The sequence below is a fragment of the Kribbella sp. NPDC058693 genome, assembly GCF_042715335.1.
Taxonomy (GTDB): Bacteria; Actinomycetota; Actinomycetes; order Propionibacteriales; family Kribbellaceae; genus Kribbella; species Kribbella jiaozuonensis.
The window spans coordinates 1,942,199-1,997,539 of sequence record NZ_JBHXSQ010000001.1 but is presented as its reverse complement, the minus strand read 5'-3'; the positions used below and the strand labels follow the sequence as shown (position 1 = coordinate 1,997,539).

The 55,341-nt window shown below is 68.4% G+C and carries 55 protein-coding genes (2 of these 55 only partly in view); 31 read left to right on the top strand and 24 right to left on the bottom strand.

Translation table 11 applies throughout. The annotated features are described in order from the left end of the window. Positions 1–656: the 5' portion of an alpha/beta fold hydrolase gene (locus tag ACFWUU_RS09550; RefSeq protein ID WP_380174173.1), read on the bottom strand. The gene continues 79 nt to the left of window position 1, outside the view; 656 of the gene's 735 nt are visible here — the first part of the coding sequence; it begins with the start codon at positions 654–656; its stop codon lies off the left edge, out of view. A gap of 54 nt (positions 657–710) precedes the next feature. Between ACFWUU_RS09550 and ACFWUU_RS09545 the strand changes: the two genes are divergently transcribed. Beyond that, complete coding sequence (locus tag ACFWUU_RS09545) at positions 711–1,121, top strand: MarR family winged helix-turn-helix transcriptional regulator (protein ID WP_380174171.1); 411 nt, start codon at positions 711–713, stop codon at positions 1,119–1,121. 44 nt (positions 1,122–1,165) lie between these two features. Beyond that, positions 1,166–1,588, top strand: a complete 423-nt coding sequence (locus ACFWUU_RS09540) for a DUF2000 family protein (RefSeq protein ID WP_380174169.1) — start codon at positions 1,166–1,168, stop codon at positions 1,586–1,588. Here the strand turns inward: ACFWUU_RS09540 and ACFWUU_RS09535 are convergent. The 4 genes from ACFWUU_RS09535 to ACFWUU_RS09520 are packed head-to-tail and all read right to left on the bottom strand — an operon-like array spanning position 1,563 to position 5,213. Next, positions 1,563–2,798: an NAD(P)/FAD-dependent oxidoreductase gene (locus ACFWUU_RS09535; protein ID WP_380174167.1), complete on the bottom strand. Its 1,236-nt coding sequence runs from the start codon at positions 2,796–2,798 to the stop codon at positions 1,563–1,565. The two genes, ACFWUU_RS09540 and ACFWUU_RS09535, sit on opposite strands and share 26 nt — an antisense overlap. Further along, positions 2,799–3,566 carry an amino acid ABC transporter ATP-binding protein gene (locus ACFWUU_RS09530; RefSeq protein ID WP_380174165.1) on the bottom strand — a complete coding sequence of 256 codons (768 nt, stop codon included), beginning with the start codon at positions 3,564–3,566 and terminating at the stop codon, positions 2,799–2,801. Continuing rightward, positions 3,563–4,279, bottom strand: coding sequence for an amino acid ABC transporter permease (locus ACFWUU_RS09525; protein WP_380174163.1), 717 nt, complete (start codon positions 4,277–4,279; stop codon positions 3,563–3,565). The genes ACFWUU_RS09530 and ACFWUU_RS09525 overlap by 4 nt, the downstream gene beginning before the upstream one ends. A 10-nt stretch (positions 4,280–4,289) precedes the next feature. Further along, positions 4,290–5,213: a substrate-binding periplasmic protein gene (locus ACFWUU_RS09520; RefSeq protein WP_380174161.1), complete on the bottom strand. Its 924-nt coding sequence runs from the start codon at positions 5,211–5,213 to the stop codon at positions 4,290–4,292. 125 nt (positions 5,214–5,338) lie between these two features. Here ACFWUU_RS09520 and ACFWUU_RS09515 point away from each other — a divergent pair, with 125 nt between their 5' ends. Continuing rightward, positions 5,339–6,502 (top strand): CdaR family transcriptional regulator, encoded by a 1,164-nt coding sequence (locus tag ACFWUU_RS09515; RefSeq protein ID WP_380174159.1) that lies wholly within the window; start codon positions 5,339–5,341, stop codon positions 6,500–6,502. Here the strand turns inward: ACFWUU_RS09515 and ACFWUU_RS09510 are convergent. The 5 genes from ACFWUU_RS09510 to sdhC form a co-directional block, all read right to left on the bottom strand. Beyond that, positions 6,499–7,662 carry a sialidase family protein gene (locus tag ACFWUU_RS09510; protein WP_137252789.1) on the bottom strand — a complete coding sequence of 388 codons (1,164 nt, stop codon included), beginning with the start codon at positions 7,660–7,662 and terminating at the stop codon, positions 6,499–6,501. The two genes, ACFWUU_RS09515 and ACFWUU_RS09510, sit on opposite strands and share 4 nt — an antisense overlap. A gap of 103 nt (positions 7,663–7,765) precedes the next feature. Then, complete coding sequence (locus ACFWUU_RS09505) at positions 7,766–8,470, bottom strand: succinate dehydrogenase iron-sulfur subunit (RefSeq protein WP_380174157.1); 705 nt, start codon at positions 8,468–8,470, stop codon at positions 7,766–7,768. Next, positions 8,470–10,212, bottom strand: coding sequence for a succinate dehydrogenase flavoprotein subunit (gene sdhA, locus ACFWUU_RS09500; RefSeq protein ID WP_380174155.1), 1,743 nt, complete (start codon positions 10,210–10,212; stop codon positions 8,470–8,472). Before sdhA ends, ACFWUU_RS09505 begins: the two co-directional genes overlap by 1 nt. Before the next feature lie 7 nt (positions 10,213–10,219). Then, positions 10,220–10,675 carry a succinate dehydrogenase hydrophobic membrane anchor subunit gene (locus tag ACFWUU_RS09495; protein WP_371407294.1) on the bottom strand — a complete coding sequence of 152 codons (456 nt, stop codon included), beginning with the start codon at positions 10,673–10,675 and terminating at the stop codon, positions 10,220–10,222. 1 nt (position 10,676) lies between these two features. After that, positions 10,677–11,054 carry a succinate dehydrogenase, cytochrome b556 subunit gene (gene sdhC / locus ACFWUU_RS09490; protein WP_134105324.1) on the bottom strand — a complete coding sequence of 126 codons (378 nt, stop codon included), beginning with the start codon at positions 11,052–11,054 and terminating at the stop codon, positions 10,677–10,679. 180 nt (positions 11,055–11,234) lie between these two features. Here sdhC and ACFWUU_RS09485 point away from each other — a divergent pair, with 180 nt between their 5' ends. Continuing rightward, on the top strand, positions 11,235–12,044 hold the full coding sequence (locus ACFWUU_RS09485; RefSeq protein ID WP_380174153.1) for an MBL fold metallo-hydrolase: 810 nt from the start codon (positions 11,235–11,237) through the stop codon (positions 12,042–12,044). On the opposite strand, the gene ACFWUU_RS09480 is transcribed toward ACFWUU_RS09485, so the two are convergent. From ACFWUU_RS09480 to ACFWUU_RS09470, 3 genes are all read right to left on the bottom strand, one after another. After that, positions 12,041–13,270, bottom strand: a complete 1,230-nt coding sequence (locus tag ACFWUU_RS09480) for a glycosyltransferase (RefSeq protein ID WP_380174151.1) — start codon at positions 13,268–13,270, stop codon at positions 12,041–12,043. The genes ACFWUU_RS09485 and ACFWUU_RS09480 overlap by 4 nt on opposite strands. Beyond that, complete coding sequence (locus ACFWUU_RS09475) at positions 13,267–14,391, bottom strand: glycosyltransferase family 4 protein (RefSeq protein ID WP_380174149.1); 1,125 nt, start codon at positions 14,389–14,391, stop codon at positions 13,267–13,269. Before ACFWUU_RS09475 ends, ACFWUU_RS09480 begins: the two co-directional genes overlap by 4 nt. A 121-nt stretch (positions 14,392–14,512) precedes the next feature. Next, complete coding sequence (locus ACFWUU_RS09470) at positions 14,513–17,602, bottom strand: M14 family zinc carboxypeptidase (protein WP_380174147.1); 3,090 nt, start codon at positions 17,600–17,602, stop codon at positions 14,513–14,515. A 139-nt stretch (positions 17,603–17,741) separates the two neighbouring features. On the opposite strand from ACFWUU_RS09470, the gene ACFWUU_RS09465 reads away from it, so the two are divergent. The 3 genes from ACFWUU_RS09465 to ACFWUU_RS09455 all read left to right on the top strand — a co-directional run bounded on the left by ACFWUU_RS09465 (position 17,742) and on the right by ACFWUU_RS09455 (position 20,945). Next, positions 17,742–19,316: a methylmalonyl-CoA mutase gene (locus ACFWUU_RS09465; protein ID WP_380174145.1), complete on the top strand. Its 1,575-nt coding sequence runs from the start codon at positions 17,742–17,744 to the stop codon at positions 19,314–19,316. A gap of 507 nt (positions 19,317–19,823) precedes the next feature. Beyond that, a complete protein-coding gene (locus ACFWUU_RS09460) occupies positions 19,824–20,357 on the top strand; it encodes a helix-turn-helix domain-containing protein (RefSeq protein ID WP_380174143.1) in 534 nt (177 codons plus the stop codon). 12 nt (positions 20,358–20,369) lie between these two features. Next, a complete protein-coding gene (locus tag ACFWUU_RS09455) occupies positions 20,370–20,945 on the top strand; it encodes a PIN domain-containing protein (protein ID WP_380174141.1) in 576 nt (191 codons plus the stop codon). A gap of 28 nt (positions 20,946–20,973) precedes the next feature. Here ACFWUU_RS09455 and ACFWUU_RS09450 read toward each other — a convergent pair whose 3' ends face one another. Together ACFWUU_RS09450 and ACFWUU_RS09445 are read right to left on the bottom strand one after the other, a co-directional pair. After that, entirely contained in the window at positions 20,974–21,618 is a 645-nt protein-coding gene (locus tag ACFWUU_RS09450) for a GNAT family N-acetyltransferase (protein ID WP_380174138.1), read from the bottom strand. A 770-nt stretch (positions 21,619–22,388) separates the two neighbouring features. Beyond that, positions 22,389–23,570 (bottom strand): amidohydrolase, encoded by a 1,182-nt coding sequence (locus ACFWUU_RS09445; RefSeq protein WP_380174136.1) that lies wholly within the window; start codon positions 23,568–23,570, stop codon positions 22,389–22,391. Positions 23,571–23,872: 302 nt separating this feature from the next. On the opposite strand from ACFWUU_RS09445, the gene ACFWUU_RS09440 reads away from it, so the two are divergent. The 6 genes from ACFWUU_RS09440 to ACFWUU_RS09415 all read left to right on the top strand — a co-directional run bounded on the left by ACFWUU_RS09440 (position 23,873) and on the right by ACFWUU_RS09415 (position 30,863). Continuing rightward, a complete protein-coding gene (locus ACFWUU_RS09440) occupies positions 23,873–24,952 on the top strand; it encodes a BMP family protein (protein ID WP_380174134.1) in 1,080 nt (359 codons plus the stop codon). Positions 24,953–25,049: 97 nt separating this feature from the next. Next, positions 25,050–26,600: an ABC transporter ATP-binding protein gene (locus ACFWUU_RS09435; RefSeq protein WP_380174132.1), complete on the top strand. Its 1,551-nt coding sequence runs from the start codon at positions 25,050–25,052 to the stop codon at positions 26,598–26,600. After that, the gene (locus ACFWUU_RS09430; protein WP_380174130.1) at positions 26,601–27,818 is read left to right on the top strand and encodes an ABC transporter permease; all 1,218 of its coding nucleotides are present in this window, start codon (positions 26,601–26,603) and stop codon (positions 27,816–27,818) included. It begins immediately after the preceding gene. After that, positions 27,815–29,104 carry an ABC transporter permease gene (locus ACFWUU_RS09425; RefSeq protein ID WP_137252802.1) on the top strand — a complete coding sequence of 430 codons (1,290 nt, stop codon included), beginning with the start codon at positions 27,815–27,817 and terminating at the stop codon, positions 29,102–29,104. The genes ACFWUU_RS09430 and ACFWUU_RS09425 overlap by 4 nt, the downstream gene beginning before the upstream one ends. 95 nt (positions 29,105–29,199) lie before the next feature. Then, entirely contained in the window at positions 29,200–29,589 is a 390-nt protein-coding gene (locus ACFWUU_RS09420) for a cytidine deaminase (RefSeq protein WP_233714662.1), read from the top strand. Next, on the top strand, positions 29,589–30,863 hold the full coding sequence (locus ACFWUU_RS09415) for a thymidine phosphorylase (protein WP_380174128.1): 1,275 nt from the start codon (positions 29,589–29,591) through the stop codon (positions 30,861–30,863). The genes ACFWUU_RS09420 and ACFWUU_RS09415 overlap by 1 nt, the downstream gene beginning before the upstream one ends. Here ACFWUU_RS09415 and ACFWUU_RS09410 read toward each other — a convergent pair. Both ACFWUU_RS09410 and ACFWUU_RS09405 read right to left on the bottom strand, forming a co-directional pair. Further along, positions 30,860–31,477, bottom strand: coding sequence for a hypothetical protein (locus ACFWUU_RS09410; protein ID WP_380174126.1), 618 nt, complete (start codon positions 31,475–31,477; stop codon positions 30,860–30,862). The genes ACFWUU_RS09415 and ACFWUU_RS09410 overlap by 4 nt on opposite strands. Before the next feature lie 151 nt (positions 31,478–31,628). Continuing rightward, entirely contained in the window at positions 31,629–32,228 is a 600-nt protein-coding gene (locus ACFWUU_RS09405) for a uridine kinase (protein WP_380174124.1), read from the bottom strand. Between the two features lie 127 nt (positions 32,229–32,355). Between ACFWUU_RS09405 and ACFWUU_RS09400 the strand changes: the two genes are divergently transcribed. Beyond that, positions 32,356–32,544 carry a hypothetical protein gene (locus ACFWUU_RS09400; RefSeq protein WP_380174122.1) on the top strand — a complete coding sequence of 63 codons (189 nt, stop codon included), beginning with the start codon at positions 32,356–32,358 and terminating at the stop codon, positions 32,542–32,544. Here ACFWUU_RS09400 and ACFWUU_RS09395 read toward each other — a convergent pair. Together ACFWUU_RS09395 and ACFWUU_RS09390 are read right to left on the bottom strand one after the other, a co-directional pair. Further along, the gene (locus tag ACFWUU_RS09395) at positions 32,501–33,292 is read right to left on the bottom strand and encodes a phosphotransferase (protein ID WP_380174120.1); all 792 of its coding nucleotides are present in this window, start codon (positions 33,290–33,292) and stop codon (positions 32,501–32,503) included. The two genes, ACFWUU_RS09400 and ACFWUU_RS09395, sit on opposite strands and share 44 nt — an antisense overlap. A 6-nt stretch (positions 33,293–33,298) precedes the next feature. Continuing rightward, positions 33,299–34,264 (bottom strand): sugar-binding transcriptional regulator, encoded by a 966-nt coding sequence (locus ACFWUU_RS09390; RefSeq protein WP_380174118.1) that lies wholly within the window; start codon positions 34,262–34,264, stop codon positions 33,299–33,301. Between the two features lie 91 nt (positions 34,265–34,355). Between ACFWUU_RS09390 and ACFWUU_RS09385 the strand changes: the two genes are divergently transcribed. From ACFWUU_RS09385 to ACFWUU_RS09365, 5 genes are read left to right on the top strand one after another with little or no spacing between them, the layout of a single operon-like run. Then, positions 34,356–35,741, top strand: a complete 1,386-nt coding sequence (locus ACFWUU_RS09385; RefSeq protein ID WP_380174116.1) for an ABC transporter substrate-binding protein — start codon at positions 34,356–34,358, stop codon at positions 35,739–35,741. A gap of 12 nt (positions 35,742–35,753) precedes the next feature. Continuing rightward, positions 35,754–36,710: a carbohydrate ABC transporter permease gene (locus ACFWUU_RS09380; RefSeq protein ID WP_137252809.1), complete on the top strand. Its 957-nt coding sequence runs from the start codon at positions 35,754–35,756 to the stop codon at positions 36,708–36,710. Next, a complete protein-coding gene (locus tag ACFWUU_RS09375) occupies positions 36,707–37,552 on the top strand; it encodes a carbohydrate ABC transporter permease (protein WP_137252810.1) in 846 nt (281 codons plus the stop codon). Before ACFWUU_RS09380 ends, ACFWUU_RS09375 begins: the two co-directional genes overlap by 4 nt. Positions 37,553–37,596: 44 nt before the next feature. Continuing rightward, the gene (locus ACFWUU_RS09370; protein WP_380174114.1) at positions 37,597–39,012 is read left to right on the top strand and encodes a mannitol dehydrogenase family protein; all 1,416 of its coding nucleotides are present in this window, start codon (positions 37,597–37,599) and stop codon (positions 39,010–39,012) included. Positions 39,013–39,021: 9 nt separating this feature from the next. Beyond that, on the top strand, positions 39,022–40,467 hold the full coding sequence (locus ACFWUU_RS09365; protein ID WP_380174112.1) for an FGGY family carbohydrate kinase: 1,446 nt from the start codon (positions 39,022–39,024) through the stop codon (positions 40,465–40,467). A 2-nt stretch (positions 40,468–40,469) separates the two neighbouring features. Here the strand turns inward: ACFWUU_RS09365 and ACFWUU_RS09360 are convergent, their stop codons facing one another. Together ACFWUU_RS09360 and ACFWUU_RS09355 are read right to left on the bottom strand one after the other, a co-directional pair. After that, positions 40,470–41,723, bottom strand: a complete 1,254-nt coding sequence (locus ACFWUU_RS09360; RefSeq protein WP_380174110.1) for a sensor histidine kinase — start codon at positions 41,721–41,723, stop codon at positions 40,470–40,472. Continuing rightward, a complete protein-coding gene (locus ACFWUU_RS09355) occupies positions 41,720–42,412 on the bottom strand; it encodes a response regulator transcription factor (protein WP_380174107.1) in 693 nt (230 codons plus the stop codon). Before ACFWUU_RS09355 ends, ACFWUU_RS09360 begins: the two co-directional genes overlap by 4 nt. A 126-nt stretch (positions 42,413–42,538) precedes the next feature. On the opposite strand from ACFWUU_RS09355, the gene ACFWUU_RS09350 reads away from it, so the two are divergent. The 6 genes from ACFWUU_RS09350 to ACFWUU_RS09325 all read left to right on the top strand — a co-directional run bounded on the left by ACFWUU_RS09350 (position 42,539) and on the right by ACFWUU_RS09325 (position 47,010). Continuing rightward, positions 42,539–42,736: a hypothetical protein gene (locus ACFWUU_RS09350; RefSeq protein WP_380174104.1), complete on the top strand. Its 198-nt coding sequence runs from the start codon at positions 42,539–42,541 to the stop codon at positions 42,734–42,736. Then, on the top strand, positions 42,733–43,719 hold the full coding sequence (locus ACFWUU_RS09345; protein ID WP_380174102.1) for an AAA family ATPase: 987 nt from the start codon (positions 42,733–42,735) through the stop codon (positions 43,717–43,719). The genes ACFWUU_RS09350 and ACFWUU_RS09345 overlap by 4 nt, the downstream gene beginning before the upstream one ends. Further along, complete coding sequence (locus tag ACFWUU_RS09340) at positions 43,716–44,639, top strand: DUF58 domain-containing protein (protein WP_380174100.1); 924 nt, start codon at positions 43,716–43,718, stop codon at positions 44,637–44,639. Before ACFWUU_RS09345 ends, ACFWUU_RS09340 begins: the two co-directional genes overlap by 4 nt. Further along, the gene (locus tag ACFWUU_RS09335) at positions 44,636–45,574 is read left to right on the top strand and encodes a VWA domain-containing protein (RefSeq protein WP_380174098.1); all 939 of its coding nucleotides are present in this window, start codon (positions 44,636–44,638) and stop codon (positions 45,572–45,574) included. Before ACFWUU_RS09340 ends, ACFWUU_RS09335 begins: the two co-directional genes overlap by 4 nt. 232 nt (positions 45,575–45,806) lie before the next feature. Next, a complete protein-coding gene (locus tag ACFWUU_RS09330) occupies positions 45,807–46,490 on the top strand; it encodes a S1C family serine protease (protein ID WP_380174096.1) in 684 nt (227 codons plus the stop codon). A 22-nt stretch (positions 46,491–46,512) separates the two neighbouring features. Then, a complete protein-coding gene (locus ACFWUU_RS09325) occupies positions 46,513–47,010 on the top strand; it encodes a YkvA family protein (RefSeq protein WP_137252819.1) in 498 nt (165 codons plus the stop codon). 225 nt (positions 47,011–47,235) lie between these two features. Here ACFWUU_RS09325 and ACFWUU_RS09320 read toward each other — a convergent pair whose 3' ends face one another. Continuing rightward, positions 47,236–47,979: a sulfite exporter TauE/SafE family protein gene (locus ACFWUU_RS09320; protein ID WP_380174094.1), complete on the bottom strand. Its 744-nt coding sequence runs from the start codon at positions 47,977–47,979 to the stop codon at positions 47,236–47,238. Between the two features lie 82 nt (positions 47,980–48,061). Between ACFWUU_RS09320 and ACFWUU_RS09315 the strand changes: the two genes are divergently transcribed. Further along, on the top strand, positions 48,062–48,937 hold the full coding sequence (locus ACFWUU_RS09315) for a LysR family transcriptional regulator (protein WP_380174092.1): 876 nt from the start codon (positions 48,062–48,064) through the stop codon (positions 48,935–48,937). Here the strand turns inward: ACFWUU_RS09315 and ACFWUU_RS09310 are convergent. Further along, the gene (locus ACFWUU_RS09310; protein WP_380174090.1) at positions 48,934–49,629 is read right to left on the bottom strand and encodes a TetR/AcrR family transcriptional regulator C-terminal domain-containing protein; all 696 of its coding nucleotides are present in this window, start codon (positions 49,627–49,629) and stop codon (positions 48,934–48,936) included. The two genes, ACFWUU_RS09315 and ACFWUU_RS09310, sit on opposite strands and share 4 nt — an antisense overlap. Positions 49,630–49,700: 71 nt before the next feature. Between ACFWUU_RS09310 and ACFWUU_RS09305 the strand changes: the two genes are divergently transcribed. The 3 genes from ACFWUU_RS09305 to pepN are packed head-to-tail and all read left to right on the top strand — an operon-like array spanning position 49,701 to position 53,604. Next, positions 49,701–50,777, top strand: coding sequence for an FAD-dependent oxidoreductase (locus ACFWUU_RS09305; RefSeq protein ID WP_380174088.1), 1,077 nt, complete (start codon positions 49,701–49,703; stop codon positions 50,775–50,777). Between the two features lie 9 nt (positions 50,778–50,786). Next, a complete protein-coding gene (locus tag ACFWUU_RS09300) occupies positions 50,787–51,158 on the top strand; it encodes a hypothetical protein (RefSeq protein WP_380174086.1) in 372 nt (123 codons plus the stop codon). A gap of 10 nt (positions 51,159–51,168) precedes the next feature. After that, positions 51,169–53,604 (top strand): aminopeptidase N, encoded by a 2,436-nt coding sequence (gene pepN / locus ACFWUU_RS09295; RefSeq protein WP_380174084.1) that lies wholly within the window; start codon positions 51,169–51,171, stop codon positions 53,602–53,604. Here the strand turns inward: pepN and ACFWUU_RS09290 are convergent. Continuing rightward, positions 53,601–54,140, bottom strand: a complete 540-nt coding sequence (locus tag ACFWUU_RS09290) for an RNA polymerase sigma factor (RefSeq protein WP_137252825.1) — start codon at positions 54,138–54,140, stop codon at positions 53,601–53,603. The genes pepN and ACFWUU_RS09290 overlap by 4 nt on opposite strands. A gap of 47 nt (positions 54,141–54,187) precedes the next feature. Here ACFWUU_RS09290 and ACFWUU_RS09285 point away from each other — a divergent pair, with 47 nt between their 5' ends. After that, positions 54,188–55,198 carry a serine/threonine-protein kinase gene (locus ACFWUU_RS09285; RefSeq protein WP_137252826.1) on the top strand — a complete coding sequence of 337 codons (1,011 nt, stop codon included), beginning with the start codon at positions 54,188–54,190 and terminating at the stop codon, positions 55,196–55,198. Between the two features lie 38 nt (positions 55,199–55,236). Continuing rightward, positions 55,237–55,341: the start of a hypothetical protein gene (locus ACFWUU_RS09280; RefSeq protein WP_380174082.1), read on the top strand. The gene runs 474 nt beyond the window's last position; 105 of the gene's 579 nt are visible here — the first part of the coding sequence; the start codon lies at positions 55,237–55,239; its stop codon lies off the right edge, out of view.

The window sequence follows — 55,341 nt, the reverse complement described above, 5'->3', positions numbered from 1 at the left end:
TCGAGGAGCTCGAAGGCGGCGTTGGGGATGGCATCGGCGTACGTGCGGCCGTAGGTGAGGTCGCCGATGCGGTCGCTGTCGCCCCAGATCACCGTGGTGGGGATGGTCATTGCGGCCAGGCGGGCTTGGAGGGTCGGGTCTTCCATCGTGGCGGCGTAAACCGCCAGGGCGGCTCGGTTGCCGGCTAGTTGGGCCTGGGCTTCCGGCGGCAGCTGGGCCGGGTCGATGCGGAAGGCGTCGGGGTTGTAGTAGCTGAGCTCGGCCAGCTCCGGGAAGGTCAGCGAGAAGAAGTCCGCGACCGGGTGGCCGGGGACCTGCAGGCCGACGCCGTCGACGATCACCAGTCCGGTGACCCGCGGCGAGTTGAGCAGGGCGAGCTCCGCCGCGATCCAGCCGCCGATCGAGTTGCCGATCACCAGCACGTCGTCGAGGTCGAGCTGGTCAAGCAGGTCGGCGTAGAGCTCGGCGATCCCGCGGATCGTGGTGAGCTCGTCCGGGCGCGGGGTCCCGCCGAAGCCGGGATGCGTGGGTACGACGACGTGGGCGGGCAGCTCGGCCGCGAGGCGCACGCCGAAGGGCGCGACGGTCTGGGGACCGCCACCACCGTGAAGTAACAGGACGGGCCGGCCGGTGCCGTGTTCCTCGAAGGTCTGCATATAAGGAACCTTAGATCAACTTGCTTATATAAACAACCTGCTATTGTGATCGCCGTGGAGCCTTCCGTGCAGGACATCGGGATCGCGGTCAAGCGGTTGCAGTGGCGTCATCACACCGAGGCGAGCAAACGCCTGGCCGGGCTCGGGGTCTCGCTGCCGCAGTGGGACGTGCTCCGCCGGCTGCACGAGGCTCCGGATGCTTCGCTCCACGATCTGGCGCAGCGCACGTTCCAGACCGACCAGTCGATGGGCTCGCTGGCCACCCGGATGATCGCCCGCGGGCTGATCGAGCGCGTCGAGGGCCGGGGTCGCGCCGTACGGCATGCCCTGACTCCGGAGGGTGAGCGGATCCGCAAGGCCGGCGCGAAGATCCTCGAATCCGTCCTCACCGAGTCGCTCAGCCCGTTGAGTCCGGCGGAGCGGTCGACGCTGCACAAACTGCTGACGAAGGTCGGAGAGGCTTAAAACGTACAAGACCGCCGCCTGGGTCGAGGGCGACCATCGATGGTGTGGATGAGCCGATCAGATTCGATACGAAGATCGCCGTACTGCTGCGCGACGATCTGGCCGTGTGGCAGCGCTTGAACGTGACCGCGTTCCTGGTCAGCGGGATCGCCGCGACCCACCCGGAGGTCGTGGGCGAGCCCTACGAAGACGCCGACGAGACCAAGTACCTGCCGATGTTCCGCCAGCCCGTGCTGGTGTTCGAGGGCAGCAAGGAGTTCATGGCGACCGCGCACGAGCGCGCGCTCCGCCGGGAGCTCGAGCACGCCGTGTTCACCCAGGACTTGTTTGCTACGGGCAACGACCGGGACAACCGGGCCGCGGTGAAGGCGGTGTCGACCACGGACCTCGACCTGGTCGGTATCGCCCTGTGCGGCCCGAAGAACGCGGTCGACAAGGTCCTCAAGGGCGCCGCCATGCACCACTGAGATAGCGCTCCGGCGCGAACGGCCGCAGCTCGCGTGACCGTACGTCGTCCAGCATCAGCGGTACGACGTGCCGCGCGGTCCCGGGCGCCAGCGTCAAGCCGAGCATCCCGTGCCCGGTGGCGACGTACAGACCGCGCCGGCCGGGGATCGCCCCGATCAGCGGCAGGCTGTCCGGCGTCGCGGGCCGCATGCCGGCGAACGTTGCCGTCGACAACCCCGGCCGCCAGTCGGCGAAGTACGGCGTGGTCCGATCGAGTACTGCGGCCAGCCGGCGTTCGGTGATCGGGCCGCCCGGCCGACCGAGATCGAGCCGCGCCGCGACCCGTACGCCGTCGGCGAACGGCGTGACCGCGATACTCGGCTCGACGAGCTTCACCGCGACCCGCGGAGCGAGGCCCGTGCCCGGGGTGGTGATGCTGTAACCGGTTGCCGCCAGCAACGGAATTCGTACGCCGAGCACCGCGAGCAACTCGGTCGACCAGGCACCGGCCGCGACGAGCACCCGATCCGCCGTGAACCGCCCGACGCTGGTCTCGACGTCCCACCCCGGCCGCAGTCGGCTGACCGTCGCGTTGACCAGCCGGCCGGTGAACTGCTCGCGCAAGGCCCGCAGTACCTGCTCGGGCCTCACCTGCACCTCGTCGACCGCATGCACGCCTCCGACGACGGCCGGACCCAGCGCGGGCTCGCGCAACCGCGCCGACGGCCCGTCGAGAATGTCGTACCCGCCCTTGTACCCGGCCGCCGTCGTCGCCTCGGCCAACTGCGCGACCTCGTCCAGCCCCGCCTGCGTCACCGCGGTCATCAACAACCCGGTCTGCCGCAACTCCAGGTCGGATGTCTCCTGCAACCGGGCGAAGTCGTCCACACACCCCGCTCCCAGATCCAGTACGGCGCGCAGCCCCGCGGCGTACTGACGCGCCGAACCGCTCCGCACGAACCCGACGATCCATCGCAACAACGTCGACGTCAGCCGCGGCGCGACGCTGAACGGCGCCTCCCGATGCAGCACCTGGCGCGCGGAGTGCAGCAGCACACCAGGCCCGGACAACGGCGCCGACAACGCAGGCACCACCCACCCGGCTGCGGCGGGCGAGGCGAATCCGCTCTGCGGCCCGGCGTCCAGCACGGTGACGTCGGCGCCCGCCTCGGCCAGAGCGACGGCGGACCACAGGCCGATCACGCCGCCGCCGATCACGATGATGCGCATCTACTGCCCCGCCGCATAGGAGGCAAGGAACGTCCGCGTCCGCAGCTCCTGCGGCTTGCCGAGTACGTCGGCGGGCGCACCCTGCTCGACGATCCGGCCGCCGTCGACGAACACCACCCAGTCCGCCACATCCCGCGCGAACGGCAGCTCGTGCGTCACCAGCACCATCGTCATCCCGTCCGCAGCGAGCTCGCGCATCACCCGCAGTACCTCGGCCGTCGATTCCGGGTCCAGCGAAGAGGTCGGCTCGTCGAAGAGCAGGACGGACGGCTTCAACGCCAGTGCACGCGCGATCGCGACCCGCTGTTGCTCACCACCCGACATCTGCTCCGGATACGCGACCGCCCGATGCGCCAGCCCGACGCGGCGCAGCAGTTGCACGGCCCGCTCCAGGGCGTCTTTCTCGGGTACGCCGGCGCGCAGCTGCGCGAGCATCACGTTCTCGACCGCGGTCAGATGCGGGAACAGGTTGAACCGCTGGAAGACCATGCCGACCGACTGCCGCAGCTTCGCCAGGTCGCGGCATTCCATCGAGGAACCCTTGAAGATCGTCTCGCCGGCCACCTCCAGCAGCCCGCGGTCCGGACGCTCGAGCAGGTTCAGACAGCGCAGCAACGTGGTCTTGCCACCGCCGCTCTGACCGATGATCGCGACGATCTTCTGGTTCCGGACGTTCAGGCTGACGCCGTCGAGCACCAGCCGCCCGTCGAACGACTTGCTCAGGTCCTCGATCCGTACGACGACGTCGTTGAGCGCGTGGACGGTCATGATGCCGCTCCTTCCAGCATGGCGCGGGCTGCCTTGAGCCGGCGCCGGCGTCGCGGTGTGAGCGGCACACCGGCCCGGATCTTCCGCTCCAGCCAGAGCAGGCCCTGGGAGAGCGGGTAGCAGAGCGCGAAGTAGATCGCCGCGATCACGAGGTACACCTCGAGCGCGCGGAACGTCGCCGACGTGATCAGCCGGCCCTCGGACATCAGCTCGGCGGCCGAGATCGTGACGAGCAGCGACGTGGACTTGAGCAGGTCGACGAGCATCGTGTTCGTGCCCGGAAGTGCCGAGCGCAGCGCCTGCGGGAAGACGACGTACGCGAAGGTGCTGACCTTGCCGAGCCCGAGCGCCTCCGACGCCTCCTGCTGACCGGCGTGCACGCCGGCGATCGCCGAGCGGAAGATCTCCGACAGGTACGCCGCGTAGAAGACGATCAGGCTGACGCAGCCGGCGCTGAACACGCCCAGTTTGAGGCCGACGGACGCGAGACCGAAGTACGTCACGAAGATGATCGCGAGCAGCGGGATGTTCTTGAACAGTTCGGTGTAGATCGCGGCCGGGATCCGGAGCACGCGATGGCGGCTGACCCGGAGCAGGGCGAGGGCGAGCCCGAGGACGGCGGCGCCGGCGAAGCTCGCGATCGTGTAGAGGACCGTCCGTTCCAGTCCGTCCAGCAGGGCGGGAGCGTAGTCGCTCCAGGGAACTTGGAACATCATGACCTCCTCAGATGGACGGCGGTTGCCAGTCGGCGGGACGGTCGACGCCCTGCCGGGTCTTCGCGATCTCGGGCACGGGCTTGAGGAACTGGTTCGGGTCGCCGCCGTACTTCTGGATCAGCTTGGTCAGCTCGCCATTCGCGTACATCGCGCGGATCTGCTCGGAGATCGCCTTCTCCAGCGCGGTCGCCTGCTTCGGCAGGTAGAACGAGGTCATGTACTGCTGGAAGTACTGGTACGCCGGATGCGCCTCGAGGTCCGCGGCCGACGGCGGGGTCAGGTACTGCGTCTCGACCTTGAGCTCCGGGCGTTCCTTCTGGGCCGCGAGGACGAGCAGCGGGTCGAGGAAGCCGACCTTGATCCGGCCCGCGCCGAGGTCGTCGAAGACGCCGTTGCCGTCCGGGTACGCGTGCAGCTTGGCGCCGGGCACGGCCTGGATCGACTTCACCCAGACGTAGCCCTCGACGGTGCCGAGGTCCTTGCCTTCCAGGTCCTTCACGGTCTGGTAGTGCTCGCCGGCTTTGACGGCCATCGCGGGCGGGGAGTAGTACGGCGGATCCGTGAACAGGCCCTGCTTCTGCCGCTCGGCGGTCCACGCGACGCCGCCGATCGTGATGTCGACGCGGCGCGACTGGACGCTCGCCAGCATGCCGGCGAAGTCGGTCAGCTCAGGCTTGACCTTCAGCCCGAGCTTCCCGGCGACGGCTTTCAGGATGTCGGCGTCGAGGCCGGCCATCTTGTCGCCGACCATCGAGGTGTACGGCGCGTACGGCTGGATCGCGACCTTGAGTACGCCGGGTTCGAGCGTGCCGAGCGAGGCGGCCGCGTCCGAGACGGGGGTCTTGTCGTCCCCGCAGGCGGTCAGGCTGGTGATCAGCAGGGCGGCGATGGTCAGCAGCGGAGCGATCCTTGATCGTGCGAGTTTCGACATGGCATGCCTTTCGGTGGCCTCACCCCGATTTCTTCAAGGCTAGGGATGACGGAGTACGCCGTCATTGGACGATCGGTCCATGATTTGCTGACATCTGGCGGAGTTCGTCGTACGGTTCGTCCAAGATGCTCTCTGCTCCGTTGGCCCAGCAGATCGCCCGGGACACCTCCGAGGTGATCGGCTACAACGTGCTCATCACCGACGACCACGGCATCGTGATCGGGAGCGGGGACGCGTCGCGGTTGGGGAGTTTCCACGAGGCGTCGGTCGAGGTGCTCGAGTCGCAACAGGCGGCCTGGCACACGGCGGCCGAGGCCGCCCGGCTCCGCGGGGTCAAGCCCGGGATGACGCTGCCGATCGTCATCGACGGCGAGGCGGTCGGGACGGTCGGGATCACCGGTTCACCACGCCAGGTGCGCCGGTTCGGCCTCGTCGTACGACGCCAGACGGAGATCCTGCTACAGGAGTCGGTCGAGCTGCGGTCGCGGCTGCTCCGGGAACGCGCGTTGGAAGAACTCGTCCGCGACATCAGCTCCTTCGACGAAGACGTCGTCGACCCAGCCTTCCTGGCCGCCAGAGCCAAGGAACTCGGCTTCGACCTGACGATCCCGCGCACAGTCATCATCGTCGAAGTCGACGAGCCCACCCCGAGTACGACCGATGTCGCAGCAGTCCGCCCGGAGCTCCTCCGCACCCTCCGCCAGGCCTTCGGTCCGACCGACCTGGTCGCGGCGATGACCGCCGGCCGCTTCGCGGTCCTACCGGTCCTGGCACGAAGCAGCCGCCGTCAGCGGGCGGGAGGCGAGAGCCGGCGGGAGCTTGCGGCGTGGGCTGTTGCGGCGATCGACTCGGCGCACGGGTTCGTGGCGCGGGCGGGAGTTGGTGGGGTGGCTGCGGGGGTGGTGGGGTTGCGGGAGGCTTATGCGGATGCGGGGGATGCGCTGCGGTTGGGGAAGGAGTGTGCGCCGGGTGAGGCGGCGTACTTGATTGACGACCTGCGCGGGCATCAGGTGCTGGCGGCGGTGGGGCATCGGGCGCGGGCGAGGCTGTTGAGGCTTGCCGCCGGGGAGCTGGCGACGCAGCCGGACTGGCCTGAGTTGCGGTCAACCCTGATCGCCTGGTGCGAGAGCGGCTTCAACCTGGTGCGTACGGCGGACGCGCTGCACATCCACCGCAACACGCTCATCTACCGCCTGGAGAAGGTCGAGCGCCTGACCGGCCAACCCTGGCGCGACCACCGCGCCACTCTCACGCTCTACCTCGCCTGCCTGGCTTCCCAGCTCGACTAGCGTGGCGCGAACTTCGTCCAGGTGGCGCCCTCGTCGGTGCTCAGGACGACCTCCGTCGTACGCCGCTTCGGCACCTCGAAGCCGTACATCAAGTGCTCGTCGCCGGCGAGATCGGCCAGGTCGCCCGGGTATCCACGGTCCAGATCGGCCGCGCCGTCCCGCACCCGGTACAGCCGCGGGCGGTCGTTCAGCCGGCCGCCGAGCATCAGCGCCGTGCCGTCGTCGAACGCGAGCGGCGGCGTGTTCAGGCTCTGCGGCGGGTGCTGGACGAGCGTCCAGGTGTCGCCGCGGTCGTTCGAGATGCGCATCTTCGCGACTGCCTGACCGCTGTCGCCGACGATGACCGAGGTCGTCACCAGCGTCCTGCCGTCCGGGCTGACCGCGAGCTTCCCGAGCTGGTTGTGGTTGTCGAGCGCCTGCGAGCGCCACGTCTTCCCGCCGTCGTCGGTCCACATGATGTCGGTCCGCCCGACTCCGGTCAGCACCCAGCACCGTCCGGTCGTGTCGCAGACCGGCGAGCGGCTACCGCGCGTGTCGAGCATCCGGACGGACGACTCCTTGGGGTTCACCACCGCGATCCGGCCCGGCACGATCTGGTCCGTCAGGATCTCGCCGGGCTCGAACGTCGACGTGGACAGCCGGTACCGCAGCCGGGTCAGCACCGGGCCGTCGTACGTCATCCGGAACATCATCGAGGTGTCCCCGCTCAGCGTGCCCTCGCGCGGCGGGGCGACCGCGATCGCCTCGTCGCCCGTCTGCAGCGTCGCGTACGGGACCGGCCACTCCGGCGAGGTCGCACGGGCGCCGTCGCGATCGAGTACGGCGGCGTACCGGCAGTTCGGCCCGCTCGTGCAGTCGGACCAGCCGGCCGCCCAGCGGTTCCGCGTCACCATCGTCATCGACAGCACCTGCGCCCGCTCCGCGTTCACCACCGCGGTCCCGGCCCGTCCGGCGGACGCGGGCTCGATGGCCAACGGCCCCGAGTCGGCGTCGCCCCGGTGCGAGACCCAGAGCACCGTCGTCACCACGACGGACGTCGTGGCGGCCAGTACGCCGAGCACGAGCAGCGGCGGCATGCTCCGCGGGATGCCGCAGCGCTCCAACAGCGCCACCAGCCGGGGGTAGTAGCGGTCGACGAACTCACGGACTCGCTGCTGCACAATCACCCCCCGGGCTGACGAGCAGCCTCTGTCCTCGCGAGGGCAGAGGCTACGTGGCACGAATTGGCCGGGTCAGAGTTTATGCGACGCCCAGGTCCGCCGATCACACCCGGCGGAAGATCAGCGCGCGCTTCACTTCCTGGATGGCCTTGGTGACCTCGATACCGCGGGGGCAGGCGTCGGTGCAGTTGAAGGTGGTCCGGCAGCGCCAGACGCCTTCCTTGTCGTTCAGGATCTCCAGCCGCTGCTCGGTGCCCTCGTCGCGGCTGTCGAAGATGAACCGGTGCGCGCCGACGATCGCCTGCGGGCCGAAGTACTGGCCGTCGGACCAGAACACCGGGCAGGACGTCGTGCAGGCGGCGCACAGGATGCACTTGGTGGTGTCGTCGAAACGGTCCCGGTCGGCCTGCGACTGGATCCGCTCCCGGGTCGGCTCGTGACCGCTGGTGACCAGGAACGGCATCACCGCGCGGTACGCCTCGAAGAACGGGTCCATGTCGACGACCAGGTCCTTGAGCACCGTCAGGCCCTTGATCGGCTCGACGGTGATCTCCTTGTCCGGGTTCAGGTCCTTGATCAGCGTCTTGCAGGCGAGCCGGTTCCGGCCGTTGATCCGCATCGCGTCCGAGCCGCAGACCCCGTGCGCGCAGGATCGCCGGAACGTCAGCGTGCCGTCCTGCTCCCACTTGATCTTGTGCAGCGCGTCCAGCACCCGGTCGGTCGGCTGCAGCGTGACGGTGTACGTCTTCCACTCGGCCTCGTCGACGACCTCAGGGTTGTACCGGAGGATCTTGACCTTGACGTCCATCAGTACTTGCGCTCCATCGGCTTGTAACGGGTCTGGACGACCGGTTTGTAGTCGAGCCGGATCGTTTCGTTGCCGTCAGCATCGACCTCGCGGTACGCCATCGTGTGCCGCATGAAGTTGACGTCGTCGCGGGTGGCGTAGTCCTCGCGGAAGTGCCCGCCGCGGGACTCCTTGCGCTCCAGCGCGGACACCACCAGCACCTCGGCCAGATCGATCAGGAAGCCGAGCTCGACCGCCTCGAGCAGGTCGGTGTTGAACCGCTTGCCCTTGTCCTGGACGCCGACCTGGGCGAATCGCAGCTTGAGCGCCTCGATGTCGACCAGCGCCTGCTTCAGCGAGCCCTCGGTCCGGTACACCTGCGCGTTCAGGTCCATCGTCGCCTGCAGGTCCGACCGGATCGCCGCGATCCGCTCCTCGCCGGTCGAGTTGCGCAGCCCCTCGACGAGCTCCACGACGTACTTCTCCGGCTCCGCGGGCAGCTCCTCGAAGGACGCGGTCTCGGCGTACTCCGCGGCCGCGATCCCCGCCCGCCGGCCGAACACGTTGATGTCGAGCAGCGAATTCGTCCCCAGGCGGTTCGCACCGTGCACCGAGACGCACGCGACCTCGCCGGCGGCGTACAGGCCCGGGATCACGTCCTCGTTGTTGGCCAGCGCCTCGCCCTTGATGTTGGTCGGGATGCCGCCCATCGCGTAGTGCGCGGTCGGGAACACCGGGATCTGCTCGGTGTACGGCTCCACGCCCAGGTAGGTGCGCGCGAACTCGGTGATGTCCGGCAGCTTCGCGTCGATGTGCGCGGGCTCCAGGTGGGTCAGGTCGAGCATCACGTACGCGCCGTCCGGACCGCAGCCGCGACCCTCGCGGACCTCGTTCGCCATCGCGCGGGCGACCATGTCCCGCGGGGCCAGGTCCTTCACGGTCGGTGCGTACCGCTCCATGAAGCGTTCGTTGTCCTTGTTCCGCAGGATGCCGCCCTCACCACGGGCCGCCTCCGACAGCAGTACGCCGAGCCCGGCCAGACCGGTCGGGTGGAACTGGAAGAACTCCATGTCCTCCAGCGGCAGGCCCTTGCGCCAGACGATGCCCATCCCGTCGCCGGTGAGCGTGTGCGCGTTGGACGTCGTACGGAAGACCTTGCCGAAACCGCCGGACGCGAAGATCACGGACTTGGCGCTGAACACGTGCAGCTCGCCGGTGGCCAGCTCGTACGCGACCACGCCGCTGGCCTTGCCGTCCGTCATCAGCAGGTCGAGAACGTAGTACTCGTTGAAGAATTCGACGTTCTGCTTGATGCACTGCTGGTACAGCGTCTGCAGGATCATGTGACCCGTCCGGTCCGCCGCGAAGCAGGACCGGCGTACGACGGCCTCGCCGTGGTTGCGGGTGTGGCCGCCGAAGAACCGCTGGTCGATCTTGCCCTCGGCCGTCCGGTTGAACGGCAGGCCCATCTTCTCCAGGTCGAGGACCGCATCGACGGCTTCGCGGCACATCACCTCGGCCGCGTCCTGGTCCACCAGGAAGTCACCACCCTTGACCGTGTCGAAGGTGTGCCACTCCCAGTTGTCCTCCTCGACGTTCGCCAGCGCGGCGCACATACCGCCCTGGGCCGCGCCGGTGTGGGAGCGGGTCGGATAGAGCTTGGTGAGTACGGCGGTACGGGTCCGCTTGCTCGACTCGAGGGCGGCACGCATGCCTGCGCCGCCCGCGCCGACGATGATGACGTCGTACTGGTGCTGCTGCATGACTTCCTTACTTACAGACAGACAATGTGGAGTTGGGGTCCAGGCACGGGTCGAAGGTGAAGATGACCAAGGTGCCGAGGACGACGATCACGAGCGCCGCCGTGATCAGCAGGGCCTTGAGCCAGAACCGGGTCTGGTCCTTCTCGGCGTAGTCGTTGATGATCGTGCGCAGGCCGTTGGAGCCGTGCAGCATCGCCAGCCACAGCATCAGCAGGTCCCAGACCTGCCAGAGCGGGTTGGCCCACTTGCCGGCCACGAAGCCGAAGTCCAGCGCGGTAATCCCGCCGCCGAGCATCAGGTTCACGAACAGGTGCCCGAGCACGAGGATGACGAGCGCGAGCCCGGACAGCCGCATGAACAGCCAGCTGTAGAGCTCGAAGTTGGTCTGGCCCGAGCGGTTCCGGCCGCCGCCCTTCAGGTTGCGCGCGCGGGAACTGCTGCGCGGTGCCGCGATCTCGCTCATCTCAGCCTCCGAACACGTGGGTCAGATGGCGGATGACGAACGGGACGAACAGCACGACCCAGATCACCCCGACGCCGATCATCAACTGGCGCTGGTACCGCGGGCCCTTGGCCCAGAAGTCGATCAGGATCAGCCGGATGCCGTTGAACGCGTGGAACAGGATCGCGGCCACCAGCCCGACCTCGAGCAGGCCGACGACCGGGTTCTTGTAGGTGCCGATGACCTCGTTGTACGCGTGCGGCGAGACCCGGACCAGCGCGGTGTCCAGCACATGCACCAGCAGGAAGAAGAAGATGCCGACACCGGTGATGCGGTGCGCGACCCACGACCACATGCCCTCCCGGCCGCGGTACAGCGTGCCGGCTGGTTTGCTGGGCACCAGATCCTCCTCGCCGAGTTTGCCGAATCGTTTTGATGCTAGACCCGCTCGCCGCGGTGAAATGTCCTGACAGCTGTGACATCGATCGCGGTGGATGTGATCTCGGTCGCGTCGTAGCTTGACTTCAACAGAGCTTGAACACGTTGGCTAACGGCACATCCGAGGCGAAGGGAAACTACAGTGAGTTTCTGGATCTGTGCGACCTGTGCGGTCGAGCACTCCGAGCAGGTCGACGTGTGTGCGATCTGCGCCGACGAACGGCAGTGGGTGCCCGCCGACGGGCAGCACTGGACCACGCTCGAGGAGCTGGCCGGCACCGAGGTCACCATCACCGAGGTGGAGCCCGGTCTGTACGGCATCCGCTCGAAGCCGCCGATCGGGATCGGTCAGCAGTCGATGCTGGTGACAACCGATGCGGGCAACCTGCTCTGGGACCCGATCGGGTACGTCGACGACGACGCCGTACGCCGGGTCCGCGAGCTCGGCGAGGTGGTGGGCGTGATCGCGAGCCACCCGCACATGTACGGCGTCCAGGTCGAGTGGAGCCACCGCCTCGGCGACGTACCGGTGTATGTCTCGGAGCCGGACAAGGAGTGGGTCGCCCGCCAGGACCCGGTCATCCAGACCTGGTCGGGCAAGCTGACGCCGCTACCCGGCGTGACCGTTCTCCAACCAGGCGGTCATTTCCCTGGCAGCGCCGTCATCCACTGGCAGAACGGTGCCGAGGGCAAGGGTGTGATCCTGTCCGGCGACACGATCTTCGCCAACCCCGACCGCACCTCGGTCAGCTTCATGCGCAGCTACCCGAACCGCATCCCACTCTCGGGCGCGGTGGTCGACCGGGTAGCCCGCTCGCTCGACCCCTACGAGTACGACCGCCTCTACAACAACTTCGGCGCCTCGATCCCGACCGACGCCAAAGCCGTCGTACGCCGCTCCGCCGACCGCCACGCAGCTTGGGTCCGAGGCGACTACGACCACCTGACCTAGGCGGCGATGCGGGCCTGGGACAGGCGGGTGTGGAGGGCGAGCATGTGCTGGACGCAGGTGTTCCAGTTGTAGAGCTCGGCGCGGTGGCGGGCGGCGGCTCTGCGGTTGGGGAGTTGGGCCAGGGCGAGGGTGGCGTCGGCGAGGGCCGAGGGGTTGGCTGCCGCCCAGCGGCCGCAGGACTCGTCGACGAGTTCGCGGGCGCCGCCGGTGTTGGCGGTGACGACCGGGGTGCCGGCGGCGAGGGCCTCCAGGACGGCCAGGCCGAAGGTCTCGCCGGGGCAGACGGACAGTGCGATGTCGGCCTCGGCGAGATGTTTGGCGAGGGTCTGGCGGCCGTCGACGTACCCGTGGAACGTGACCGGCGCGTCGCCCGCGATCTCGATCAGCTCGTCGAGGTGCGGGCCTGTGCCGTACACGTCCATCTGTAGCTTCACGCCGCGGCGGTGCAGTTCGACCGCCGTGGCGACCGCGAGGTGCGGGCTCTTCTCTCGCGACAGCCGGCCGGCGTGCACCAGCTTGAGTACGCCGTCGTCCACCGGCGCGGACCGCGACGGGTGGAAGGTCTCCAGGTCGACCCCGAGCGGGATCCGGACCAGCGGCGTCGTCACCTCGTCGAACTCCGCGGCCGCGTAGCGGGACGTGACCACGACAGCGTCGTACGTGCGGCTGAGGATCCGGTAGAGCGCGGCGACGGTCGCGACCACGTGGAGCTGGCTGGCCTTGACGCCCTCGGCCCGGCGCTGGACGCTCTCACCGGTCCAGCGGCTGGTGCGCTGGCTGACCTCACCGAGCATCCGGCCGGGACGCAGTACGTCGTGGCCGCCGAGCTGCCCCGGACGGGCCGAGCCCAGCGCCAGCATCGCGTCCAGACGCTCGTGGCTGAACAGGATCGTGCCGATGTCGTTGCGGCGGGCCCAGCGCGCGACCGGGAGCAGCGTCGACTTGTCCGAGATCTCGACCGTGGTCGGCCCGAACTTCTTCAGTACGTCGATCACGTTCCACGGGTTGGTGATCAGGCGGTACCCACCGCTCACCTTGGGCGCCTTCACCCGTACGACGGTGCCGAACTCGGTCTGGGCCACCTCGTCGCGCTCGCCCGGCGTGATCACGATCCGCTCGGCGCCGGCCTCGACGTAGCCCTGGCCGATCTGCTCGATCGCGGTCCGCATCCCACCGGACGTCGGCCCGACGAAGTTCGCCAGTTGGGCGATCCGAAGCGCACTCACGCGACCCGCCGGACAGCCGCCGCCTCACGCAGGACCTCGGCATAGTGGCGGTCGACCAGGTCGTCGACCACCGCCGGCCAGGTCCGGGACTGCACCCGCTGCAGGCCGGCAGCCGCCATCCGGCCGCGGGCCTCAGGGTGCTCGAGCATGATCTTCACCTGGTCACGCAGCGATCCGGCCTTGCCCGGCTCGAACAGCAGACCGTTCTCACCAGGGTGGATGAGGTCGAGCGGGCCGCCCGCGGCCGGGCCGACGGTCGCGACGCCGGAAGCCTGCGCCTCCTGGATGGTCTGGCAGAACGTCTCGTGCTCACCGGTGTGGACGAACACGTCCAGCCCGGCGAAGATCGACGCCAGGTCGGCGCCCCGGCGCATCCCCAGGAAGGTTGCCGTCGGCAACGCGTTCTCCAGCGATGCGCGGTCCGGGCCGTCGCCGACGATCACGATCCGGCAGTCCAGGTCGGTCAGCTCGGCGAGCCGCCGTACCTTCTTCTCCGCGGCCAGCCGGCCGACGTACCCGACGATCGGCTTGCCGTCCGGCGAGATCTGCCGGCGCCATTGTTCGTCGCGGTGCTTGGGGTCGAACAGGTCGAGGTTCACGCCGCGGCCCCACAGATGCACCCGCGGTACGCCGCCTTGCACCAGCGCGTCGACGGATGCGGTCGAGGGGGCGAGGGTCCGGTCGGCGCGGGAGTGCGTCCGCCGTACCCAGCGCCAGATGCCGCGGTCGGCGGCGGCGTACCAGGGATACTGGCGGGCGAAGCCGGCGATGTCGGTCTGGAAGATCGCGACCGTCGGCAGCCCGAGCTTGCGGGCCGCGCGCAGGCCGTACGCGCCGATGATGAACGGCGAGGCGAGGTGCACGAGGTCCGGCTTGAAGTCGGCCATCGCCCGCTCGATCGACGGATCGGGCAGGCCGACGGGGTACTCCTTGTAGCCTGGCGTCCGGAAGCTGCGGGCGCGGATCACCGGTACGTCGCCGTACGCGTCTGGTCCCGGGCCGGGGGCAATGATCAGCAGTGCGTGCCCACGGGCGCGCAGCCGGTCGGCGACATGGCGAGCCGTGTTCGCCACGCCATTGATCTGCGGCAGGAAGGTCTCGGCCACCATCACGATTCGCACACTTCGAAGGTTCCTCACCGTGCATGAACCCTGGGCGACACTCTCGTGACACGGCGTCGATGCCCTGTCGACAGCTGTAGGGATTTGAAGTGTCCTTCAGGTGTCGACAGGGCATCCCCAGTTACGGGGTGGTGAACAAGTGAGTCATCGACCGGCGGACCAGGTCGGTGCGCATCGCCTGCGTGGTCAGGCCTTCGGCGCCGAAGCCGAGGTACACCGTGTCCGGTGTGGCCACCCCGGCGCCCTCGTCGAAGGCGGTCGTGGTCCGGATCCAGTCGGTCGGGTTCGCCGGTGAGCCGGTCGGCGCACCGGGTACCGCCCAACCGCCGAGGTCGGTCTCGAAGGACGTCTGCTCGGTGGCTCCGTCTCGCGTGATCGAGACGTCGTCGACGAAGGCCCCGAGGCCCTGCGTGGACCAGTCACTGACGTAGGTGATCGACAGCTCGACCTGCTTCCCGGCGTACGGCGTGAGGTCGATGTTCCAGTCCTGCCAGCCCCCGCTGGACCCGGACGCCGCATGCCACGCGCCGGTGGTCCCGGTCGGTGAGCAGTCCGCACCCTGGTAGTGCGCCAAGAACGGATGCAGCTGCACCACACCGGCCGGGCAGCTCTGGCCGGTGTCCTGCGAAGTATGGCCGTTCATGTCCGGCAGTGTGGTCCAGTCGTTCTGGCCGACGGTGTGCGCCTCGACCATTACGAAGTCCCAGTCCGCCTCGGTGTCGAAGGAGAACTTGAACGCCATCGATCCGCTCGAGATTCCGCTCAGGTCGACCGTCCGGCTGAGCCGCTTGTAGCTCATGTCGGCCTGCCGGCTGTACACGTACTGCGAACCGGTGAACGGCTCGAACGGCGCCCCGCCGGGCCGGTTCCACTTCAGCGGTGCCGAGCTCGCGAACTGCGGGAACTGGGCCTTGGGCAACACACTCGAGGTCAGCACGAAGGCATTCGTGTGGTCCTGGTTGCCGGCCGAGTCGCCACCGTTGAGCGTCCCGGTGAACCCGTTGAAGGCACCGGCGGTGCCGCGGATCGGAACCGGCGCGCCGTTGCTGTCGCTGCCGCTGTTGTCGACGAGCGTGTAGGCGCCCAGCCAGTACTGCTCGAAGTCGTTGAGCAGCGGCAGGCACGGGTACGCACGCGCCGTGCACTCACCCTGTTGCTCCTGGAACGGGTTGTAGTAGTACGCCCCGTCCCCGTTGCTCGCATAGCCGGCGTACTTGCCGGTGTAGAGCAACTTGCCGCCCTCGTTGAGGTAGTCGCGGACCGACAGCTCCAGGTCGAGAGCGAGCTCGGCCGCCGTACCGGCCGGTTGCCCGACCTTGCGGGTGATGATGTCGTCGCCGGTCTCCCAGACCACGGCCTTGTAGTGCGACAGCACGCCCAGCGGGTGCGGTGCGGTTCGGTTGTTCGCGTCGACGTCGTACACGTCGGAGGTGATCCCGGACGCGGCGAGTGTGGCGGCGTAGTTGCTCGCGTACTTCGCTGTCGTGACGCCCTGCGCCGGGCTCGCGCCGGTGACGTCCTCCGCGGCCAGGATCAGTACCTGTCCGCCGATATCGGTGGCGACGTGGTAGGTGAAGTGCTCGCCGGCGACGTTGCCCGTCCCCGGTTTGTTGCCGGTGAACCACACCTCGACCGAGTCACCGGGTTTGGTACGGCGTACCGTGCCGCGGAACTCGGCGTAGTACCGGTTGTTGGTGTCGCCGTACCGCTCGCCGCCCTTCCACTCCGAGACCTTGTCGGACACCGCGCGGCCGCCGTTGACGCGGTAGTTGATCCGCAGGTTCTTCAAGGCCCGCTTCGCGATCACCGCGACCGGCTGGGTGGTGCCGTACGAGACCGTGAACGGGTCCGCGACCAGATCGGCGGCCTTCCGGCCGACCACCGAGACCGGGTCGTCGGGGTCCTTGGCGGACTTCGCGACGGACAGCGCGAACGGGATGTTCTTGGTGAACTCGGCCTGGATCAGGCCTTCGTCGTCCGGGAAGCTGAAGACGCTGACGCAGTCCTCCGGCCGCCACTGGTCGTTGGGGTCGACGGCGGACGCGGTCTGGCAGGTCGACATCTCCGGCGTGAACGCCATCGTGCCGTACCTGTTCGCCGCATGGTCGTCGGTCTCGCCGTTGGTGGTGTAGAGCTCGGCGGAGATGTCCGGGTCATAGCCGGGTACTGCGGGATTCGCGTCGTCGCCGGCCATCGCCTCGGAGATCACGTCGTCCGGCGACGGTGTGCTCACCTGCCAGCCGACGCCGTACAGCAGCAGCTGGGCCGCGGAGTGGTAGTTGACCAGCTCGGTGAACTTGACCTTGCGGAACAGCTGGTCGAGGGCCTTCGTCTCTGGCTCGGAGGCCGGGGCCGGACCGCGGTACGTGTCGCTGCTCGGGTCGGGCGACGAACCTTCGTTGTCGTAACCCCACTTGGTCGGCAGGTTGCGGTTCAGGTCGACGCCGTCGCCGGGGGCGATGAGGTCGTCGCCGTTGTTGTCGCGCAGGTTCTTGCGCCACAACCGGTCGCCGGTGAACGTGTAGTCGTAGCCGTCCGGGTTGGCCACCGGCAGGAACCACAGCTCGGTCGTGTTGACCAGCTTGGTGATCTCGGCATTGTGGCCGTAGCCGTCGATCACGTAGTGCATCAGCCGGCGCACCATCTCCGGGGTGATCCACTCGCGGGCGTGCTGGGTGCCGGAGTACAGCACCGAAGGCTTGGCGCCGTCGGGTAGCAGACGGGCGCCCAGGCTCACCTTGACGGCGACGATCGGCTTGCCCTGCACCGTCGTACCGATGGTGACCAGCTTGGCCAGCAGCGGATGCGCGGCTGCTGTCTGGGTCAGCTCCTCGGACAGGCCGCCCGGCCCGCTGTACGGGCGGAACACGGTCGGGCCGGCCGCGGCGAGCCTGGCGGCCTCGTCGGAGGCAGCGTGGCCCTTGACCTGCTTGACCTTCAGATCGACGCCGTCGGAGCGGAGCTTGGCAGCCTGCCGCTCGGACATCACGACCTCGACCTTGACCTTGCCTCCGGCTGTCTGGCCGGTGGCCAGGTCCGAGCGGTCCACCCCGGTGTCGACGACCTTCTGCAGCTGTTGCGCGCTGAGGTCTCCGACGTACACCTCGAGGCCGTCACCTCCTTGGCCTGGTACTGCGGTGGCAGCTTCTCCAGCGGCCAATCCGCTCGCTACGACAGCCAGTACTGCGATCAGAGCAGAAGTTCTTCGCATGTCGCCCCTCCCCGGTCGACGGTGCATACCGTCGCAGCGTCCTGTGAGCCACGTCACGAGTCAACAGCTGGGAGCGGGCGGGTCGCTGGGCGTGCTCGGCGTCATACCAGTCGGGCGGTGGTTCGCCTACCTTTGGGGGATGAGTCATCGCAGCGAGTCGGGGTTCGAGTTCGATCCGGTGTACGAGCCGCTGGACGGGTTCGACCCGGCGGCGAAACTCGGGGAGCCGGGGGAGTTCCCGTACACCCGGGGCGTGTACCCGACGATGTACACGCAGCGACCGTGGACGATGCGGCAGTACGCCGGGTTCGGGACGGCGGCCGAGTCGAACCAGCGGTACCACCAGCTGATCGACCACGGGACGATGGGGCTGTCGGTCGCGTTCGACCTGCCGACGCAGATGGGGTACGACTCCGACGCCACGATCGCTTCTGGCGAGGTCGGGAAGGTCGGGGTGGCGATCGACTCGATCGACGACATGCGGGTGCTGTTCGACAAGATCCCGCTGGACCAGGTATCGACGTCGATGACGATCAACGCGCCCGGCTCGGTGCTGCTCCTGCTGTACCAGTTGGTGGCCGAGGAGCAGGGCGTGTCGGCGGACAAGCTCACCGGCACGATCCAGAACGACGTACTGAAGGAGTACATCGCCCGCGGGACGTACATCTACCCGCCGAAGGAGTCGCTGCGGCTGATCAGCGACATCTTCGCGTACTGCCACGCGGAGCTGCCGCGGTGGAACACGATCTCGATCTCCGGCTACCACATGGCCGAGGCGGGGGCGACGCCTGCGCAGGAGATCGCGTTCACGTTGGCGAACGGGATCGAGTACGTGCGCGCGGCGGTCGCGTCCGGGTTGGATGTGGACGAGTTCGCGCCGCGGTTGTCGTTCTTCTTCGTGGCGCGGACGACGTTGCTGGAGGAGGTCGCGAAGTTCCGGGCGGCGCGGCGGATCTGGGCTCGGGTGATGCGGGACTCGTTCGGCGCCAAGAACCCGAAGTCGTTGATGCTGCGCTTCCACACGCAGACGGCCGGCGTACAGCTCACCGCGCAGCAGCCCGAGGTGAATCTGGTGCGGGTGGCGATCCAGGGGTTGGCCGCGGTACTTGGTGGAACGCAGTCTTTGCACACCAATTCGTACGACGAGGCGATCGCGCTGCCGACCGAGAAGGCCGCGCGGTTGGCGCTGCGCACGCAGCAGGTCCTCGCTTATGAAACCGACATCACCGCGACGGTGGATCCGTTTGCCGGCTCCTATGTGGTGGAGTCGCTCACCGACGAGGTCGAGGCCGCCGCGCTCGAGCTGATGGACCAGGTCGAGGAGTACGGCGGGGCCGTCGCCGCGATCGAGAAGGGCTTCCAGAAACAGGAGATCGAGCGCTCGGCGTACCAGATCGCCAAGGAGATCGACTCCGTCGAACGCGTCGTCGTCGGCATGAACAAGTTCAAGATCGCGGAGGAGGAGCCGTACGAACCCCTCCGCGTAGACCCCACCATCGAAGCCCAGCAAACCGCCCGCCTAACCACCCTCCGCGCCACCCGCAACCAGTCCGCCGTCGACGAAGCCCTGGCGGCGTTGAAAAAAGCCGCCCAAGGCAACGACAACTGCCTCTACCCCATGAAAGAAGCACTAAAAGCCCGAGCCACGGTCGGCGAAGTCTGCAACACCCTCCGAGAAGTCTGGGGCGTCTACGTCCCCGCCGACACCTTCTAGAACACACGAAAAGGACACCGCTTCGCGGCGGCTGTCTTATTGGCCGCCTTCGGCGGTGTGCGAGTCCGTCTCAGGTGTGCTGGTCCGCCGCGCGCGACGTCCCGATCGGGCAGGACCGTGGATCGGTCACCGCTTCGCGGCGGCTGTCCTACTGACCGCCTTCGGCGGCGTGTGCGCATTCGTACCGTGCGCATCGCTCCGGCGCGTGCAAACGCGCGCAAACGTACACCGGGCGCTGCATCGCGCAGCTGCCTGTTGAGCTCCCCCGGCGGCGGGCGGCAGCTGCCTTCTCGCGTCGGAGGTGTGCGGCGTCGCCTGCGGATGAGGCATCTCGCCGGGTGCCGGGTCGGCTACGGCTGATGTGCAAGGAAGGGTGAGGCCGGGGATCTGCGGCTGCGTGCTGCGGTGTTCGGATCGGCACCGCGTGACTTGTTAAACCGCTTACCGCATGTAACCATATTCGAACGTTGCGAAAGTAGATGCGGATCGTTCGTTTCCGGAGGTGTCATGGCTGCCGAGCTCTTCGAGTCGCAGACCTACCTGCCTGAGGAGCAGGAGCAGATGGCGACGATCGCCAGCTTCCTCGATGCGCACCACAGCAAGACTGGTGAGCGCCCGGAGCGGCGCTACTTCCTCGCAGGTGCTGAAGAACACGACCAGATCGAGGTCCCGGAGGCTCTCCACCTCGTACTGGTTCAGGCTGTCGCAGCACTGAAGGCCGGCAAGGCTGTCACGATCTCACCGACCATGCCGAAGCTGACGACCCAGCAGGCCGCGGATCTTCTCGGGGTCAGCCGGCCAACCGTGGTTCGGTTGATCGACGCCGGCGAACTCGCCAGCGAGCGGATCGGCAATCGCCGGAAGGTCCTGCTGCGAGACCTCCTTGCCTATCGCGAAGTACGGCGGCAGCGGCAGTACCAGGCGATCGCCGACACCTCGGCCGACGTGAGCGAAGACGAAGACCCCGCAGTCCTGACCGAGCGGCTCAAGCGGGTCCGTCGGCAGCGTGCCGAGCACAGAAAGCGAAGTACCGATCTCTGAGAGTATTGGTCGGTGTTCGCCGCCCTCCTCGATACCTGCATCCTCTGGCCCAGCCGACAGCGTGACTTCCTCCTCAGCCTCGCCGTGGAGAACCTCTATCGTCCGCTGTGGAGCAGCGCGATCCTCGATGAGTTGCGAGCCTGTGAGATCGACAAGCACATGTTGAAGCACGGACTCTCCGAACCTGATGCGGAGTCCAAGGCTGCGTATCTCATCGAGCAGATGCGGACGTACTTCGACGACGCCGAGGTACGCAACTGGGAGCCGTACGAGGGCACGTTCGGGCTTCCTGACCCGTATGACGAGCACGTCCTCGCGGCCGCCGTGGCTGGGCATGCGGGCGCGGTCGTCACGCGCAATGTCAAGGACTTCCCAGCTGACAAGGTTCCGCACGGTATCGAGATTTTGATGCCGTGCGAGTTCGCGGCCAACACCGTTGCGGTCTCACCGCAACGTGCTCTGAAGGCAGTCATGAAGCTGACCCAGCGATACAAGACGCCGCCGGTCTCGGTGGACGACTTCCTCAAGGTCCTTCGCGACACGCACGGGCTGGACGAGGCGGTCGACCTGATCGATGAATTCCGCTAGCGGTCGGAGCCGCTGACCTCCGCGCGCGTCACGACAGCGGCAGGTAGGTCTGGCAGGCCTCGGCGTTGTGGAGTTGGATGTCGGTTCGGCGTTGTTGTTGCCAGTTGTCTCTTGTCAGGCGCCACCGGTTGAGGAGGGCGGGTTCGCCCAGGCGGGTGGCCCAGTCTGAGCCGTTGGGCTCGTAGCCGAGGGCTTGGGAGATTGCGTTCGAACCGTGGTTGTCCACGAACGCATCGCTCCCCGCCTCCTTCGCCCCGAGCCCTTCGAACGCGAGGTGCAAGATCGCGGCCCGCATCTCACGCCCGAGCCCACGACCGCGCTCGTCGGCAGACAGCCAAGAGAAGCTCGTCACGGTTCCGAGCGTCGAGAAGTTGACCCCGATCAGGTCCTGCATCCCGACCGGCCGCCTATCGACGACAACCACGAAGTACATCCGCCAAGCATCAGCCTCGACCTTCCCCCGACCACGCCAGATCGCGCGCATCCACTTCGCCACCCGCTGATCAGGATCCGGCTCGTACAGCGAGATCGGGTCGTCGTACGGCGGCGGCTCGGCATCCGTCTTCCCAGCCCGCACGACGTCCGCGAGCTCCCCCAACAGCTCATCGGTCGCACCCCGCAACTCCAACACCGGCGTACTGACCCGCACATCAAGCAGCGGATAACTCGTCATACGCCGATCCAACACCACCCACCCTCGACGGCTCCGACTGCCTTCTCGGCCCGCGTCGGACTCGGCGATGATCGAAGATGCTTTGAAAGTAACAACCTGTTGTTACTTTTCAAGCATCAAGAAGTGAGTGCTGTGCGTGCGGTCGATGTGCTGGAGTCGCCGGAGCTGCTTGGTTCCGGCCAGTGGGGTTCACTACCGAGGTACGTCGCAGACCATCCAGCCCGACACCAGGTACCGCAGGCGCGCTCTGCCGGGTGGAGACGTCACCCAGGTCGACGGGCTATCGGTAACCACCGTGGCCCGCACGGTCAACGACCTGAGTTGCTCGACGAGTTCCTCCGAGCATTCGGGCAGCGCACGCTTGTCCGGAAGAAGTTGATCCCTGGCGCCGACCTCGCGAACGAAGCTAAGAACCGGGGCGTACGGCGGACCCTGTCCGCGAGCAGTACTAGGAGCTGATCCAGGAGAGCTTGCCACGGACAACGGTCGCGTTCGCGTGCGTCGACCGGACTGCCTCGGTCATCTCTGGCGTTGTCGCTGCCGGGCTGCTGTGAGGACACAGCAGCTGGGTGGCCGTTGCCGAGGGGTTGTCCTTGTCGTTCACACCGCCAACCTCGTCGCGGTGAGGCGACTGCCCTGCCCTGACGGTCGCGCGGTGCAGCGTCGTCGGTTCGGTGCGAGTTGCCCGCGCCGAACGCATCTGCCCGGTGCGCGTTCCCCCCACGCCGCCGGAGGCGGCCAGTAAGACAGCCGCCGCGGAGCGGTGGCCTTTAGTCGAGGAGGGCGGTGGAGGTTAGGACTGTGGTGCCTAGGGTGATGGCTTCTTCGGAGGGGGTGAAGCCGGGGGTGTGGAGGTCGGCGGCGGATTCGGCGGAGGGGTGGCGGACGCCTAGGCGGGCCATGGCGCCGGGGACGTGTTCGAGGTACCAGGCGAAGTCTTCGCCGCCGAGGCTCTGGTCGGTCGGTGCGAGAGCGCTCGAGCCGAGCGTCTGATGTACGGCGTTCTGCAGCACCCCGATCGCCGTCGCGTCGTTCATGACCGGCGGTACGCCGTGCGTGACCTCCGTGTCGACCTCCACGCCGTACGGCCGGACGATCTGCTCGGCCAGCGACGGGATCAGCTCCTCGGCCAGCCGCCATGCGCTGGCGTCGAGGCACCGCAACGTCCCCTCGGCCTCGCCGCGGGACGGGATCGCGTTGGCGGCTGAGCCGGACGTGATCCGGCCCCAGACGAGCGACATCCCCGCCCGCGGATCAACCCGCCGCGACAAAGCAGCAGGTAGCTCCGACACCAGTCTCGCGAGCGCGTAGACGAGGTCCGCGGTCAGATGCGGCCGGGACGTGTGACCACCAGGCCCGGTCAGCCGCACCAGGATCCGGTCGGCCGCGGCAGTCAGCGCGCCCACCCGCAGTCCGATCTCACCGACCTGCAGCCGCGGGTCGCAGTGCAGCCCATAAATACGGCGGACCCCGTCGAGTCCGCCGGCTGCGATGACGCCGAGTGCTCCGCCCGGCATCACTTCCTCCGCGGGCTGGAAGATCACCCGCACCCGCCGGTCCAGCTGCCCGTCGCGAGCCATCCCGGCCAGTACCAGCGCCGAACCCAACAGCGCCGACGTGTGTACGTCGTGACCGCACGCGTGAGCCACCCCGTCGATGGTCGACCGCCACGGCGTGTCCACGCCGTCCGGCACCGGCAGCGCGTCGATGTCGGCCCGCAGCGCCACGCAGGAGTCGCCGGCGCCGATGTCGCAGATCAGCCCGGTCCCGGTCGGCAACACGCGCGGGGAGAGCCCGGCTTCGACCAGTCGCTTCTCGAGGATCTCGGTGGTCCGGACCTCGTGCCACCCGAGTTCCGGGTGCGCGTGCAGATCCCGCCGTACGTCGACCATCTCCTCGCGCACCGCCTCGACCCGCGCGAGCACGTCCGCGACCAGCAACTGATGACTCATCCCGAGATTGTGCACCAGCCGTGGCCAAGACCCACAGCGGGTGGGACCCACAGTGACGACCACGGACCGTGAGAGCCACCACGGAGCGTGCACACCGTGACGTGGGTACCGCAGCCGGTGACCATGCCGGAGAAGTTGTCGAAATGTGACGATAATGCCGGTCACTTTCCGGTATCGAGGCCTGCGCGACGTTCAAAGAATGACGGGGCGCGCCCTATAGTCTGCGGATGCGGCACGTGGGGGAAGGCGTGCCGGGCAGAAGCAGTGGCACAGGTTTTTCTGGTCGACGAAGGAGACGTCCGGTGAAGAAGTACGTGCGGGGAACGGCGATCGTGGGCGTACTGACGCTCGCCGTCGCCGCTTGTGGCAGCAAGCCGAGCGACAACGCGAGCTCCGGCAGTAGCGCCAACAAGGACTTCAAGGCCTGCATGGTCTCCGACTCGGGGGGTTTCGACGACAAGTCGTTCAACCAGACCTCGTACAAGGGCCTGCAGGACGCCGTCAAGGAGCGCGGCCTGACCGAGGTCAAGGCCGAGTCGAAGTCCGACAACGACTACACGACGAACATGACCGCGATGGTCAGCGCCAAGTGCAACGTCATCGTCGCCGTCGGCTTCAAGCTCGAGGACGCCACCGAGGCCGCGGCCAAGGCGAACCCGAACATCAAGTTCGCGATCGTCGACTCCGCGCCGAAGGCGCCGATCGCCAACCTGAAGCCGCTGCTGTTCAACACCGCGCAGTCCAGCTTCCAGGCCGGCTACCTGGCCGCCGCGATGACGCAGTCCGGCAAGGTCGGCACGTTCGGCGGTCTGCAGATCCCGACCGTGACCATCTTCATGGACGGCTTCGCCCAGGGCGTGCGCTACTACAACACGCAGAAGAGCAAGAACGTCCAGGTGCTCGGCTGGGACGACCAGAAGCAGAAGGGTCTGTTCACCGGCGACTTCGAGGACAAGGCCAAGGGCCAGAACAACGCGCAGAACCTGATCACCCAGGGCGCGGACGTACTGTTCCCGGTCGCCGGCCCCTCGGGTCTGGGCGGTCTGCAGGCGGCCAAGGCCAGCAACGGCAAGGTCAACGCGATCTGGGTCGACACCGACGGCTGCATCAGCGCCGAGGAGTACTGCTCGGTGCTGATGAGCAGCGTCGAGAAGGGTATGGACGTCGCCGTGAAGGACGCGGTGATCTCGGTCGTCGACAACAAGTTCGACAACACCCAGTTCACCGGCACCCTGCAGAACGGCGGTACGGCGATCGCGCCGTTCCACGACTTCGACAGCAAGGTCCCGGCGGACGTGAAGTCGGAGCTGGACCAGATCAAGGCCGACATCATCAGCGGCAAGATCACCATCGAGTCGAAGGTTCAGCCCAAGGCGTCCTGAACCGCCGCACGTTTGCGTAGTACGGTGCGAGCCAGGAAGGCAGCGGACCCACCGGTCCAGCCTTCCTGGCTCGCCGTCTGAAGGGGAGGCTGCCCGCATGCACCTCGAGCTGTCCGGCCTGACCAAGAGCTTCGGCTCGCTGGTCGCCAACGACCACATCGACCTGGTGATCGAGCCGGGCGAGATCCACTGCCTGCTCGGTGAGAACGGCGCCGGCAAGAGCACGCTGATGAACATGCTCTACGGGCTGTTGCAGCCCGACGAGGGCGAGATCCTGATCGACGGCGAGAAGGTCCGGATCACCTCGCCGAGCGACGCGATCAAGCACGGTATCGGCATGGTGCACCAGCACTTCATGCTCGTCCCGGTCTTCACCGTCGCCGAGAACATCATGCTCGGCCGGGAGAACACCCGGTACGGCGGCGTGCTGGACCGGAAGAAGGCCGATGCCCTGGTCAACGAGCTGTCCGAGCGGTACGGGTTCGAGGTCGATCCCGAGGCCCTGGTCGAGGACATCCCGGTCGGCGTCCAGCAGCGGGTGGAGATCATCAAGGCGCTCGCCAACGACGCCAGCGTGCTGATCCTGGACGAGCCGACCGCCGTACTCACCCCGGCCGAGATCGACGAGCTGATCGCCGTCATGCGGCAGCTCAAGGAGAACGGCACGTCGATCGTCTTCATCACCCACAAGCTCAAAGAGGTCAAGGCGATCGCGGACAAGATCACCGTGATCCGCCGCGGCAAGGTGGTCGGTCAGGCCGAGCCGTCGGAGACCGAGGAACAGCTCGCCGAGCTGATGGTCGGCCGCGCGGTCGACCTGGTCGTCGACAAGGAGCCGGCCCAGCCGAAGGACGTCGTACTGCGGGTCGAAGGGCTGACCGTGATCGACGAGCGCGGGTTCACCGCCGTCGACGACGTGGACCTCGAGGTCCGGGCCGGCGAGATCCTCGCGGTGGCCGGTGTCCAGGGCAACGGTCAGACCGAGCTCGCCGAGGCACTGCTCGGGCTGACGCAGATCGCGGCCGGGAAGATCTCGCTGGACGGCGAGGACCTGACCGGCCGGACCACCAGACAGCGGCTGGACGCGGGCATCGGCTACGTCCCGGAGGACCGCGCGCACGACGGTTTCGTCGGCTCGTTCACGGTCGCCGAGAACCTCGTCCTCGACCTGTTCCGGCAGGCGCCGTTCGGCAACGGGCTGGCGCTGCGGACCGACGAGATCGACAAGAACGCGCAGGCCCGGGTGGACGAGTTCGACATCCGCACCCAGAGCATCGATCTGCCGGTGTCGTCGCTGTCCGGCGGTAACCAGCAGAAGGTCGTGCTGGCCCGCGAGTTGTCCCGGCCGCTGAAGCTGCTGGTCGCTTCGCAGCCGACCCGCGGTGTCGACGTCGGCTCGATCGAGTTCCTGCACAGCCGGATCGTCGAGGAGCGTGACAACGGCACCGCCGTACTGATCGTGTCCACCGAGCTGGACGAGATCGCGGCGCTGACCGACCGGGTCGCGGTGATGTACCGCGGCAAGGTGGTCGGCGTCGTACCGGCCGACACCCCGCGCGACGAGCTCGGCCTGATGATGGCCGGCGCCTCCAAGTCCGAGGCGCACGACGTCGCGATCGAGAACCCGACCACGTTGGGAACCATCTAGATGAGCCCCGAAGAAGACACAGACACAACGGTCGAGCCGGCCCCGGCCGCGCCCGCACCGGCCAAGGAACCGCGGCGGTCCGGCCTGCCGTCGTGGGCGGTCCAGGGCCTGGTCTCGCTGAGCGCGATCGTGCTGGCCCTGGTGGTCGGGGCGATCCTGATCATCGTCAGCGACGACCAGGTGAAGACCGCGATGGGGTACTTCGGCGCCGCGCCGATGGACACGATCTCCGCGGCCGCGAGTGCCGTCGGTGAGGCCTACAAGGCGCTCGCCCTCGGTGCGTTCGGCTCGGTCACCGCGATCAGCGAATCGTTGACCCAGGCAACTCCGCTGATCTGCGGCGGCCTGGCGGTCTCGCTCGCGTTCCGCACCGGACTGTTCAACATCGGTGCCCAGGGCCAGCTGATCGCCGGCGCGATCCTGGCGGCGTACGTCGGCTTCGCCTGGCACCTTCCGGCGGGCCTGCACCTGATAGTGGCGATCCTGGCCGGCCTGCTCGGCGGCGCGATCTGGGGCGGCGTCGTCGGCCTGCTGAAGGCGCGCACCGGCGCCCATGAGGTGATCGTGACGATCATGCTGAACTACGTCGCGATCTATCTGCTCGCCTGGCTGCTGACCACCTCCGCGTTCCAGCGGCCCGGGCGGACCGACCCGATCTCGCCGATCGTCGACTCGAACGCGCAGTACCCGCAGTTCGGCGACACCCGGCTGCACGGCGGGTTCATCCTCTCGGTGCTGGCCGCGATCTTCGTCTGGTGGCTGCTGAACCGGTCCACGATCGGGTTCGAGCTGCGCGCCGTCGGAGCGAACGCCGACGCGTCGCGCACCGCGGGCATGTCGGTCGGCCGCGCGTACATCATCGCGATGGTCGTCGCGGGTGCGCTCGCCGGTCTGGCCGGCACCCAGCAGGTGCTCGGGACCGACCTGCCGCTGACCGACGGGGTCGCGGCGTCGGTCGGGTTCGACGCGATCACGGTCGCGCTGCTCGGCCGCGGTACGCCGCTGGGCACCGTGCTGGCCGGCCTGCTGTTCGGTGCGCTGAACGCAGGCGGTCTGCAGATGCAGCTGATCACGCAGACGCCGCTGACTCTCACCACCGTCCTGCAGGCGGTCATCGTGCTGTTCGTCGCGGCTCCGGCCCTGGTGCGCTCGATCTTCCGCTTCCTGCCGAAGGAACGCGGCAGCGGCCCCGTCCTCGCGAAAGGCTGGAACGGATGAGCGAGACGACTCCCGACGCGGTACCCGCGGCGCCTGCGAAGCCGCAGGTCATCGAGGCGCCGGCCGATCGGACCCGGCGGTTGCGGGTCGGCGGCCTGATGCTGGTGTTCGCACTGATCGGCCTGCTCCTGGCGATCTTCACCAAGAGCGGCAAAGCGACGTTCCAGCTGGTCTCCGGCGACCTGCAGAACAACCTGCTTCACCTGCCCGCACAAGCGGTGGCTCTGCTGCTCGGCATCATCGGTGTGGCCGCCGCGGCTGCCTACATCGTGCGCCGGGTGCCGCAGCGGTACGCCGGTTGGCTGGCCGCGCTGCTCGGCATCTGTTTCATCGGCGCGTTCCTCTGCTGGGCCGCCGCGGGCAAGACCTTCCCGCTGGCGAACCAGTTCCAGGGCACGCTGAACTTCGCGACTCCGCTGATCCTGGGCGCGCTCGCCGGCGTACTGTCCGAGCGGGCCGGCGTCATCAACATCGCGATCGAGGGCCAGTTCCTGGTCGGCGCGTTCACTGCGGCTGTCGTCTCCAGTACGACGGGGAGCGCGGCGGCGGCCCTGATCGCAGCTGCCGCGACCGGTGTGCTGATGGCTGCGCTGCTGGCCGTGTTCTCGATCAAGTACCTGGTCAACCAGGTCGTGCTCGGTGTCGTACTCGTGGTCTTCGCGACCGGTATCACCGGCTTCCTGTTCGACGAGTTCCTGCAACCGGACGCGAACAAGCTGAACACGCCCGAGGTGCTGACGGCGATCAAGATCCCCGGTCTGGCCAGCATCCCCTTCTTCGGGCCGATCCTGTTCAACCAGACGATCCTGGTGTACCTGACCTATCTGGCGGTCGCGGTCGTCACGTTCGTGCTGTTCCAGACCCGCTGGGGCCTGCGGATCCGCGCGGTCGGCGAACACCCGAAGGCGGCCGACACGGTCGGCATCAAGGTCAAGCGGATCCGGTACTCCGCCGTACTCTCGGCCGGGATCCTGGCGGGCCTGGGCGGCGCGTTCTTCACGGTCGGGTACGCCGGTTCGTTCTCGAAGGAGATGACTGCGGGCAACGGGTTCATCGCGCTGGCCGCTTTGATCATGGGCCGCTGGCACCCGATCGGGGCGACGGTCGCGGCGCTGTTCTTCGGCTTCGCCACCCAGTTGCAGTCGCAGCTGCAGATCATCCAGGTCCCGATCCCGGGCGAGCTGTTGCTGATGGCCCCTTACCTGGCCACGATCATCGCGGTCGCCGGCCTGGTAGGCAGAGTGAGAGCACCGAAGGCCGATGGTGAGCCCTACGTCACCGACTAGCTCCGCCCCGAGCCTGCGGCTGCTCGCTCTTCTCCCGCCCGCATCCGCCCGGAGGGCGGATGCGGGCGGGTGGTGTGATGGGAGATGCTGAAGCGGTGGATGTGGACTGGGAGCGGTTGAGGGCAACTGCCGTTGAAGTCATGGAGCGGGCTTATGCGCCCTATTCGGGCTTCGCCGTCGGGGCTGCGGCGTTGGTGGACGACGGGCGGGTGGTTGCCGGGTGCAACGTGGAGAACGCGTCGTACGGGCTCACGCTGTGTGCCGAGTGCGGGCTGGTGTCGGAGTTGCATCGGACCGGCGGCGGGCGGCTCGTGGCGTTCACGTGTGTGGACCATCATGGGGATCTGCTCACGCCGTGCGGGCGCTGCCGCCAGTTGCTGCACGAGAACGGCGGGCCGGGTCTGCTGCTGGAGACGCCGACCGGACCGCGCCCGTTGCGTGAGTTGTTGCCCGACGCGTTCGGGCCGGAGGACTTGGAGAACTGATGAGTTTCGACGCGGTGGATGTCATCCGGGCCAAGCGGGACAAGGGCGAGCTGAGCGACGGGCAGATCGACTGGGTGATCGACGCCTACACCAAGGGCGACGTCGCCGACGAGCAGATGTCCGCGCTCGCGATGGCGATCCTGCTGAACGGGATGAACCGGCGCGAGATCGCCCGCTGGACCGCGGCGATGATCGCGTCCGGCGAGCGGATGGACTTCGGCAAGCTGTCCCGGCCGACCGCGGACAAGCACTCGACCGGCGGCGTCGGCGACAAGATCACGTTGCCGCTGGCACCTTTGGTGGCGGCGTGCGGGGTCGCCGTACCGCAGCTGTCGGGGCGCGGCCTCGGGCACACCGGCGGGACGCTGGACAAGCTCGAGTCGATCCCGGGCTGGCGGGCGGCGCTGTCGAACGACGAGATGATGCAGCAGTTGGAGGACGTCGGCGCGGTGATCTGCGCGGCCGGTGACGGTCTGGCCCCGGCCGACAAGAAGTTGTACGCGCTGCGTGACGTGACCGGCACGGTCGAGGCGATCCCGCTCATCGCCAGCTCGATCATGAGCAAGAAGATTGCCGAGGGCACCGGTGCGCTGGTGCTGGACGTCAAGGTCGGCTCCGGCGCGTTCATGAAGGATCTGGCCGACGCGCGCGAGCTGGCCGAGACGATGGTTGCCTTGGGCACGGACGCCGGCGTGAAGACCGTTGCCCTGCTCACCGACATGTCCGTGCCGCTCGGTCTGACCGCGGGTAACGCGCTCGAGGTACGCGAATCGGTCGAGGTACTGGCCGGTGGCGGTCCCGCGGACGTGATCGAGCTGACCGTTGCCCTCGCCAAGGAGATGCTCGCCGCGGCCGGCGTCACCGACGTCGACCCGGTCGAGAAGCTGAACGACGGTACGGCGATGGACGCGTGGCGCGCGATGATCTCGGCCCAGGGCGGTGACCCGTCCGCGGAGCTCCCGGTCGCGCCGGAGCAACACGTCGTACCGGCGCCTGCCTCTGGGACGCTGTCAAAGCTCGATGCGCTGGCGGTGGGTGTGGCTGCGTGGCGGCTGGGTGCCGGGCGGGCTCGCAAGGAGGACCCGGTATCGGCGGTGGCCGGCGTCGAGATGCATGCGAAGCCCGGCGATCAGATCCAGGAAGGTCAGCCGCTGCTGACCCTGCACACGGATGACCCGAGCCGCATCGACCGTGCGCTGGAGTCGCTGGCCGACGCGGTGGCCGTGGCGGACTCCTACGAGCCTGGTCCGTTGGTAATCGACCGGATCGGTTAGCTCGAGGTCGCGGTGAGGCGGGCTCGCTGTTCCTTCGCGAGCGCGGTGGCGAGCGCGGTGTCCGGGGTGAGATTGCTGCCCAGGGCACCTACCTCGCGGACGCTGATCTCGACGACCATCGGCCCGACGGCGAGGCTGACCTCGGCGATTGCGCTCGACTGGTCGGTGCCGCCGTCGTACTCCACCCGGGCGTCGGAGAGCGCCCCGGGGAGGTCGAACGGGTGCTCGTGGGTGTCCTGGTTCCAGAAGCCCTTCTGGAGGGCCGCTGCCTTGCCGGCCGAGCCGGTCTTGAACAGCTGCAGCGTGAAGCGCTTCTTCTTGTCGGGGCTGAGCCGGGACGCGCGGTAACCCTCGACGAAGCTGGCGTTCAGCAGGAGGGCGCGGTCCAGCGCGGGGTCGGCGGACCAGGTGTTGAGGAACCCGGTCGCGGTGAACGGGCCGGTGGCGTTGGCGCGCGGGTCCGCGACGTACCCGCGGGGCAGTACGGCGAGGCCGACGAGCGAGCCCTTCGCCTTCTGGGCCGGGCCCGACAGCGAATGCTTGACTGCTGGGGACTCTGCTGCAGTTGCCGACGAACCGTCCTCGTTGCCGCAGGCGGTCACAGCCAGCAGCAAGGCGGTTACTATAACGGCAGCGCCCACGGCTTGACTCCGCGCAGTCCGCGTCACGGTCCCTCTCCGTCCAGCAACTCGCCCCCGAGCGCATCCGACAGTTCCGAGCCCGATGCCATCAGAAGTTGGTTAACTCCAGGCAAACAGTCTTGTTTTATTGGGACGTGGACGGAGTGAGAAGAGTCTCGATCCGGCGGCGGGCGGCCTTCGGGTGGAGTGGTTCGCAGCCGGCCTCGACGCAGCGGCGGACGACCGCGGGGTCGTCGCGGAGCAGCAGGAGTCCGCGCCGGAGCAGGGTCAGCGGGGGTTTCCGGTGCTCGCGGAGGTCGCGCTGGAAGCGGCGGAAGAACGTCACGAGCCGGTGGTGGTAGACGCAGATCGCCGCGGCGAGCAGGTCACGGTCGCGGAGCGCGCCGACGATCTGGTCGGCGAAGATGCCCTCAGCAACGATCAGCGCGGAACCCTCGGAGGTGACGGGCCGGTGACCGACGGTGCCGTCGGCGGCGATGTCGTAGATCGGGAGGTCCGCGGCCCCCGTCGTACACAACTGCTCGAGCGCGGCGACGGCCCGCTCACCGTCCCAGGACCGTGGGTCGTCCCAATCGACGATTCCGAGCGGCGACCGCGGCATCGCCTGGTCGTCGCCGTCCCGGTAGAAGTCGTCCAACCGCACCACCGGCAACCCCACCTGCTCCGCCAGCCGCGACTTCCCCGCCCCCGAAGGCCCGGCCAACAACACCACCCGTGAACGCACCGCCCCATTCTCTGCCACTTCCTGCAGTAACAGCCAACCCCACCCCCCGATAACCAGACATGCCGAAGATGAAGCTGGGCGCCGCGTTCTACGCGCTGATCGCGGTGGGAGCGGTTGGCTCGTCGTGATGGGGCTGGTGGTGGCGGCGTTCGTGCTGGCGCTGCTGACCGACCAGGACGGCGTTCCGCCGTTTCCGAACCTGATCGCGGCCTTCATCCCGCCGTGGGTGAAGCGTCTGCAGGAGAAGTACTACGAAGGTGTCGCGGAGGCTCTCAGTCCAGCAGAGCCTGGTGGAGGGCGGCCGCCGACTGTTTGAACCAGGTGTTGGTGCGGTCGGTGAGTTCGGATTCGCCGGTGGTCCAGCGTTGGTGGAACCAGGGGTGACCGGATTCGGCGCCGTGGCGGACGTAGGCCATGCACCAGACGTGGTTGTCGGCGGCTGCGTCGACCAGGCGGAGGCGGTCGGCTTCGGTCAGGCTGTAGGCGTCGGCGAAGCGGCGGAGGCGGGTGAAGGAGCGGCCTCGGCGTACGTCGTGGATGTCCGCGTCGGGCCGCAGCGGCGCCCACAGGCGGACCGCGGTGGCGACGTCCCACAGCGGTGAACCCGGGCCGGCGAGGTCGAAGTCGATCAGGGCGACGGCGACACCGTCCCGGAAGACCACATTGTCGAGGTTCGGATCGTTGTGGCTGATCAGCCCGGTGACATACGCGGGCGGCACCGGCTCGGCCCACCGCAGGCCGACGGGCCGGAAGTCCGCCACGGCCTCGTGGTACGCCCGCAGCAGCTGCGCCACGCTGTCCAGCGCCTCGTCCGTCATCGACCAGTCCGGGTACGGCGTGGTCACCGTCTCGCCAGGCAGGTACGACAGCACCTCGCGCCCCTGCGAATCGATCCCGAGCAGCCGCGGCGCACCCTCGAACCCGACCCGTTCCAGGTGTTCGAGCAGCGCGTGCGTGGCCAGGCTGCTGGGGCGCAGCGGACGACGGACGGTGTCCCCGACCCGCACGACCAGCCCACGGTTCGCAGTACCGCCGAGCAACTGGGTCTCAACCTCAGCAGGCATCGCGGGTCAGTGTGTCTCGTTCAGCAGGGCCTTCGCCAGGGGTGCGTGGGTAACGATCCCGTTGACCAGCCCGCTGCGTACGGCGGCACGCACCGCGGCGACCTTCGCCAGCCCGTACGGGATCGCGATCACCTCGTCGATCTTGTCCATCTGCTCGGCGTTGATCGCGATCACCCGATCGGTGACGCGACTCTGCACCGGCGCACCGTCCGCATCCACGAACACCCCGGAGATATCCGCGACCACCCCGCGCTTTTCCAGCTGCTCACAGGCCTTCTCGTCCATCGCGTCGTACAGCGTCGACTGCCCCGCCGCCCACGACCCGAGCCCGACCACAGCCTTGCTGACCGAGTCGAAGTGGCTGATCGCCTCCGCCACCTCCGGCTGCTGCCGCAACGCCCGCGCGGTCGCGGCATCCGGCACGACCAGCGGCGCATAGAACAGGTACGCCGGTCCGCCCGACAACCGCGCCGTGTGCCGCACCAGCTCCACCGAGTTCGCCTCGACATCCGGCCGGGTCAGCGCGCCCGTCAGCTGGACGACCGGCACCGGCGCGAGGGTCGTCAACTGCTCGGTCATCGCCGTCACCGCCCGAGCCCAGGCAAGGCCGAGCACATCCTCTGCAGTGACGATCTCCGACAAGAGATCGGCGGCCGCCTTGCCGAGCTGGGTCCGCAGAGCAGGTTCGTCGACCTCTGGTGTGTCGACCACGATCGCCCGCCGCAGCCCGAGCGCCTCCTGCAGCTGAACCGAGAGCTCGAGATCGATGGCTCCCGGGTGGCTGATCTCGATCCGCACCAGCCCACTGCTGCGCGCCTGGTCCAGCAATCGCGCGACTTTGAACCGGCTGAGCCGGAACTCGTCCGCGATCTCCACCTTCGACCGCCCGTCGACGTAGTACCGCCGCGCGATCGACGCGGTCAGCACCAACTGCGCCGGCCCGAAGGTCTCCATCACAGCCTCCCCGCTCATATGAGCACCATCGGACCCAAGTGTTGCACAGACCCTTGACAGGTCAAGTCCCTTGCCGGTTCACTCGTGCTGTGAGCAGAGGCGTGCTCAAATGAGCGGACTGAAGGAGCTGCTAGTGCCCGGACGAAGGCTTACGGCGGTCGGGGTCGCACTTGTTCTCAGTGCGGCCAGCGGCTGTGCCGGCTGGGGTGGTGGCGCCGGTGGTGGCGACAGCGCCGACAGCATCAACGTGCTGATGGTGAACAACCCGCAGATGGTCGACCTGCAGAAACTCACCGCCGACAACTTCACCAAGCAGACCGGCATCCACGTGAACTTCACCGTGCTCCCGGAGAACGACGTCCGGGACAAGATCAGCCAGGAGTTCTCCAGCCAGGCCGGTCAGTACGACGTGGCGTCGGTCAGCAACTTCGAGATCCCGATCTACGCGAAGTCCAAGTGGATCGCTCCGCTGTCGGACTACATCAGCAAGGACCCGTCCTTCGACCAGGACGACATCCTCAAGCCGATGACCCAGTCGATGACCGCGGACGACGGCAAGATCTACGGCGAACCGTTCTACGGCGAGTCGTCGTTCCTCATGTACCGCAAGGACATCCTCGCCTCCAAGGGCGTGACGATGCCGGCGAAGCCGACCTGGCAGGAGGTCGCGGACATCGCGGCCAAGGTCGACAACGCACAGCCCGGCATGCGCGGTATCTGCCTGCGCGGCCAGCCCGGCTGGGGTCAGCTGTTCGCCCCGCTCACCACGGTCGTGAACACCTTCGGCGGCACCTGGTTCACCCAGGACTGGCAGGCCCAGGTCAACTCGCCCGCGTTCACCGAGGCGACCAAGTTCTACGTCGATCTCGTCCGCGCGCACGGCGAGGCGGGCGCACCGCAGGCCGGCTTCACCGAGTGCCTGAACAACACCATCCAGAGCAACGTCGCGATGTGGTACGACGCGACGTCGGCGGCCGGCTCGCTCGAGGCGCCGAACTCGCCGGTCAAGGGCAAGATGGGCTACGCGCCGGCGCCGGTCGTGAAGACCGACAGCTCCGGCTGGCTGTACGCGTGGGCCTGGGGCATCCAGGAAGCCTCGAAGAAGAAGGACAACGCCTGGAAGTTCATCTCCTGGGCCTCCGGCAAGGACTACGAGAAGCTCGTCGGCGAGAAGGTTGGCTGGTCCAACGTTCCGGCCGGTAAGCGGGCGTCGACGTACGAGATCCCGGACTACGTCAAGGAGGCTTCCGCATTCGCGGAGCCGACCAAGTCGGCGATCGAGAACGCCGACCCGAAGAACCCGGGCACCCAGCCGCGGCCGGCGCCGGGGATCCAGTTCATCGACATCCCGGAGTTCCCGGATCTCGGGACCCAGGTCAGTCAGGACGTGAGCTCGGCGATCGCCGGGCGGATGAGCGTCGACAAAGCCTTGAACCGCGGGCAGGAGCTCGCCGACGACGTCGCCGAGCGGTACCGCTCGCGACAGGCGAAGTGAGGGGGAGCAGACATGTCCGTCGATGCCAAGCCTGAAACCGAAACCAAGCCCCGGCGTCACTCGGCGCCGCCCGAGGGCACCGTGATGCGCAGGGCCGGCGACTGGGCCCGGCGCGGGCCGTTGCTGCCGGCGCTGGTCTTCATGATCATCGTCACCCAGTTGCCGTTCGTGGTCACGATCATCGTGTCGTTCATGGACTGGAACGCGTACTACCCGGACGAGAAGGGGTTCGCCGGGATCGACAACTTCCGCCGGGTGCTGACCGATGCGAACACCCGGCACGCGATCTGGGTGACGATCGTGCTGACCGCGGGCGTCGTCCTGATCAGCCTCGTACTCGGTCTGCTGATCGCTCTGCTGCTCGACCGCAAGTTCCGCGGCCGCGGCGCGGTCCGGACGATGATGATCACACCGTTCCTGGTCGTGCCCGTCGCGGCGGCCCTGCTGTGGAAGCACGCGCTGTACAACCCGACGTACGGCTTGTTCAACGGTGTGCTGAAGTGGATCTTCGGTGACAACGCGCCGCAGCCGGACTGGATCAGCAACCAGCCGTTGTGGTCGATCATCTTCGCGCTGGTCTGGCAGTGGACGCCGTTCATGATGCTGATCCTGCTCGCCGGACTGCAGAGCCGTCCGCTCGACGTGATCGAGGCGGCCGGGATCGACGGCGCGAACCAGTGGGAGATCTTCCGCTACATGACGCTCCCGCACCTGCGCCAGTACCTCGAGCTGTCCGCGCTGCTCGGCTCGATCTACGTCGTACAGAACTTCGACGCGGTCTTCACGATCACGTCTGGCGGTCTCGGTACGGCGAACCTCCCGTACACGATCTACCAGACGTTCTACACCGCCCACGACTACGGCCGCGCCTCGGCAGCCGGCGTCATCGTCGTGATCGGCACGATCGCGATCGCAACGTTCGCGCTGCGGTCGGTGTCCACGCTGTTCCGAGAGGAGACCGGCAAATGAGCGGCCAGGTGACGATGGTCAAGGGGCACTCGCGCCGCGGCGGTGGCTGGGCGCTGAGCGGGCTGGCCTGGATCGTGGGCATCCTGTTCGTGCTGCCGGTGCTGTGGATGCTGCTGACGTCGTTCCACTCCGAGGAGAACGCGGCGAAGAACCCGCCGGACATCGCGGCGCCGCTGACGCTCGACGGCTACCGGGCTTTCTTCGACACCGGGCCGTGGCCGTCGATCGCGAACTCGCTGACCGCGAGCATCCTGTCGACCGCGCTGGTCATCCTGCTCGCGTTCCCGGCGGCGTACGCGCTGTCGATCCGGCCGGTGAAGAAGTGGACCGACGTACTGTTCTTCTTCCTGTCCACGAAGATGCTGCCGGTGGTGGCCGGCCTGCTGCCGATCTACCTGTTCGCGCAGTCGGTCGGGTTCCTGGACAACATCTGGCTGCTGATCATTCTGTACACCTCGATGAACCTGCCGATCGCGGTCTGGATGCTGCGCAGCTTCCTGTCCGAGGTGCCGGTCGAGATCCTCGAGGCGGCCTCGGTCGACGGGGCGTCGCTGACCCGCACGCTGCGGTCCGTGGTCGCGCCGGTGGTCACACCGGGTATCGCCTCGGCTGCGCTGATCTGCTTCATCTTCAGCTGGAACGAGCTGCTGTTTGCCCGAGTGCTGACCGGCACAGTGGCGCAGACCGCGCCGGTGTTCTTGACTGGGTTCGTGACCAGTCAAGGATTGTTCCTCGCCAAAGTCTGTGCCGCGTCGATCGTGGTGTCGCTGCCGGTGCTGATCGCCGGGTTCGCCGCACAGGACAAACTCGTCCAGGGTCTGTCGCTGGGGGCGGTCAAGTGAAACTGGCCGCTTCCACTCTCGATGCCCTGGGCAATGAGGTTGGCGTGCCCACCTACGACCGTACGGCGGTGACACCCGGGATCGTGCACTTCGGGGTCGGTGGCTTCCACCGCGCTCATCAGGCGATGTACCTGGATCGGTTGATGGGCGACGGGAAGGCGCTGGACTGGGGGATCGTCGGCGTCGGGGTGCTGCCGCAGGATCACCGGATGGCCGACGTGATGTCCGCCCAGGACTGTCTCTACACGTTGGTCGTCAAGCATCCGGACGGGACGCTGGAGCCTCGGGTGATCGGGTCGATCGTCGACTACCTGTTCGCGCCGGACGATCCGAACGCCGTGCTGGCTCGGATGGTCGACCCGGCGACCCGGATCGTGTCCCTGACGATCACCGAGGGCGGGTATCACGTCAACCAGGTGACCGGGGAGCTGGACGCGTCCGATCCCTCGCTCGCCGCCGATCTGGAGCCGGGCGCGACGCCGGGGAGCGCGTTCGGGTTCATCGTCGAGGCGCTGGCGCGGCGGCGGGCGGCCGGCGTACCGCCGTTCACCGTGATGTCGTGCGACAACATCCCGGGCAACGGGCACGTGGCGCGGAAGATGCTGTCGTCGTTCGCGCGCTTGAAGGATCCCGAGATCGCCGCGTTCCTCGAGACCGAGGTGCGGTTCCCGAACTGTATGGTCGACCGGATCACGCCGGTGACGACGGACGCGGACCGCGAGGCGCTGGCGGAGCGGTTCGGGGTCGAGGATGGCTGGCCGGTGGTGTGCGAGCCGTTCACGCAGTGGGTGCTCGAGGACGACTTCGGGCTCGGCAGGCCGTCGTACGAGGATGTCGGCGTACAGATCGTCGAGGATGTCGAGCCGTACGAGCTGATGAAGCTGCGGCTGCTGAACGCCTCGCACCAGGCGCTGTGCTACCTCGGGTATCTGGCCGGTTATCGGTACGCGCACGAGGTGTGTCAGGACAAGCTGTTCGTCGACTTCCTGCTCGGCTACATGGACAACGAAGGTACGCCGACGCTGCCGCCGGTGCCGGGGGTCGACCTTGATCGATACAAGCACCAGTTGATCGAGCGGTTCGCGAACCCTGAGGTGCGGGACACACTGGCGCGGCTGTGCGCGGAGAGCTCGGACCGGATCCCGAAGTGGTTGCTGCCGGTCGTGCGCGAGCAGTTGGCCGCCGATCGGGAGATCAAGCGTTCGGTTCTGGTCGTTGCGTCTTGGGCGCGGTACGCCGAGGGCACCGACGAGCAGGGTGATCCGATCGAGGTCGTGGACCGGCTGCGGGACAAGCTGGTCGAGCGGGCGCAGCACAACACCGACGATCCGCTGGTGTTCGTCTCGGATCCGGATCTGTTCGGTGATCTTGCGTCGGACCAGCGGTTCGTCACGCAGTACAAGGCCGCGCTGAAGTCGCTGCACGAGATCGGTGCCCGCGCCACGCTCGAAGCCCTGTAGCGTCGGAGCATGACTGAGCTGAGGCTGGTCGCCGGGGTGGACTGCTCCACCCAGGCGACCAAGGTTCTGGTGTGCGAGGCCGAGACCGGCGCGGTGGTACGCGAGGGGCGCGCGCCCCACCCGGATGCCACGCAGGTGGATCCCGCCGAGTGGTGGAAGGCGTGGGAGATCGCGTCCGACGGGTTGCTGGACGGCGTCCAGGCGATCGCGGTCGGCGGCCAGCAACACGGCATGGTCCTGCTGGACGACTCCGGCGAGGTGGTCCACCCCGCCGTCCTCTGGAACGACACCAGCTCAGCCGACGCCACCACCGAACTGATCGCAGAACTCGGCGGCGCCGAGGCGTGGGCCGAAGCCATCGGCTCAGTCCCCGTGCCGAGCTTCACCGTCACCAAGCTCCGCTGGATCCGCGACGAAGCCGCCCGCGCGGATGCAGATGCTGTACGGCGTGAAGCCGCGCGGCGGGCGGCGGCTGTTGTGTTGCCTCATGACTGGATGACGCATCGGCTGGCTGCTGATCGGCGGGGGATCGAGGGGATTACTACCGATCGGGGGGATGCCTCGGGGACCGGGTGGTGGTCGGCGGCGACGAACAGTTATCGGACTGATCTGGTTGAGCTTGCGTTTGGGCGGCAGTTGGCGCTTCCGCGGGTGGCCGGCCCGGCTGAGGTTGTTGGGGAGACTGTCTTCGGGGCGGCGATTGCGGCCGGCACCGGGGACAACGCTGCGGCGGCGCTCGGGCTCGACCTGCAGCCGGGTGACGTTGCCGTTTCTCTCGGGACCAGTGGTACGGCGTTTGCGCGCTCGGCCAACCCGACCGCGGACCCGACCGGCCTGGTTGCCGGCTTCGCGGATGCGACCGGCGAATACCTCCCGCTCGTCTGCACCCTGAACGCGGCCCGCGTGATGTCCGCGACCGCGAACATGCTCGGCCTCGACCTGGCCGAGTTCGACGAGGCCGCGATCACCTCACCCGGCAGCGACGGCCTGGTCCTGCTCCCGTTCGTCGACGGCGAGCGTACGCCGGACCTCCCGCACTCGACCGGTCTGATCTACGGCCTCACCCGCGCGACCATGCAGCCCGCGACGATGGCCCGCGCCGCCGTCGAAGGCCTCCTCTGCGGCCTCGCCGACGCCGTCGACGCCCTCCGCGCCCAAGGCCTCCCCGTCCACCGGCTCCTCCTCCTGGGCGGCGGCGCCCGCTCCCGCGCCGTACAGGCCCTCGCCCCGGCCCTCCTCGGCGCCGAGGTAGTCCTCCCCGAACCGGCCGAGTACGTCGCCCTGGGCGCCGCCCGCCAAGCAGCCTGGGCCCTCACCGGCGAACTCCCCACCTGGCCGGTCCCGGTCGGCAAACCCGAGCCCGCCATCACCCTCGACGCCGCCAAGATCCGCGCCAACTACGAACAGGTCCTCACCAACACCCGCCCCCTCCTCTCGCAGCCTTACAACCGCTGACCTCAGCGGCGGGGGCCGAGGGGGTCTTCGTCGGGTGGGGTCGGGGTGCGGCGGGTGGTGTCGGCGAGGGAGCGTTCGGGTAGCCAGAGGACGAACGTGCTGCCGATGCCGAGTTCGGAGTGCAGGGCGACGGTGCCGCCGTGGGACTCGGCGATCTGGCGGACGATGGCGAGACCGAGGCCGGCCCGGCGCTGACCGCTGGACGGTACGGTCGCGGGCGACTGCCGTTGCCCGGCCCGGAAGAACCGGTCGAAGACCCGATCGGCGTCGTCCGCCGCGATGCCCGGGCCTTCGTCGCGGACCGCGATCCAGGCCCAACCGCTGCGGCTGCCGACCGCCAGCACGAGTTCACTGCCGCCACGCGCCAGCCGGACCGCGTTCGAGAGCAGGTTGTCCACCGCCCGCCGCAGCGCCGACGCGTCACCGGCAGCGGTGGGTCCGGGCGCGAGCCGCCGTACGACGTGAAGCTCACGATCCGCGGCGAGCAGCTCGTACTCCTCGGCCGCCTCACCCGCGATCGCGGCCAGGTCCACGTCGGCATCGACGAACGCCGGCGACGACCGCCGCGCCGACGCGAGCAGGTCCTCCACCAGCCGCGTCATCCGCTGGATCGCCCGGCTGACGATCGCGGTCGCCTGGGCACGATCCTCCGGCGGCGTGTCGTCATGTGCGAGTACGGCGTCGACGTTCGCCTGGATCACCGCCAACGGATTCCGCAGCTCGTGCGACGCGTCGTCGACCAGTTGACGCTGCGCCACGAACGCCGACTCCAGCCGCCCGAGCATGTCGTCGACGGTGTCGCCCAGGTTGCGCAGTTCGTCCCGCGGCCCGTCCAGCGCGATCCGCCGCGACAGATCGGTCGCCGAGATTTCTTGGGCAGTCTCCGTGATCCGTCGTACCGGCCGGAGCGCGCGACCAGACAACCACCACCCGGTGCCGAGACTGACCAGGAACAGCCCGGCGATCCCCGCGGCCGAGTAGTTCCGCAGGCTCTGCAACGTCTGGTAGTTCACCGCGGACTGGAAGCTGGAGATCTCCGCGGCCTGGATCACCTGCCCCTCCTTGAGATGCAGGTTGCCCTCGTGGTCCTTGTAGTACTTCTGGACCTCGATCTGGTTCAGCGGTTTCGGATCGAGGATCTGCTCCAGCGCGAGGTATACCCCGCCGAGCAGCAACGCCGACAGCGCGATCAGCACCGCGGAGTACGTCAGGGTCAGGCGGAACCGGATCGTCTGGATCCAGGAAGGGAGCTTCATTCCTCACCTCGAAGCCGGTAGCCGCGGCCGATCACGGTCTCCAGGACCGGATCCTCGCCGTCCTGGGTGAGCTTGCGACGCAACGTGCCCACCGTCACGCGAACGCTCTGCGTGAACGGGTCCGCGTTCTCGTCCCACACATGCTCGAGCAGTTCCTCGGCCGAGACGACATGCCCGGGCCGCGACATCAGATACCGCAGTACGCCGAACTCCTTCAACGTCAGCGTCAACTCGCGCCCGGACCGCGTCGCGAGGTGGCGGGACGAGTCGAGCACGAGCTCTCCGACATGCAACTGGGTCGTCCCGTTCGTGACGTCCCGCCGCAGCAGCGCCCGGATCCGCGCGAGCAACTCCACCAACGCGAACGGCTTCGTCAGGTAGTCGTCCGCGCCCTCGTCGAGTCCGCGGACGCGATCGGCCAGCGAGGCGCGAGCGGTCAGCATCAGCACCCGCAGCTCCCGCCCGGACGCCACCTCGATCTCACCCCGCCGGACCGCGCGGCACAGGTCGAGGCCGTTGGTGTCCGGCAGGGTGATGTCCAGGATCGCCAGGTCGTACGCCGTGGTCGCGAGCTTCTCCACCGCTTCGGCGCCGGTCGTCGCGGCGTCGACGGCGTACCCGGCCCGGCCGAGTCCGGAGCGCAACGCACTGACCAGGCCTTCCTCGTCCTCCACCACCAGTAATCGCACGCCACCAAGGTAGCCGGGGGAGCGTGATCCACCGGTCTGCGCTTTCGCCGAACTTTCGCTCTGCTTTCCGGTCGTTTTCGCGCCTCCTTGATGAGCTGTGGCCAACCTGATCGAAGGAGATGTCTGATGAAGAAGCTCATTCTCGGCGCGGCGATCGTGGTAGCGGCGCTCGGCGCCGGTGGCGTGGCGTACGCCGCGACGAACGATCCGGCGCCGGAGCAGGGTTATGTCACGGTCGACGACGGCGCCACCACGCCCTCGCCGTCACCGTCGCACGACTGCCCGGAGAAGGGTGACTCCGCGAACCCGAGCGGTAACGCATGACGTCGGCCGCGCTCGAACACGCGTTGTTCGAGGTGAAGAAGGTGGTCGTCGGGCAGGACCAGCTGGTCGAACGCATGCTGGTCGGATTGCTTGCCCGCGGCCACTGTTTGCTCGAAGGCGTGCCCGGCGTCGCGAAGACGCTCGCCGTCCGCACGCTGGCCGAGGTGATCGGCGGCCGGTTCGCCCGGCTCCAGTTCACTCCGGACCTGGTGCCCGGCGACATCATGGGCACCCGGATCTGGCGGCCGTCGACGGAGGCGTTCGACACCGAGCTCGGCCCGGTGTTCGCGAACCTCGTGCTGGCGGACGAGATCAACCGCGCGCCGGCGAAGGTGCAGTCCGCGTTGCTGGAGGCAATGGCCGAGAACCAGGTCAGCATCGGCGGTACGTCGTACCAGCTGCCCGAACCGTTCCTGGTGCTCGCGACGCAGAACCCGATCGAGTCCGACGGCGTGTACGCATTGCCCGAGGCGCAACGCGACCGGTTCCTGCTGAAGATCACCGTCGACTACCCGACACCGTTGGAGGAGCTCACGATTCTCCAGCGGATGAGCGCGCACCGGCCGCACGCCGGCGCCGTACTCACTCCGGAGCAGGTCGTTCAGTTGCAGGAGGCAACGGATGACGTCTTCGTCCACACCGCGGTGGCGGAGTACGTCATCCGCCTCGTGCATGCGACCCGGGCGCCGTCGCAGTACGGGATCCATGATCTGGCCGGCGTCCTGGAGTTCGGCGCGAGCCCCCGTGCGACCCTCGGTCTGGTTGCGGCCGGGCGAGCGCTCGCGTTGCTGCGCGGGCGTGACTACGTGCTGCCGGCGGATGTGTACGACGTCGCGCTCGATGTGATGGCGCACCGATTGGCGTTGACCTTCGACGCGCTCGCCGACGGCGTCGATCCACGGTCGGTGGTCACGCGGATCCTGCACACGATCCAGCAGCCGCATGTGGTGCCGGCCGACGAGGCCCAAGGATCCGCGGCATGACTGATCTCCTGGCCGGACGGGAACGGGCCTTGCGCGCCTTGGAGTTGTCGGTGAAGCGCAAGCTGGAGGGATTCCTGCACGGCGACATCACAGGTCTTCGGAGCGGTCCCGGAAGCGAGCCGAACGAAGCACGGCCGTACCAAGCGGGGCAGGACGACGTACGGCGAATGGACTGGAACGTGACTGCGCGCTCGCTGGAGCCGCACGTCCGGGCGCCGTTGGCGGAGCGTGAGCTGGAGACGTGGGCGCTGCTGGACGCGTCCGCGAGCATGGACTTCGGCACCGCGTTGAGCGAGAAGCGCGATCTGGCCGTAGCTGTTGTCGGAGCGGTCGGCCTGCTCGCCGACCGCCCGGGGAACAGCCTCGGCGTACGAATTGCCCTGGGCAACGACCTCCGTCGTCTCCCCGCGGCCGGCAGCGGAGTCCAGCTCCGCCGCTCGCTGCGCACGCTGCTGTCGTTGCCCCGAGCAACACCAGGATCCGTTCCCAGAACGGATCTGGGGCAGGCGATCAGTCGGCTGAACCGTGAACATCCGCGCCCCGGCCTCCGCGTGATCGTCTCGGACTTCCACGAAGACGGTTGGTCCGACCCACTCCGCCGGCTCGCCGCACGTCACGAGGTACTCGCCGTCGAAGTCCTGGACCCCCGCGAACTCGAACTTCCCGACGTCGGGCTGCTCACGCTGATCGATCCCGAGACCGGCCGCCGGCGCGAGATCCAGACGGCGAACCGCAAGCTCCGCCGCCGGTACGCCGACGTGATGGCGGCGCACCGCACTCGAACCACCCAGGCGATCCGGGCCGCCGGTGCCGCGCATCTCGTACTGCGCACCGACACCGACTGGGTCCGCGACGTCGCCGCCTTCGCCACCGCCCGCCGCCGGGCCGGTGCCCGCTCTGTAAGGACCGGTGTCAGATGAGATTCGAGCAACCCCTGTGGCTCTGGCTGCTGGTGCTGGTCGCCGTGCTGGTGGTGGCGTACCTGCTTGCCCAGCGCCGCCGGACGAAGTACGCCGTCCGGTTCGCGACCCTCCCGATGCTGGAGAAGGTCGCTCCGAAGCGGCCCGGCTGGCGCCGGCACGCGCCGGCCGCGGCCTTTCTCGCGGCACTCACCGTGCTGACGATCGCGATCGCCCGACCGGTGGCGGACATCCGCGTCCCGCGCGAGCGGGCCACCGTCCTGGTCGCGATGGACGTGTCGAACTCGATGGCGGCGACCGATGTCGCGCCGAACCGGTTCGAGGTGGCTCAGCAGGCGGCGACGGAGTTCGTCCGGGACCTGCCGGCGAAGTTCAACGTCGGCCTGGTGTCCTTCGCTCGTACGGCGAATGTGGTGGCCGCCCCGAGTACGGATCATCAGGCGACCGTCGATGCGATCAACGGGCTGCAACTGACCGACAGTACGGCGATCGGCGACGCCGTCCTCGCCGGCCTGCAGGCGGTGCGGACGATCGATCCCGACGATCCGCCACCGAGCCGGATCGTGCTGCTGTCGGACGGCGGCAACACCGCGGGCAGCCCGATCGACGCTGCCGCCGAGGCCGCGGCGCAAGCCGGTGTACCGGTGTCGACGATCGCCTACGGGACCGCCGAGGGCACCGTCAACCTCGAGGGCCGCGACATCCCGGTCCCCGCCGACACCGAGGCGCTCCAGGGCCTGGCCGAAGCCACCAACGGCACGTTCTACCAGGCACAGAACAACGACCAGCTCCGCGACGTCTACTCCGACCTCCAGTCCTCGATCGGCTGGACCACCGAGTCCCGGGAAGTCACCAACCTGGTCGCCGGAATCGCCCTGGCCGCGGCACTCCTGGCCGCGATCGCCTCCCTCTTCTGGTTCTCCCGCCTCCCGTAAGGAGGAACGTCACATGCCCCACCTCGGCCTTCCCTTCCGCGGCCCGGACTACCTTCCCGGCCCGCCACCCGCGAACAGCGCACCTACTCCGTTCTCCGTCACCCCGGTCGCCGCCGCGGCACCCCCCTCTCCGCCGGCGCCACCTCGAACCGGGGTGACGGGCCCCTCCTCTGCGCGCAGTGCAGTCGGCCGGCGGGCGGCTCTTCTCGTCGGCACGGTCGCCCTCTCCGCCGTGGCCGGTGGTCTTGCGGGTGCAGTCACCGGCGCTCGTGACCCGGCACCGCTTCCACAAGCAGCAGCACCTCCGGCGGCGGCCCAGGGATCCATCTCCGCGGCGGCGGCCGGCGTCCTTCCGGGTGTGGTGTCCGTGCGCGCCGGCCGGGCGACCGGGTCCGGGTTCGCGATCGACCAGGAAGGGCATGTGGTGACGAATGCACACGTGGTGGAGGGAACGACCGACGTATCCCTGGTCCTGTCGAACGGCCGTACGGTCGACGCGGACGTCATCGGATCCGACCCGGACAACGACCTCGCCGTACTGCAGGTCTCGACCGCCGACGCCGCGGGCTTGCGCTCGCTCACGCTCGGCCGGTCCGCACAGCTGCGGGTAGGCGACCCGGTGCTGGCCGTCGGATCCCCGCTCGGCCTGGAGGGAACGGTGACCGCCGGCATCGTCAGCGCCGTCAACCGCCAGGCCCGCTTCGGCGACAACAACACCCGCCAGCCCGCGATCCAGACCGACGCCGCTATCAATCCGGGCAACTCCGGCGGCCCGCTGGTCAACGCCGCCGGTCAGGTGGTGGGTGTCAATACCGCCATCGCCACCCTCGGTACCTCCCGCTCCGGCAACATCGGCATCGGCTTCGCGATCCCCGTCGATCGCATGACCAGCATCGTCAACGACCTCCTCGACTGACCGGACCCCCTACAGTTGGTGGATGGTGTACTTCGGTGGGTTCCTCGGGCTGATCGGGTTGCTGACCCTGATCTTCCGGGACGGCGACGTGGCCGGCATGCCTTCGGCTGTGGTCGGCGGCGGGCTGCTGGCGCTGGGCGTGGCCGTAGGCGCGCTCGGTGTCGTCTGGCGGCGTCGCGTCCGCCGGCGCAAGATCGCCGCCGGCGAACCGGTGCCTGTCGGGGACATCTTCCAGCGTGCCCGCGCCCTGCCGAGGCTGCTCCGCGATGTCCGCCAGGGTGCGTACGCCGACCTGCCGAAGAGCCGCCCGTTCATGTGGGTACTGGCGCTCGTCTACCTGATCTCGCCGATCGACATCCTGCCCGACGTACTGCCGCTGCTCGGTGTCACGGACGATGCCGGCGTGGCCGTCTGGCTGCTCACCAGCGTGTCGACGGCCACCGGCCTCTATCTCAACCGCGAGCGCGAACGTCAGCGTCTGGGCAATCGCGACCTCGGCACCGGTGGACCCACGCACTGATGTCGGCCGCCGCCTCCTCGGGATGCTGATACGCGAACAACTGCAGTGAGTCGCTCGGCTCATCTGGATCGCTGAGGCGGTCGGCGGCTTCCACCAACTGATGAGCGGCCGCAAGCACACGCGCGGCCTGCTCGCGTGCCTCGGCCGGATCGTCAAGCGTGACGGCATCAGTCGCCAGATCGGCGACTTCACAAGCCTGGTAGGCCATTGCCAGCTGAGCGCGGTTCATCCAAACGCCCGCACGAAGAAGATGACGGTCATCGCAATAGCTGTCGTGAGGACCAGCACACGCAGCACAGCCGGCGGTAGACGACGTACGACGTGGGCGCCGAGGTAGCCACCTATGACGGCACCGGCGAGCAAGGCGACCAGGTGGATCGGCTGGGCCAGTACGTTGGCGGCGAAGACGAAAACGACCGCCGCGGTGAGGTAAACAGCCGCGACCTGGATGACCCGCAGGGGATTCCCGCGTGCCGGGTCGAGCGAGGTCGTCGCGGTCCAGAACGCGAGCATCATCAGCCCGACCGCGCCGCCGAAGTACCCACCGTAGATCGACAGCAGGAACTGCCCGGCCAGGATCGCCGTCGGACCGGCCTGCCCGAGCCGCAGCGCCGCCGTCAGCCGCCGACCGAACGCGAGTACGACGGTCGCGAACGCCAGCAACCACGGCACCGCCGCGTCGAAAGATGCCGATGGCAACAACAGGAGCAGGCCGGCGCCGATCGCGCCACCGCAGACGCTGGCGAGCGTGAGCCGCGCCGGGGACGGATGCGTGAAGCCCTCGAACTCCCGGCGGTAGACCCACGCGCTCGTCGCGTTGCCGGGCAGCAGCGCGACAGTCGTGGTCGCGTTCGCGGTGACCGGCGGCATGCCGGCCGCGACCAGCGCGGTGAGTGCCACGAAGCTCCCGCCACCACCGACGGCGTTCAGCGCGCCGGCGGCGACACCGGCCAGAAGGATCAGCAGCACCTTTCGAGGATCAGCGCTGCAGCCGGCTTCCACAATGCGCGATCTCCGTAGCCAGCCTCAGGCTGAGACGTAGGCTGATCCCATGCGGTACGACCTCGACGATCTCCGGCTCTTCACGCACGTCGCGGCGGAGGGCTCGATCACCGCCGGCGCGCGGGTGATGCACCTCAGCCTGCCTTCGGCCAGTTCGCGGGTCAGAGCCCTCGAAGCGCAGGCCGGCGTACCGCTCCTGATCCGTGAGCGCCGCGGTGTCCGGCTCACTCCGGCCGGCGCCACATTGGCCCGGCATGCCCGCGAGGTTCTCGCCGAGACGACCAGGCTGGACAGCGCGGTCGCGTCGTACGCCGTCTCCCGGACCGCGCCGATCCGGCTGGTTGCGGGTGGTTCCGCGATGCACCAGCTCGTCCCGGTCGCTCTCGCCACGTTCCTTCGCGAGCACCCGGAGTACGACGTGAACGTCAGCGAGCGCCGTACCGTCCGGAGTGTCCGCCTGCTCGCCGCCGGCGAGGCCGACCTCGGCGTCATCCTCGACGACGAACCGACCTCGCTGCGGACCGAACCGCTCGCCGACGACTCGCTGGTCGTCATCGGTCAGGCCGGCGGCACGCTCGCCGGCCGCACCTCGATCGCGTACGCCGAAGTCGCCGAGCATCCGCTGGTCGGTCTCGACCGCAACTCCCCGCTCACGCAATGGATGGACGACCGCCTCGGCCCGCACGCCCCGGCCCCGCGCTACCGAACCGTCGTACCGACCCTGCACACGCTGATCACCCTCGCGACCGCAGGCGCCGGCCTGGCGATCGTCCCGCGCCGGGCCGTCGACGCGATCGCCGCGCTGGACGTCTGCCCGCTGCAGGACGCGTGGTCGACCCGCGCGCACCTCCTCTGCTACGCCGCGAACGCGCCCGAGGCCGCCCACCTGCTCGCCGGCCACCTGCACGCGGCGGCGAACGCTTAGCTCTGCTTCTGGATGCCGTCGATCAGGTAGCTCAAGCCGAGGTCGAAGATCTCGGCCGCCGTCCGATGGGGTGCGTCGTGGACCCATTCCTCGAGTGCCGGGTAGTTGCCGCTGGCAAACATCCGCTTGATGTACGGCGCGGTCGCGTGCTGCCACTGATGCTTGTCGAGGCCGGATCCGCGTTCGGCCCGGCGCTCGGTGACCTCCTTGCGGACGGCGCCGACCAGGTAGACACTCAGCGCGTCGAGAGCGCCCGACATCTGGTCGAGGTCGAGCCCGGTGGCGCGGAGTGCGGTCAGCGACGCCTCGGTGTGTGCGAGCGTGGCCGGCCCGAAGCGCGGCCGGCCGCCCATCAGGTCGGCGAACCACTCATGCCGCAGGGCAACCTCGCGGATCCCGGTCGCGATGGACCGCAGTACGTCGCCCCAGGTCGAACCGGTCGGCGCCGGGATCTCGCCGTACACGGTGTCCACCATCAGCTCGAGCAGCTCGTCCTTGGTGTCGACGTACCGGTAGAGGCGCATCGGGCCGGCGTCGAGCGCGCCGGCGACCTTGCGCAGCGACACCGCATCCAGCCCGTCGACGTCGGCGAGGTCGATCGCGGCCCGGACGATGCGCTCCCGGCTGAGCGGACTCGGCCGGCGCCGCTCGGTCGGTTCGAGCCGCTCCCAGATCAGGGGACTGTCTGTCACGGTCACGACGATACACCTGCTTCGTTCGATACAGTGTATAAATCAATACACTGTATCGAGAGGAGCGGATCATGATCGCGATCATCGGCGGCGGCCCGGGCGGCCTCACGCTCGCGCGAATCCTGCACGTCCACGGCATCGCCTCCGTCGTGTTCGAGCGCGACGCGTCCGGCGCCGCTCGCAGCCAGGGCAGCATGCTCGACCTGCACACCGACACCGGTCAGGCCGCCCTGCAGACGGCCGGTCTCGAGCGGGAGTTCCTCGCGGCCGCCCGCGGCGAAGGGCAGGACCACCGCATCCTGGACCACACCGGCACGATGCTGCTCCAGGAGGACACCCCGGACGACGCGCCGATGCTGCGCCCGGAGATCGACCGCGCAGACCTGCGGGACATCCTGCTGAGCTCGCTCCCCGCGCAGACGGTCCGCTGGGGGAGCGCCTTCACCCACGCGGAACCGCACGAGGGCGGATATCTGCTGCACTTCGCCGACGGCAGTACGGCGACGTGCGACCTCCTCGTCGGCGCGGACGGCGCGAACTCCCGGGTCCGTCCGCTGCTCACCGACGTCGAGCCGGCGTACTCCGGCAAGGTCGTGGTGCAGAGCATGATCCGCGATGCCGATCGCACCCAGCCCGAGCTGGCCGAGATGGTTGGGCGCGGCAACTACTGGGTGTTCGGCCCGGACCGGCTGCTGGGCGCGCAACGCAACGGCAACGGCGTGGTCCAGGTGAGCATCTCGATCCAGGCTCCGCTCGACCTGGACCCCGCGGAGGCGATCGACCTTCCGGACGGATGGGCTCCGCAGTTCCGGCGCCTGCTGGCCGCCTGCGACGAACCGTTCGTCGTACGTCCGGCCTACCTGCTGCCGATCGGCATGACCTGGCCGCGCCGATCGGGTCTCACCCTGCTCGGGGACGCGGCGCACTTGATGCCGTCGCACGGCGAGGGCGCGAACCAGGCCATGCGCGACGCCGCCGAGCTCGCGCAGGCAATCGCCGCGCATCCTGACGACCTGGACGCCGCGCTCGAGCAGTACGAGCCGGCCATGTTCGCGCGCACCACCAAGGTCGCGCAGCTGTCGGCCGAGATCGCGGACATGATGACTGGGCCTGATGCCGCCCAGAAGGTCCTTGCGTTCTTCGGCTAGCGTGCGGGTATGGACGAGGTCGGCATTCCGCTGCAGGCGTTCGGCGCGTTGCTGCACAGCCAGAACATCGGCATGGTGTGCCGGGCGTTGAACATGTACCAGGTAGCCGCGGCGTACACGCAGGTCAGCGGCGGAAACCCGCTCGAACCGATGGCCGACGAGGTCCGTGGCGTCGCGCGCGAGATCCTGTCCCGGCCGCCGGCGGAGGACGACGAGATGCGCGCAGGCTTCGATCACATCTCCGCGCTGAACGTGCTGAGCGTCCTGGCTCAGCCCGCGGACGCCGAGCTGATCACAACAGTGCTCGAGAACACGACGAACGAGGAGATTCGCGCGGTGGCGAAGCTGGCGGCCGCCACTGCTCGCACCCAGCCGGGATAACGTGCTCAGCATGCGCGCGCTGACTGTAGAAGAGGCCCGGCAACGGGCGGCGGACCTGGACCTGCGATCGTACGAGGTCGCCTTCGACCTCACCGGCTCGGGCGACACCTTCGTCACGACCAGCCGGATCCGCTTCGGGGCCACGAGCAGCACGAGTTGGGTCGACGTGAAGCCCGAGCGGCTGATCAGCGTCGTACTCAACGGTCAGGCGCTCGAGGTCGGTGCGCTCGACGGCGGCCGCTTCCCGCTCAGCGGGCTGACGGCCGAGAACGAGCTGGTCGTGACCGCCGAGCTGAAGTACTCCGCCGACGGCGAGGGCATGGTGCGATCCGTCGACCCCGCCGACGGACGCGTCTACACGTACGGCATGTCGTCGCTGGAGTCCGCCCCGCGGTACTTCCCCTGCTTCGACCAGCCTGACCTCAAAGCGCCGTACACGATGACGGTGAAGTGCCCCGAGGACTGGGTTGTCCTGGGCAACGGTGCCGCGACGCAGACCGCGCCAGGGGAGTGGATGCTCGCCGAGACCAAGCCGCTCTCGACGTACTTCGTCACGCTCGTCGCCGGCCCGTACCACCTGATCCGCAGCGAGTACGACGGGATCCCGCTCGGTCTCGCTTGCCGGCAGTCGCTGCAGGAGCACCTGGAACGCGACGCCGAGGACCTGTTCCGGACCACCCGCGAGGCGTTCGACGAGTACCACCGGATGTTCCGGCAGCGGTACCCGTTCGGCGAGTACTGGCAGGCGTTCGTGCCGGACTTCAACCTCGGCGCGATGGAGAACCCGGGCTGCGTGACGTTCACCGACACGCTGGTGTACCGCGGGCAGGCGACCGAGGCGGAGCGCAGCACCCGCGCCCGGATCGTCGTGCACGAGATGGCGCACATGTGGTTCGGCGATCTCGTCACGATGAGGTGGTGGAACGACATGTGGCTGAACGAGTCGTTCGCGGAATACATGGCGCACCGGGTGTCGGAGGACGCGACTTCGTACGGCGGTAACTGGACGGATTTCGCATTCGTGCGCAAGTGGTGGGGCTTGCAGACGGACCAGAGCAGCTCGACGCATCCGGTCGCGCCGGACAGTCTCAAGGACGCTCGGCAGTCGCTTGACGACTTCGACGGGATCTCTTACGCCAAGGGCGCGGCGGTGCTGAAACAGTTGGCGAAGTACCTGGGTGACGACGTGTTTCTCAAGGGTGTCAACGCGCATCTCGAGGCGCACGAGTACGGGAACGCCGATCTGCAGGAGTTCATCGAGAAGCTGACCGAGGCCGGCGCCCGGGACCTGGATGCGTGGTCGGACCAATGGTTGCGTACGTCGGGGTTGGACACGCTCTCGGTCGAGCGGACCAGCTCAGGCATCGTCGTGCATCGGAAGAGCCCGGATGAATCGCGCCGGCTGCACAAGCTGAGCGTGGGTGGGTATGCCGAGGACGGATCGGCAACCCTGACAGACGTCGTGCTGACCGAGGACTCGGCAGAAGTTGCGATGGGCAACGAAGCGGTGGTGGTGCCGGATGCCAACGACGACACCTGGGCGAAGATCCGGCTGGACGCGGCGAGCCTGGCGAACCTGACCGAGGTGTTGCCGAGGATCGCGGACAGCACGACCCGCGCGGTGGTGTGGAACTCGGTGCGGGACTCGGTGGCGGATGCTGAGCTGGATCCTCGGCGGGCGCTCGAGCTGTTCGTTGCCGCGCTGCCGCACGAGGACAGCGACATCGCGGTCGGCTCGCTGGCGCAGTGGCTCGAGGGGCGGGTGCTCGGCCGCTACCTCGACTACGACCAGGCCCGCGGACCGGTCGCCGACGCGCTCGGCAGCAAGCTCGCGAGCACCGAGCCGGGCAGCAGCCTGCAGCTGATCACTGCGAGGACCTTCGTCGCGACGACGAACGATGCCGCCCTGCTCACCGCCTGGCTGACCGGTGACGCTCCCGAGGGGCTGGAGATCGACGCGGATCTGCGGTGGTCGATCGTCTTTCGGCTCGTGCTGCTCGGTGCGTTCGGCGCGAGCGAGATCGACGCCGAGCTCGCTCGGGACAAGTCCACCGAGGGCGTGACGCAGGCGGCCCGCTGCCGTGCGGCTCTGCCCGACGGCAAGGAAGCCGCCTGGACCCGGATCATGACCGACCCGGCGATCGGCGTACAGGAACTGCTCGCCACGGCGGAAGGGTTCTGGCATCCGTCCCAGAACGCGATCACCGCGCCGTACGCCCGGCGGTTCTTCACCGACATCCCGCGGACCGCGGAGATCCGGGCCGGCATGGTGGTCGGGCTGACGGCGACCCGGATGGCCCCGAAGTACGCGATCGACGAGGAGCTGATCGCGCCGGCCGAGGCGCTGATCGCGGACGAGAGCGTGGTCTCGGGTATCCGTCGGCAGACCGCGAACTTCCTCGACGACCTGCGCCGGGCGATCGCTGTACGCCGGACCTTCGGCTAACGGACGGTGAGACGTTCCGCGACGGCCTTGCGGGCCTGGTGGATCCGGGCCTTCACGGTCCCGAGCGGTACGTCGAGCTCGTCGGCGATCTCGGCGTACGACAGCGCGCCGAGATCGCGCAGGACCAGCGGCTGGACCAACTGCGGGTGGCTGGACTCGAGCGCCTCGAGGGCCTCCAGCAGGTCGAGGCGAGAGCCGGCGATCACCGACGTCGTGCGCGGGTCGACCGACTCCGGCAACACCTCGGCGGACTGCTCGACCGAGCGGCGCTTCAGCGACCGGTACGTCTGGCGGGCCTGGTTGGTGGCCACGATCGTCACCCAGCCCGCGAAGCTGCCGGTGCCCTTGAAGGTGTGCACCTTGTTGGCGACCTGCAGCAGGGTGTCCTGGACCGCCTCCTCGGCGTCCTCGCGGTAGGGCAGGAACTTCGCCACCCGCCGCTGCACCTGCGGCCGGATCGCCTGCAGGAGTCGTGGAAGTACCGTCTGGTCACCCCCGGCTGCGCGGGCTGCCAGCTCTTCCAGCTCCTCGTTCATCGTCCCCCAGTCACTGTTGAGCTCACCTGTGGTCGACAATAGCCGGGATGGATGTCATCGGGCGGTACCGGTTGCAGGACAAAATCGGCGCAGGCGCGTTCGCGACCGTCTGGCGGGGGTACGACGACGACCTGGATGTCGACGTCGCCGTCAAGGTTCTCGCGGACAACTGGGCGTCGCGCGCCGACGTGCGCGAACGGTTCCTGTCCGAGGCACGCCTGATGCGCCGGATCGCCAGCGACCGGGTCGTCCGGGTCTTCGACCTGGGCAAACTCGACGACGGCCGCCCGTACTTCGTGATGGACTACATCGGCGGCGGCACGCTCGGCGACGTACTCCGGCAGGGCCCCGTCGACGCGGTGGACGCGCTGTGGTGGGGCGCGGATCTGGCCCGGGCTGTGGCCGCGCTGCACGGCGAGGGCGTCGTACACCGCGACGTCACCCCGGCGAACCTGCTGCTGCGACCGGGTGACGAGTCCGGCGGCGGCACCCATCGGATCGTGCTCGCCGACCTGGGCCTGGCGAAACGCGCCGCGGAGGCGTCCGGGCTCACGCAGGCCGTCGGTACGCCGTCGTACATGGCGCCCGAGCAGGGCCGCGGCGACGGCGGATTCGACGAGCGGGCCGATATCTACGCGGTCGGCGCGGTCACGTACGCGCTGCTCACCGGGCACCCGCCGTACGTCGCGGGCTCGATCGGCGAGGTACTGAACCGCGACCCGGACCTGGCGCCGCCGAGCCTGCGCTCGGTGCTGCACGACTCGGTCGGACCGCTCGACGACATCTTCGGGCGGGCCCTGGCCTATCGGGTGGTGGACCGCTGGGAGCGCGCGGACACGCTGGCCGAGCGGCTCGAGGCCGAGGCGTACCGGCTCGAGCAGGAGGCGCCGCTGCGCGCCGAGGAGCGGACCGCGATCACCGACGAGGACCTGGACACCACGGTCGCGACCGACCCACCGGTCCGGCGACGTCGCCGGACGCGGATGTGGTTCCTGCTGGCGCTGCCCTTCGTCTTCGTGGCAGCAGGCGTCGGCGGCTGGTTCCTCTTCGGCCGGTGATTTCTTAGAGTAGTCGGGTGACTACTTTCTGCAGTCTCATGGTGACACTTACCCTGCTCACGCCGGCCCCCGCCCAGCCGGTTGCCAGCTATGCCTGCCGCGCCAACACCAAATTCGGCCAGCACACCCTGTCGCTGCGTCAA

Coding starts and splice junctions, on each gene's coding strand:
- ACFWUU_RS09535 (WP_380174167.1), bottom strand. CDS start 2,798: ATGCGCATCATCGTGATCGGCGGCGGCGTGATCGGCCTGTGGTCCGCC.
- ACFWUU_RS09530 (WP_380174165.1), bottom strand. CDS start 3,566: ATGACCGTCCACGCGCTCAACGACGTCGTCGTACGGATCGAGGACCTG.
- ACFWUU_RS09525 (WP_380174163.1), bottom strand. CDS start 4,279: ATGTTCCAAGTTCCCTGGAGCGACTACGCTCCCGCCCTGCTGGACGGA.
- ACFWUU_RS09520 (WP_380174161.1), bottom strand. CDS start 5,213: ATGTCGAAACTCGCACGATCAAGGATCGCTCCGCTGCTGACCATCGCC.
- ACFWUU_RS09515 (WP_380174159.1), top strand. CDS start 5,339: ATGCTCTCTGCTCCGTTGGCCCAGCAGATCGCCCGGGACACCTCCGAG.
- ACFWUU_RS09505 (WP_380174157.1), bottom strand. CDS start 8,470: ATGGACGTCAAGGTCAAGATCCTCCGGTACAACCCTGAGGTCGTCGAC.
- sdhA (WP_380174155.1), bottom strand. CDS start 10,212: ATGCAGCAGCACCAGTACGACGTCATCATCGTCGGCGCGGGCGGCGCA.
- ACFWUU_RS09495 (WP_371407294.1), bottom strand. CDS start 10,675: ATGAGCGAGATCGCGGCACCGCGCAGCAGTTCCCGCGCGCGCAACCTG.
- ACFWUU_RS09470 (WP_380174147.1), bottom strand. CDS start 17,602: ATGCGAAGAACTTCTGCTCTGATCGCAGTACTGGCTGTCGTAGCGAGC.
- ACFWUU_RS09465 (WP_380174145.1), top strand. CDS start 17,742: ATGAGTCATCGCAGCGAGTCGGGGTTCGAGTTCGATCCGGTGTACGAG.
- ACFWUU_RS09460 (WP_380174143.1), top strand. CDS start 19,824: ATGGCTGCCGAGCTCTTCGAGTCGCAGACCTACCTGCCTGAGGAGCAG.
- ACFWUU_RS09450 (WP_380174138.1), bottom strand. CDS start 21,618: ATGACGAGTTATCCGCTGCTTGATGTGCGGGTCAGTACGCCGGTGTTG.
- ACFWUU_RS09445 (WP_380174136.1), bottom strand. CDS start 23,570: ATGAGTCATCAGTTGCTGGTCGCGGACGTGCTCGCGCGGGTCGAGGCG.
- ACFWUU_RS09435 (WP_380174132.1), top strand. CDS start 25,050: ATGCACCTCGAGCTGTCCGGCCTGACCAAGAGCTTCGGCTCGCTGGTC.
- ACFWUU_RS09430 (WP_380174130.1), top strand. CDS start 26,601: ATGAGCCCCGAAGAAGACACAGACACAACGGTCGAGCCGGCCCCGGCC.
- ACFWUU_RS09425 (WP_137252802.1), top strand. CDS start 27,815: ATGAGCGAGACGACTCCCGACGCGGTACCCGCGGCGCCTGCGAAGCCG.
- ACFWUU_RS09415 (WP_380174128.1), top strand. CDS start 29,589: ATGAGTTTCGACGCGGTGGATGTCATCCGGGCCAAGCGGGACAAGGGC.
- ACFWUU_RS09400 (WP_380174122.1), top strand. CDS start 32,356: ATGGGGCTGGTGGTGGCGGCGTTCGTGCTGGCGCTGCTGACCGACCAG.
- ACFWUU_RS09395 (WP_380174120.1), bottom strand. CDS start 33,292: ATGCCTGCTGAGGTTGAGACCCAGTTGCTCGGCGGTACTGCGAACCGT.
- ACFWUU_RS09390 (WP_380174118.1), bottom strand. CDS start 34,264: ATGAGCGGGGAGGCTGTGATGGAGACCTTCGGGCCGGCGCAGTTGGTG.
- ACFWUU_RS09385 (WP_380174116.1), top strand. CDS start 34,356: ATGAGCGGACTGAAGGAGCTGCTAGTGCCCGGACGAAGGCTTACGGCG.
- ACFWUU_RS09380 (WP_137252809.1), top strand. CDS start 35,754: ATGTCCGTCGATGCCAAGCCTGAAACCGAAACCAAGCCCCGGCGTCAC.
- ACFWUU_RS09375 (WP_137252810.1), top strand. CDS start 36,707: ATGAGCGGCCAGGTGACGATGGTCAAGGGGCACTCGCGCCGCGGCGGT.
- ACFWUU_RS09365 (WP_380174112.1), top strand. CDS start 39,022: ATGACTGAGCTGAGGCTGGTCGCCGGGGTGGACTGCTCCACCCAGGCG.
- ACFWUU_RS09360 (WP_380174110.1), bottom strand. CDS start 41,723: ATGAAGCTCCCTTCCTGGATCCAGACGATCCGGTTCCGCCTGACCCTG.
- ACFWUU_RS09350 (WP_380174104.1), top strand. CDS start 42,539: ATGAAGAAGCTCATTCTCGGCGCGGCGATCGTGGTAGCGGCGCTCGGC.
- ACFWUU_RS09345 (WP_380174102.1), top strand. CDS start 42,733: ATGACGTCGGCCGCGCTCGAACACGCGTTGTTCGAGGTGAAGAAGGTG.
- ACFWUU_RS09340 (WP_380174100.1), top strand. CDS start 43,716: ATGACTGATCTCCTGGCCGGACGGGAACGGGCCTTGCGCGCCTTGGAG.
- ACFWUU_RS09335 (WP_380174098.1), top strand. CDS start 44,636: ATGAGATTCGAGCAACCCCTGTGGCTCTGGCTGCTGGTGCTGGTCGCC.
- ACFWUU_RS09325 (WP_137252819.1), top strand. CDS start 46,513: ATGGTGTACTTCGGTGGGTTCCTCGGGCTGATCGGGTTGCTGACCCTG.
- ACFWUU_RS09315 (WP_380174092.1), top strand. CDS start 48,062: ATGCGGTACGACCTCGACGATCTCCGGCTCTTCACGCACGTCGCGGCG.
- ACFWUU_RS09305 (WP_380174088.1), top strand. CDS start 49,701: ATGATCGCGATCATCGGCGGCGGCCCGGGCGGCCTCACGCTCGCGCGA.
- ACFWUU_RS09300 (WP_380174086.1), top strand. CDS start 50,787: ATGGACGAGGTCGGCATTCCGCTGCAGGCGTTCGGCGCGTTGCTGCAC.
- pepN (WP_380174084.1), top strand. CDS start 51,169: ATGCGCGCGCTGACTGTAGAAGAGGCCCGGCAACGGGCGGCGGACCTG.
- ACFWUU_RS09290 (WP_137252825.1), bottom strand. CDS start 54,140: ATGAACGAGGAGCTGGAAGAGCTGGCAGCCCGCGCAGCCGGGGGTGAC.
- ACFWUU_RS09285 (WP_137252826.1), top strand. CDS start 54,188: ATGGATGTCATCGGGCGGTACCGGTTGCAGGACAAAATCGGCGCAGGC.